Source organism: Enterobacter sp. RHBSTW-00175, assembly GCF_013927005.1.
Classification (GTDB): domain Bacteria; phylum Pseudomonadota; class Gammaproteobacteria; order Enterobacterales; family Enterobacteriaceae; genus Enterobacter.
Window position 1 is genome coordinate 1 of the sequence record NZ_CP055931.1, and the last position, 55,041, is coordinate 55,041.

Here is a 55,041-nt window from a genome sequence, read left to right on the forward strand (position 1 = left end):
GTGAATAACCAGATAAATTCTACCCAACAAAACCCAGACAAGCGTCATCGTGGCGAACATTCTACAGCCTGTAAATGTCCGTTACCGCTCTACGTGCGTCCGGCGCATTATAAACCTCTCAGTAAACAGCATGGTCGAGCCTTACGTAACCTTATGAGCCAGGACAAAACCTCTGGTGCCTGGGTTATTCGTCGTCGTGTTTCTGCCGATCCAATCTTCACTTTTTTGCGACCTGTCGCGGACAGAAAAAGAGCTTTCCGTGAAGTACGCCGGCGTTTGCTCGATGCATTGTTTGTGCTTTTCGTCAACAAAGCCGATCTTGCTACCGGTATTGTCACTATCAACATCACTAAGCTGGCTGAAGAACTCAGTCCACGGAATGAAGATGGCCAGATCATCCCTGAAACTGCCGTGACGGTATCCAGGGTGTCGCGTCTGATAGACGAATTGGCGAGGTTTGGCATAGTCCTTGCGCCTGAAACTGAGTGGGATTATGTGAACGGGTGCCGTTTTCCTAAGCATATAATCATTACAGAAGAAGGCTGGCGTCTTACCGGTGTGGATATGGACAAGCTACGAGCCGAGCAAGAAGAACGCCTACGCGCTATTGAGGACGGCATTCTACAACCCGGTGAGGCTATGACAGTAAAAGAAGCCCGTAAGCGCTGGTATGAACGTTGCCGCCATCAGACGATACTCAGCCGCCGTACACGCGCTATTGAGGGCAAACAACGGCGTAAGCTGGCCGAATTACCGTTCGATGAGCGAAAGCGTCAGGTGGCCGAGCGTATTTTCCGTGATATGAAGGGTGATATACACCATCTAACCCCTCAGCAGTTTGAAAAAATGGTCTGGACTCAGCTTTACCAGCTTGAACTGGTAAATATGGAGCAGCCAGGCACAGCCCCGCCTCACTAACCCGCCCTCTTTTTACTAATCCGATTCCCTGCGGAGGATGTTCGTTGTCCATCTGCTAAAACAGCTCGTTTTTTAGTCACCATTATCACGATAACCTCACCGATATTTGGTCAAAACCCCAATCAACACCGGCGTTATATCTTTTATGCACACTTACCTGCAAATAGGTAAATGGGACTATCTGCAATCAACCAATAGTTAGCTGCAAAACAATCAGGTCTTCGACCTACTTAACTTCATTAAAGATCTACTTATTCGCTGGATAAGTTCTGTGGATAACGGGGAAAACCGATAATGACCGCCCTTGCAGCGGCCAGATGGCCGCGCCGGTTCGGCATGGTCGCTATGCTCCCCAAAAGACTTTAAGTAGCACCTCCGGCCTTAGCCGGAGGCATGGAGTCAACGAGACGCAATGCAGCGAAAAGGCGCTTTTCGCCCTTACCTACTTCATCGCTAAAAGTAAGCTAAAAAACCAGTCTGGCAGGAAGGGGGCGAAATCCGTTTGGGTGTATTCGTTGACACCAGGAGCAAGTATTCCTATCATTGTGTTGATAGTTAACACAGGGGGCGTTATGGCCAGAACAACAAGCGTTACGATTGGCGAACAACTCGATTCGTTTATTAGTCGATTAATAGACAGTGGCCGTTACGGCTCTGCGAGTGAAGTTATGCGTTCTGCGCTGCGATTGCTGGAGCAACAGGAAACAAACGATGAAGTTATTCGTCAGGCTGTTATTGCTGGGCTGGAAAGCGGTGAAAGCTCGCTATCACTGCGGGATATTGCAGCACAAAGAAAACTGAGACATCGTGTATAAACTCACTGAACGGGCAGCAGACGACTTCGCCGGGATTTATGACTATACGCTCTTGAAATTTGGTGAAGCTCAGGCAGACCATTATACAGACGCACTTGAGGCATTTTTCGAGACACTGGCCGGAATGCCAGATATGGGACGTGACTACCATACCGTTCCTGGTGTGATGCGCATTGAATTTCAGCGACATGCCATTTTTTATACGGTTCGTGATACGGATATTCTGATTGCGCGTATTTTGCACCAACAGATGAACCATAAACGCCATTTACTGTAAGTCTAAACACGCTGCCGCGCTTTGCTTGGCCAACACCGATCTGGCACATAAAAAGTTTATGCACCAGATCAGTGTTCTCGGTAAGGATAGGTGTGTTTTTGAGTTAATGTGTTTTTACTCATTTGAGTCTTTTGGCTGTCATTTTCTTTCAGCCAATTATCGACCAAGTCCTTTATCACATCAGTAATAGATGTGCCTTGTTTTGTACTCGCAGCTTTGAAGCGGATATGTATCCTAGGCCGCCTTTCGAGTATCATAGGGGTCAGTTTGGATATCGAAAATTATTGTACTATAAGGACTTCCCCGGCATGTCAAAGCCGGTATTTATGGTTTCTGTCTGCTCTTCAGTAAAAATAAAGGGGAGAGACTGCGGTACTATAAACGGCCATGATGAATCGTCATCGATTCGGGCCCTGATGAAAGACGCGCGTGAGGTTCTTGTTCGTTAAGCGGATACGTATATCCTGTACAATAGCCAGATAGGCCTCACGGGGTCTAACCCTTTATCATCAACGAATTGCAGGTCAGATGGTTATACAGCTTCGAGCTTTAGTTGACTGAGTACAGCCGGAAATCATCACCGTAATGTAGTGATGCCCAACACAGCCGCGCATTTTTGGCGGCGATGGCCACAACAGCCCGCCAGTACCCTCTGCGCTCAACCAACATACAAACCCAACGGCTGAATGAGTCAGTCCTTTTCCCGGCGCCAATAAGCACTGAACGAGCCCCCTGAACCAGAAGCGTTCGCAGATACGAATCACCGGCTTTTGTGATCCTGCCGAGTTTCGACTTTCCCCCGCTGCTGTATTGTGATGGCGTCAGCCCCAGCCAGGCTGCCAGTTGACGTCCATTTTTAAAATCATGTGCATTACCGATACTGGCGACCAGTGCACAGGCCGTTGTGGGACCAACGCCCTTTAGCTCCATCAGCCGCTGACTGCGATGATCTGTTTTGGCTATGTGGGACAAAATTCGGTCATATTCAGTGATGTTAGCTTCAATGCGATCAACGTGTTCCATCAAATCATCAACACATTGCTGAACCTGAAGCGGTAAAGAGCTCTTCTGCACAGAAACCATGTGGCGCAGGGCATCAGCACTTTGTGGCGCGATGACACCGAATTCAGATATCAATCCTCGCAGACGATTATACGTTGCTGTTTTCTCTTCGATAAAACCCTGACGGGTACGATGTAAACACTGCATGGCCTGCTGGCTTTCGTCTTTCACTGGTACGAACCGCATATGCGGACGACGAACAGCTTCACAGATAGCCTGAGCATCAGCTGCATCATTTTTTCCTGATTTTCCGGCCATACGATAAGGCGATACAAACTTAGCAGCCATCAGACGTGGCTCATGACCATACTGCCGAAACAATCTTGCCCAGTAGTGAGCCCCGGAGCATGCTTCCATCCCGATAACACAGGGAGGCAAACTTGCAATTAACTCAGGAAGTGCAGCACGCGATACTTTAGGCTTAACCAGAACAGTTCTACCATTTTGATCAACACCGTGAACAGCAAACACATTTTTAGCAAGATCGATACCGACAGTCGTGATAGTCATAACGAATTCCTCCGGGACGATGTGTACCCCATGATTGCACAAGAGTTAATCAGGCGCATAATCAGGGGAAGTCCCTTCCATTCGTTAAGCCTGTTTTTTGAACAGATCGCGCTATCGCAATAGGGTGTACTCCCGCGCTATACAGCGTTTTCAGGGGATTTTGTCTTAATCGGATAACCTAAATGCGATACAGCAAGAGCGACAACCTAAAAGCGATAGCCACTGACGATAAATCAATCACTTACGTATCCTAATTGGTTAAATAATGTGCTTAACGTACAAAAATTTCCGATCTCCAAACTGACCCCTTATTTGTCTCCTGCAACACCACGGGGTTGCTATAACCAGCGACGAACCCGTTGGGTATAGCGTTCCCATTCCAACCCGAAACGTTTTCGAAGCTGTACCTCTTCAACATGGATATGTAATCTGGCTACTACAAACATAAACAACGGTACAGCAAGTATCCCCACCAGGCTGCCAAAGCAGAGAGCAACGGATAACTGGAGCCCGCTCATTCCAAGGTAAATAGGGTTTCGACTCCATGCGTAACAACCGACAGTTACCAGCTTGGTGGTTCTATCCGGATGAAGCGGATTAAGCGTCGTGCCGTTCGTGCTCATCTGCCAAGCGGTGTGCAGTATCATGGTAATACAAACACCGGTCAGCAACACGCTTAGCACTATATTCACGATGTCGAAGGTAAAACGCGGGATTGCAGTCAACACATCAGTGACGAAAAACAGCAATAAGATGAGTGGGGGCGGAAACCATACTCTCAATCGAGTCACGAAGTTACGCATTACACAGACCTATCTCTGAACTAAGCAGCCTGATGGCTGCAAAATGAAAATCCAGTCCTTGCCATTCCTATAGTGACCATGAATCTGACATTATATGCCTGATCTGAAAAGTTATTTTTTTCATAACTGTCCTTATAACGGTGCGGGGTCAGTCCACACCTCTGTTCAGGTGAACAAATTCAGCAGACCACTTCACTGTTAAACCTGTGGCGATTCAGGGTGCCATGTGTATGGCACCTCATCTCTTATTTACTTATTGACTCCGTTACCGCCTGCCAGGTTATAAAGCCACCACTCAGATTATATGTCCTGAAGCCGTGGGCCTGAAGAATACGGTATGCCACATGCCCGCGCAGGCCACTCTGGCACCCTATAAAAATCTCTTTATCTTTAGGCACTTTTTCAAGATTCTCCCGCAGGGAATCCAGTGGAATGGATAGCGCGTCAGGATATTCGCCAAATTGTTTCAGTTCGGCAGGAGAGCGAATATCAAGTAAACAATAACTGCCCGGTTCCCGTTGTAACACATCGCTGACATGACATATGACCGTATCTCCTTTCATTACATTTGTCGCCACCATACCAGCCTGGTTAACGACGTCCCTTGCACTGTTAAAAGGTGGAGCATAAGTCAGCTCAAGATGTTCGAGATCGTTGACGGTAAGCCCCGCGCGCTGTGCGACAGACAGGACATCGATGCGTTTATCAACCCCTTTTTTCCCTGATGCCTGAGCCCCGAGAATTTTACCGGTATCGGGGCTGAACAGCAGTTTCAGACTGATCATCGTTGCCCCCGGGTAGTAACCGGCATGATCAGCGGCATGGACGTAAACCTTCTCGTATCGGGTGCCATGAACTTTCAGCTGCTTTTCATTCGCACCGACGCTGCCAATACTCAGCGAAAATACCTTACAAATGGATGTCCCCTGACTGCCATGGTAAAGGCTGTGACGATCTAGCATGTTATCAGCAGCAATGCGTCCCTGGCGGTTGGCGGGCCCTGCCAGAGGAAAATTAGCGGGTTCCTGAAAGACAAAGTCTGGAGTTTCAACGGCATCCCCCACGGCGTAGATGTCAGGGATACTGGTCTGCATACAGGCATTGACGCTTATGCCTCCCCGTTTACCCACTGCGAGCCCGGCTCCTGTGGCAAGGCTGTTCTCAGGTTTTACCCCGATGGCGAGAATAACCATGTCGGTCTGCAGAAACCCACCCTCAGACAGTGCAACGCGGAATCCCGTCTCTGTCCGCAGTACCTCGGTGAGCGCCGTTCTGAGACGCAGATCCACGCCATGACTCCGGATTTCCTGATGCAGGGCAGATGCCATTTCAGGATCAACCGGAGCCATAACCTGTTCCCCCATCTCCAGCAGGGTCACACTGATCCCCCGTTCGCTCAGAGCCTCCATCACTTCAAGTCCGATAAATCCCCCCCCGACAAGCGTGGTGTGAGCTACGTGATGTTGCTCAATCCACCCCAGGATAGCATCCATGTCAGTAAGATTTCGCAGCGTAAAGACACCCTCTTCCTGTAGCCCGGGCAAAGGAGGGACAACCGGAGCGGCGCCGGTACTGAGGAGCAGACGATCCCATTCTTCGCTATAGACCTCCCCTGAGGTCAGATTTTTAACCGTCACCGTTTTATTAACCGGATCCACTGACGTCACTTCATGACAGATACGGACGTCTATGTTAAAGCGGGATTTAAAATCCTCCGGGGTTTTCAGAATCAGTGACTGCCTTAAAGGAATTTTTCCGCCTATATGATAAGGTAATCCACAGTTGGCGAAAGAGACATCGCTTCCCCGTTCAAACACAACAATACTGACATCCTCTGATAACCGACGAGCTCTGGCTGCAGCGGATGCCCCGCCGGCAACACCACCAACAATCACTATTTTCATTACATCCTCTCTGTTCACCCGGGGCAAAAATGCCTGCCAGATATAATCGTTTCCCCGGGCCGGCAGGACGCTGCAGACCTGACGAACACGATGGCAAAATTACGATACCGTTAGTATACTAAATTATATTATATAAAAACACATAGTATGAGAAATCAGCAATGCTCATGAATGAAGACACAAAACGTCAGACAGATATGAAGAATGCGGCCCTGAGGGCAGCAGATGTCTTACGGGGACTGGCCAACAGCGACCGGTTGCTGTTGATGTGTCAGTTAAGCCTGGGGGAAGCGAATGTGGCCGGGCTGGAAGCGGCGGTCGGTATCACTCAGCCGACCCTGTCCCAGCAGCTGGGTGTAATGCGCCGCCTGAAGCTGGTCGAGACCCGACGGGCAGGTAAAATGGTATATTACCGTATTGAGGATAACCGTATCATGACGTTGTTAAATACCTTATATGATCTCTACTGCCCGCAGGCAGGCACCGGTAAAGGAAGCCATAACAACGAATAATATGATCCTGCTTTCCCCGTAAACCGTTTTATCCATGCATCATTAACCCTGTTCAGGCTGTGAAATGCCAGACCGGAACCTGCGATACCTTAACGGGAAAACAACAGTGGTCCGGATATACCAGCCGATGATGCCCGTCACGGACTGTATTTCTCGTTCACGCATTCACTGATTAACCCACTGATTCAATGGTGTTTAATACTGTGACGGTCAGAAAAAACAGCCACAGGAACACGGATGATTCTGCACTGTCAGTAATAGCCTGTGGCTGACAAACCGTTTTTTCTGCTGCCACGGGGTGACATTATTCAAGCAGGCTACGCAACATCCAGGCAGTTTTCTCATGTAACTGGATACGTTGTGTAAGCAGATCTGCTGTGGCTTCATCATTCGCATTATTAACGAGCGGGAACAGGGAGCGTGCAGTTTTAACCACGGTCTCCTGGCCCTGGACAAGATTTTCAATCATGTTTTTTGCTGCCGGAATATCCTTATCTTCATTAACCGCTGTTAAACGTGAAAATTCATGATATGTGCCGGGCGCGAAGCATCCGAGCGAGCGTATACGTTCAGCGATATCATCAACGGCAGTGGCCAGCTCATTGTATTGATTTTCAAACATTAAATGTAAGCTGTTAAACATGGGGCCAGTTACATTCCAGTGATAGTAATGTGTTTTTATATACAGGGTATAGGTGTCAGCAAGAAGCCGGGACAGGCCGTCTGCAATCTCCACCCGGGATGATTCAGCAATACCAATATCAATGATTTGTTTACTCATAACTACCTCTTACACGGTTTCAGTGGAATATACGATATGCGATTATTCTTTCCGGTCTGAGCAAAACACGCCTCAAATTTTTATAATAACCAGGTACACCTGTCGTCTGTCACACTAGCGATGCGCCAGAGCAATATCCTGCGACGGAACAATGAATTTCGCCGTGGCACGTGCCACTGTCTGCTGTCCTTTTGTCAGCCATGCTTCAAGCAGGTAAATCCCCCTGCGTTGCCCAAGCAGTCTGGCACATACCATCAGTTTGTCTCCGGTACAAACGGGTGAAATGAATCTTACCGTCAGTTCAGCCGTCAGGGCTTGCACACCCTGCATGAACAAACAATGAGTCATTGCTGCATCCAGCAGGGTACTCGTCATTCCGCCATGTAAAAGACCCGTATACCCCTGATGCCTGTGATTGGCCGTGTAGTCCGCACATACAGAGCCATCCGGGTGCTCTGAAAACATTAAGTTCACCGTATCAGGGTTGTTGTCGCGGGAACTACAGACCATACAACAGGTATGGGCCTTTCTGGCATCAAGATAACAATTCATCTGTTTCTGCTCAGCGTCCGGTTGTACTGACGGGAGGCATCCGGAATTCAGTCAGCTGAGGGGCTCCCCCGGCATCATTACTGCCTCCTCCACACATTCCGGCTCCTGGTTTATACACAATACGGGTCTGATAAAAATCACCGCCCGTGATGAAATAAACTCATGAATGGCAACAGCGCCCGTTTCCGTGATGATGCTGACGCCCACCCTGGCACGCATTTTCTGCTGTGTTCCCGTCAGAGTGACAGCATTTTTTCCCTTTCGCCTCATGATGAAAGGACTGGCGTCCCTGCTCCGGCTTATTCAGTTCAGTCAGAACACGGGTATCCGGATCACACAGTTCAGTGAACAAACGACGACCACAGTCAGTCTGGTACACCGCGATCTGATGCCCCAGTAATTTACCCAGCATCCGTTCCCCGATGTTACGGACCACAACGCGGCTGACTTGCTGTTGAACCAGCAGGTCAACCAGCTTCCGTTTACCTGAACAATCTGCGCCCAGCGCGGGATTTTCTGTCCGGCTGAGCTCCACACCGCGCTCATCCACCAGGACAAGGTGACTCGCTTTGGTAAAATGATTTGCTACCCGGTCGTCATTCACTGGAATGGCTGTGATCATCTTGTGTAACTCCTTCCCTTTCAGAGTGCATTATTAAGGCCTTGCCCTGAGTGAGACAGTCCACAACCTTAAAACGGGCTGCTTTCAGGACATTGGCCAGTGTCTGCCTTGAAACCCCCATTGCAACAGCCGCTTCCTGCTGTTGCATGCCCAGTAAATCGACCAGCCGTAACGCTTCAAACTCATCTTCTTTTAAATGAACATGTTCAAGCTGGCTCATCGGTCGCGCATTGGGCTTAAAACAGGTATCCGCAGGGCGGCCACAGATGTTACGGGGAATTCTGGGTCTTGGCATGAAGGCTCCTTATTGGCATATGCTATATATACACTCATAAACTGGCATATGCAATATACTCTGCTCACCGGTGGAGAATTTTTTGCTTTACCCTGGAGTCTGTAAGTGGGCAGCAGGTCATGAGAGATGAAGAGAAAGAAAACAGATACTGTATGAGACTCAATTTAAAGTGCTGCCATAAGGGGGTCGTCTCAGAAAACGGAATCTATGGTCACTCCCGTTTTTGCAACACCGATTTTGACGACAAGTTGGCTTGCTTGAATCTATCCGGCGTCTGAATGGGATTTTATTCCCGCGCCTCGATGAGTTCCGCGCCTGATGAACCTCCAGAAAATATACGGCTTCAATGAGCCTTTCCGTTTTACAGGTTCCTCAACAGGCCGGTGGGCCGTTAGTATCATCAATATCAGTATTCGCAAAACCAGATGAATGATTGTTTAAACTGGTGTATTTCTGCCTTTATGCTTCGTAAGTTTGCTGTCGCGCCGTCAGTGCCCAGGCTATTCTGGCCAGCTTGTTTGCCAGAGCACAGGTGACGACAAAGTTGCTTTTCCGACACAACAACTCCCTGACCCAGTCGGCCAACTTGCCAGACTGGTGTTCCAGTTTTTGTATGAATACCCTGGCACACTGAACCAACAAAGTTCGGATCTTTTTGTTGCCCCGCTTGCTAATCCCTAACAATGTCGTCCGACCTCCCGTGCTGTACTGTCGGGGTACCAGCCCTGTTGCCGCCGCAAAGTCACGGCTGCTGGCGTACTGCTTCCCGTCGCCAATCTCAGTTGAAATAGTACTGGCAGTCAGCGTTCCAACGCAGGGAATACTCAGCAAGCGCTGTCCAACCTCATCTTCGTCCAACTTTCGTTTCAACTGAGATTCCAGATCTTTAATCTGCTCAACAAGATAGTGATAATGCTGTTGTAATTTCAGCAGTAACTGGCTGAGATAAAGAGGCAAACTACTGTCCTCAAGAAGGGTACTCAGTCGACTAATAACGGCAGCACCTCGCGGAACGCTGATACCAAATTCCAGCAGAAAAGCATGCATCTGATTAGTTGTTTTCACCTTATCCTGAACCAGGGATTCACGGACACGATGCAGAGCTCGCATTGCCTGCTGAGATTCGGTTCTGGGCTGCATGAAACGCATAGATGGACGTGATGCTGCTTCACAGATAGCTTCAGCATCAACGAAGTCATTTTTGTTGCTTTTAACGAATGGGCGGACAAATTGCGGTGATATCAGCTTTGGAAAATGCCCTAACTCTGCCAGCTTGCGTGCCATAAAGTGAGAACCGCCACAGGCTTCCATCGCGATGGTTGTTGCCGGGCATGTCGCCAGAAATTCGATTAGCTTTGGTCGGGTGAATTTTTTACGGTAAACGGCCTTCCCACGATGATCCTGACAATGAATATGGAAAGAGTTCTTACCCAGATCGATACCAATAAGCGCAATGTTTTCCATGATGGTTCTCCGAATGAAAGCCTGTCCTCAGCATAGTACTGGGAAGGAGGGAGTGACCATCTCATTAAATAAAGCACGCTAAGCCGGTGGCAGCGGTCGCAATGGCCTGAACTTCCCCGCACCGACCTTGGCACTGCTGCGCCATAGGTAATCGCCGGTCAGGTTGATATGCTCCCACCCCAGCGGGGACAGATATTGCAGCAACGTGTCGTCCAGCGCCTCGCCCTTATTCAGCCCCGCATGGACGCGGCGGCGCAGCTCCACGCTTTGCAGCCAATCCAGAATGAACAGCGTGCGCTCGATGCGCCCATACATCCGCACCTTGTCGTTGATCGCCTTGCCGGAAGCCTGGAACTGCTGTTGATGCTTGTTCTTGGCCGCATTGAACAGCTTGCCGATGATACGGTCGTGAAGGTCGATGATTTCATCAGTGACGGTGGCCATGCCCTCGATGGCCAGTGCTACCAAGGTGGCGTAACGCCGCTGCGACTCGAACTTGGCCAGGTCGGCGGGCGTCATCTGGCCGCCTTCGCGGGCGATCTTGAGCAAGCGGTTTTGGTGTACCTGCCGTTCGATGCCAGCAGGTAGGTCAAGCGCCTGCCAGGCTTTGAGGCGTTCGATGTGTTCAAGCATGTGGCGCGAGTTTGGCTTGGCGGGCGATTGGCGCAGCCACGCTAGCCACGTCATTTTGCTACCATCCTTGCGCTTGAGCAGTTCGTCCAGGCACTGGCGATGGACAGGTATCAAGGAATCGGCCAATGCCGCATGGATGCTTCGGTTGGCACGGGTAATGGCCTCGGCGCTTGCGCGCTCGATGGCATTCATGGCGGGTAGGATGATGCTCTGCCGCCGCAGGTTTTCAACAAGGGTGCTGGCCAGCACAATGCCTTTGTCTGTTTGCAAGGCCAGTTCGGTCAATGTATGCACGGCTTGCCGGTAATGACTCATGGTGAAGGGCTTGAATCCAAACACCGTTTGCAGCTCGACCAAGTGCTCCCGCCGTGTCTGCTCGCGCTGGCCGTAATGGTTCCAGCTTCCCACCGGCACCTTGAGTTGTGCGGCCACCATGCGCAGCAGGGGCAGAAATGGAGGATCATCGACGCCCAAGAAGATGCCAGGGAATCGCAAGTAGCAAAGCTGCACGGCGAAGCCCAATCGATTCGCGGCGCCGCGACGCTGACGGATCACCGACAGGTCGGTTTCGTTGAACGTGTAGTGCCGTATCAGTTCGTCTTTGGCATCTGGCAGTGTCAGCAGACTTTCGCGCTCGGTGGCGGACAGGATTGAGCGGCGTGGCATGGTCAGTCTTCCCGCAGGTACTGGTACAAGGTTTCGCGGCTGATGCCGAAGTCACGGGCCACCAAGGTTTTCTGCTCGCCTGCCGCAACTCGCCGTTTCAACTCGGCAATTTGTTCGCTGTTCAGCGATTTCTTTCGTCCCCGGTAGGCCCCGCGCTGCTTAGCCAGCACGATTCCCTCGCGCTGACGTTCGCGGATCAGAGCGCGCTCGAACTCAGCAAAGGCTCCCATGACCGACAGCATCAGATTGGCCATCGGTGAGTCCTCGCCGGTGAACGTTAGCCCTTCTTTGACGAACTCCATGCGCACGCCCCGTTGTGTCAGCCCTTGGACGATGCGGCGCAGGTCATCAAGGTTGCGTGCCAACCTGTCCATGCTATGCACCACCACGGTGTCGCCCTCGCGGACGAAGGCCAGCAGCCTTTCAAGTTCGGGACGTTGTGTGTCCTTGCCTGAAGCCTTATCGGTGAATACCTTGCCGACTTCTATTTGTTCCAGTTGTCGATCAGGATTCTGGTCGAAGCTGCTGACGCGAACGTAGCCGATACGTTGACCTTGCAAGATGCCTCCAAAGGTAAAAATGTCAGGATGAAATCTATTACCCTTGGCTGAATGTGTCAATAAATATAAATTAATACCCTACTCTGACGTTGTTTGTGCTCAACATCTGACATCAGGTTAGGGTATAGTCTTAACTGACACCACCTCCCAGGGCCTGATATAAAGCAACACTATCGACTAGGCGTTGTGCCTGGATCGCAACCATATTGATCCGGATTGACTGTGCCTGTTGCTGCGCGATGAGCAGTTGCAGGTAGCTGGCCGCGCCCAGCCGGTATTGCCGCTCGACCGACTGCAAGGAGGCCTGTGCAGCCATATCAGCGGCAGCGAGGGCAGTCAAAGTTTGTGCATCGCTTTCCACCGCGCGCAGGGTGTCGGCGACGTTACGCAAAGACTCCAATACGACGCTCTGGTAATTGGCTACGGCGGCATCAAAAGCGGCGAGCGCCGCTCTTTTTTCAGCGGGTAGCCCTGGATTAAAAAGAGGCTGGGTGAGCTGCGCAACCAGGCCCCACACTGCCGAGCCACCACCGAACAGGGCACCGGTGGTCAGCGCCTGAGAACCAAGGTTGGCGCTCAGGTTGATCTGTGGGTAGAGCTTGGCGACAGCCACACCATAGTCTGCATTGGCCGCATGCAACAGCGCCTCTGACGCCTGGATATCCGGTCGGCGGCGCACCAGTTCTGAGGGCACGACGAGCGGCATCTCGACGGGTAGAGTGAAATCGGCCAGAGTGAAGGCCGGGATGCCACCCGTGCCTGGGGCACGACCGGCTAGCACCGCCAGTAGATGTTCGGTTTGTTGCAGTTGTTTACGCAGCGCAGGCAGTTCTGCCCGCGTTTGCTCCGCCTGAGCTTGTAGGCTCAACGCTTCATCAGGTGAGGCCTGACCGATACGCACGCGTTCATGGGCTAGGCGCAGTTGCTCATCCTGCACGCGCAAAATGGCAGTAGTGGCTTCTAGTTGCGCGGCGAGGCGTGCTCGGGTAATGGCAGCGGTTGCCATGTTGCCGGCAAGGGCCAGGCGCGCAGCATTCAGTTCGAAGCGACGGTAGTCGGCGCGAGCAGCCAAGGCTTCGAGTGCGCGCCGGTTGCCGCCAGCCAGATCGAGGTTGTAATGCACGCCAACGCTGGCGTTGTAGAGGCTGAATTGACGTGCGTCTCCGCTCAACCCTTGGCTACTGGGACTCATTTGCTGGCGCTGAGATCCCAGTGCGACATCTACCTGTGGATATTGCGTCGAGCCCGCCTGTGCGGCAAGAAGCTCCTGCGCCTGTCGCAAATTGGCGCTGATGCTCGCCAGCGTCGGGCTGACATGGAAAGCTTCGTTTATCAGTCCGTCGAGTGCGGATGAACCCAAGCTTTGCCACCATTGCGTTTCGATCGGAAGCCCTTCGACTAGACGTTGTGTTTCGCCAAACTGCGTGGGAGCGGACACGGTTCTATCAGCTACCGGTGTTGCAGTGTAGCGAGCCACATCGGGTGCGGTGGGACGCTGAAAATCAGGGCCGGCGGCGCAGCCGGCCAGACCGGCGGTGACCAGACCAGCTACCAGGTAAGTTGCCGCAAGCCGTCTTTCGAGGCTGATGGGGCGCTGGCATGTTTTAGCGTGCTCCATAAAAATGCTCCACGAAAGGTTTACGGAAAGCTTGGTGGCAGCCCAAGCAGCTTTCCTGCACGTGGGCGAATGATTGGATCACCGCCTTGCCGTCGCTGCTCGCAGCAGCCAGCTTCATGGCCAGCGCCGCCTCGTGAGTCTGCGCGTCAAAGTTTCTGAACTTGGTCGCATCAGCGCCGAGGTAAGCAAGGATGCGCATTTTTTCAGTAAGCGGTGGCTCGGGGTGTGCAGCAACTTTTGGGGCGAGCTGAACGACCTGAACCCATTCCTCCTGCGAAATCGCACCGGTAATAGCCTGCATGTTGCGCCCGAGTTCCTGCATGATCTTGCGTAGCGCCAGTGGCTCAACCTGGGTAGCGTCACCAGCCCAAGCTGGCAACTGAAAACCCCATAAAAGCAGGCAGGCCGTAACGGTCAGGGTGATAGTTCCAAATGCGTGGCTGTGTTTGCGGTGGGTCATGAAATTCTCCTGTAATTCAATCGTTCTCTCATTCGAACTCCCGCCCTTCGCCAGCTTCCTCATGGGTCACGCCGTCGCGGATGTGGTAGATGCGCTTGAATGTGGGGATGATCTTTTCGTCATGGGTGACGACGATGATGGCGGTCTCGAACTTCCGGGCCATGTCGTTGAGGATGCGGATTACAGCCATGGCGCGCTCGGAATCCAGCGGCGCAGTGGGTTCATCGGCCAGGATCACCGGCGGACGATTGACCAGTCCGCGCGCGATGGCGACCCGTTGCTGCTCGCCACCGGAGAGTTGCGAGGGCATTGCGCGAGCTCGGTGTTGCACATCAAGCGCTGTGAGCAATTCCAGTGCCTTCGCGCGTGACTCTCCATTCGCGACGCCTGCAAGCATCGGCAGCAGCGCCACGTTGTCGGTGACATCGAGAAACGGAATCAGGTACGGCGCCTGGAAAACGAAACCGATCTTGTCACGCCGTAAGGCGCGCAGGTCGCGGACTTTCCAGCCATCGGCGTAGATCACTTCATCGCCCAGCGTCATGCGACCGGCGGTCGGTTCGATCACCGCACCCAGACACTTGAGCAGCGTGCTCTTGCCGGACCCGGAAGGGCCGATCAGTCCCACCACTTCACCAGGCGCAACATGCATATTCACGTCTCTCAAGGCAAAGACAGCGGTGTCACCATCGCCATACCGCTTGCTTAAACTTTCGATGTGTATCCCTTTGCCACTCATCTCAACCTCCAATGGCTTCGGCCGGATCGACCTTGAGTGCCATGCGAATGGCGACGAGGCTAGCTAGAACGCAGATCACGAGCACGGCAAAAAAACCGGCGACAGAATCCATTGGCGTGAGCAGGACATATTTTGGAAAAGCCGGTGCTGAAAAGGTGGCTGTGATCTTGCCGACCACGAAGCCAATCACGCCCAGGGCGAGCGCCTGCTGCATGATCATCGCGGCGATGGTTCGGTTGCGTGTGCCGATGAGCTTCAACACCGCGATCTCACGGATTTTGTCCATCGTCAGCGAATAGATGATGAAGGCAACGATGGCCGCGCTAACGATGGCCAGAATCACAAGGAACATGCCGATCTGCTTGGCCGAGGTGGCGATCAGCTTGCCGACGAGGATGTCTTCCATCTGTGCCCGGGTGTAGACCGTCAAACGCTTCCAGCGCTGGATGGATTCGGCAACCTCTTCCGGCGCATGACCAGGTTTCAGAGTGACCAGCACGGCATTGACGAACGCGTTGCTGCTCTGTGAAGCAATCACGGCATCCAGCAAACCTGGATCACCGGGTCGATTGAAGACCGGGTTGGCTTCGGTGCGACGCCGGCTTTGCCAGATGGCATCGTTGTCCTTGAGGAACTGGGCCTCCTGGGCATCTTTGAGCGGAATGAATACCATCGGGTCGCCGCTGGACGACACCATGCGCCGTGTCAGCCCCACGACGGTGTAATGATTGCGGCGAATGGCAAGACGATCTCCCAGTTTGAAGCCGGTGGCGATGTCGGCCACAGCCTCGTAGTGACCGCGCGTGATCTGGCGTCCAGCGACGAGATAAGGAGGCCATCCGGGTGTAGCCCCCAACGCACCGGGCGCGATGCCGACCACCATGGTGCGTACATCACTCTCGCCCTTGCGTACCTGCATGGTCAGGTAGGTCGCGTTCGCTGCCTGTGAGACTCCCGGCATGGCGAGAATGGCGCGATACACGTCATCGTTGAGGCTGGACGACTCCGCATAAGGACCCAGAGTATCCTTTTGCACCACCCAAAGGTCAGCGCCACTGTTGTCGAGCAACGCCTTGCCGTCGTCCACCATGCCTCGGTACACCCCAGCCATGACTAGGGTGACGCCGATCAGCAGACCCAGACCGATGCCGGTGAAGACGAATTTCCCCCAGGCATGGAGAATGTCGCGGCCGGCCAGGCTGATCATCGTGAAACTCCCGGGATATGCTCGACCACATGGATGCGGCTGCGCGCCGTCAGTGCCTTTTCGCTATAGGTCACAACCTGGTCCCCATTCTTGAGCCCTTCGCGCACCTGCACGTAACCATTGAGGTCGGAAGTGCCGAGCTTGACCGGGGAGAAATGCAGATCACCATCCACGATTTGCCAGACACCAACTTTATCGCCTTCACGCTGGACGGCAGCGTTGGGGATCAGTGGAGCGGCCGGGAGCGCCGGCAAGTCAACCGTGACTTCGGCCAGTTCACCCACTGGTGGCAAAGGTTCTGGTTTGTTATCGAATGTCACCTTGGCAAGCGTTTCCTCGGTTACCGCGTCGGCCTTGGGTTCCACCCGCAGCACGCGACCTTTCAAGGTCTGGCCACCACGCGAACGCAGGACGATATGAGCCGGCAGCCCCCCAGCCAGCCCCGATGCGCTGATCTGGTCGAAGCGCACATTGATCCACAAACTCTTGGGGTCGATCACTTCCACCACGGCCTGGCCCGCGACGATGGTCGTGCCGGGATCGGCATCGCGCACGGCGACTACACCGTCGACCGGCGCGATCAGGCGCAGATTGCTCCGCTGCGCGACGAGTGCTTCGCGGTCGGAGCGTGCCCGGGCAATATCTTCCCGAGCGGCGGATAGGGCGGCATCGGCGATCTGCAGTTCCTGCCGCTTGGTGGTGACGATTTCCTCGCTGGTCGAGCGCACCGCAAACAATTGCTCATAGCGGCGCGCCTGGGTTTGCGCGTAGGCTTGCCGGGCTTCTGCCTCGCGCAAAGCCGCTTCCGCCCGCTTGAATACAGACTCCTGTGAGCGCACCCGATCATCAAGGTCGACCGGCTCCATCTCGCCGAGCACCTGTCCGGCCTTGACCTGGTCGCCTACATGCACCTCCAGGCGTTTGACGCGCCCGGCAAACGTCGGTCCGATCTTGTAGGTGTAGCGCGCCTCCACCGTGCCGATGCCGAACAGCGCCGGTGTGATAGCCTGTGATTCCACGCTTGCCACCGTCACAGCGACCGGGGCGAGCGGCCCTGATCGCAGACCGACATAAATAAAAAGCACCAGCAAAGGAATGATGACGGCAAGCAGTGCCAGGGTGCGGCCTTGCAAGGGTAACTTTTTCATTGCGCACTCCTTATGCCACGCCGATAAATTGCAAAGACGCGCGGCGCATCGCGGTGCATACGTCCCACATCACCCGCCAACAGCGATTGCATGACCAAGCCCTGGATCGTGCCAATGAACAGCGTTGCCGCCGCCTCGTTGTCAAGCGAGGGAGACAACTCGCCGCTGGCCTTGCCTTTCTCGATGAGACGATGCAAACGTTCGCCGTAGCGCTGAATCAAGGTTTGCACCATGCGCTTGGCCGGTGTCGATTCGGCACGCTGAAGCTCACCAAACATCATTCTTGGCACGCCTGGGTGCTCAGCTACGAATTCGATATGACTCATGAACATCGCCTCCATGGCTGCCAAGGGCGACTCGATTCCTTGTGCGGATCGATCGATTCTGGCTAATAGGCGCTCTGCTACCCACTCCATGACCGCCTGCCAAATGGCTTCCTTGTTCGGGAAGTGCCGAAACAGCGCACCCTGGGTCAAGTTCATGTGTTTAGCGATAGCCGCAGTGGTTATCTCGCTTGGGTTTTGTGAACCGGCAAGCGCCACGACGGACTCGACAGTTACGGCACGACGTTCATCGGCCGGCAGATGCTTTGGATGGGTGTCCACGAGCACTCCTGGTAAGATAGTAATTGATTACTATCTTACCACAAGAGGCAACTCAAACAAGAGAAAACCCGACGTACTCGTCAATATCTAGAGTCTGCAATGGGCTTAACGTGCTTTATTTAATGAGATGGTCACTCCCTCCTTCCCGGTACTATGCTGAGGACAGGCTTTCATTCGGAGAACTATCATGGAAAACATTGCGCTCATTGGTATCGATCTGGGTAAAAACTCTTTCCATATTCATTGCCAGGATCGTCGCGGGAAGGCTGTTTACCGTAAAAAATTTACCCGGCCAAAGTTGATCGAATTTTTGGCGACATGCCCCGCTACAACCATCGCAATGGAAGCCTGTGGCGGTTCTCACTTTATGGCACGCAAGTTGGAAGAGTTGGGGCATTCCCCAAAGCTGATATCACCACAATTTGTCCGCCCGTTCGTTAAAAGCAATAAAAACGACTTTGTCGACGCCGAAGCTATTTGTGAAGCTGCATCGCGTCCGTCTATGCGTTTTGTGCAGCCCAGAACGGAATCTCAGCAGGCAATGCGGGCTCTGCATCGTGTCCGTGAATCCCTGGTTCAGGATAAGGTAAAAACAACCAATCAAATGCATGCTTTTCTGCTGGAATTTGGCATTAGCGTTCCCCGAGGAGCTGCCGTTATTAGCCGACTGAGTACCATTCTTGAGGATAATAGTTTGCCTCTTTACCTCAGCCAGTTATTGCTGAAATTACAACAGCATTATCACTATCTTGTTGAGCAGATTAAAGATTTGGAATCCCAGTTGAAACGAAAGTTGGACGAAGATGAGGTTGGACAGCGCTTGCTGAGCATTCCCTGCGTCGGAACACTGACAGCGAGTACTATTTCAACTGAGATTGGCGACGGGAAGCAGTACGCCAGCAGCCGTGACTTTGCGGCGGCAACAGGGCTTGTACCTCGGCAGTACAGCACGGGAGGTAGGACGACATTGCTGGGAATTAGTAAGCGAGGTAATAAAAAGATCCGAACTTTGTTGGTTCAATGTGCCAGGGTATTCATACAAAAACTGGAACACCAGTCTGGCAAATTGGCCGATTGGGTCAGGGATTTACTGTGCCGGAAAAGCAACTTTGTCGTCACTTGTGCTCTGGCAAACAAGCTGGCCAGAATAGCCTGGGCCCTAACGGCACGACAGCAAACTTATGTAGCATAACGGCAGAAATACACCGGTTTAAAGAATTACTGATCTGGTTTTGCGAATACTGATATTGATGATACTAACGGCCCACCGGCCTGTTGAGGAACCTGTAAAACGGAAAGGCTCATTGAAGCCGTATATTTTCTGGAGGTTCATCAGGCGCGGAACTCATCAAGGCGCGGGAATAAAATCCCATTCAGACGCCGGATAGATTCAAGCAAGCCAACTTGTCGTCAAAATCGGTGTTGCAAAAACGGGAGTGACCATAGATTCCGTTTTCTGAGACGACCCCTAGATCAACGCCATGACAGCGATCCGCTTCCAACTGTCGGAGACGCGATATGACAACTGATGTGCTGCTGTACATCACGAACTGATGCCCGTTCTGCCGCCGGGCGAAGATGCTCCTCGAGGAGAAGGGCGTGCAATGGAAGGAACTCGATATCGAGGCGGATCCGGTTCACCGGCAGGCCATGACGGAAGCGTCGGGTCGAAACACCGTGCCGCAGATCTTCATCAACGGCACGCATGTCGGTGGCTCCGACGAGCTTTTCGAGCTCGATGTCAGAGGCGAACTCGACAAACTCCTGGGGCGCACGCCGCCCGCCATCTGAGGGGGTGCGGCCTTGGGGCAGACAGCCCGCAAGCCCCGTGCCGGTTGATGAATACGAAAGGAGAGTCCGTTGGTCTCAGCTATCTGGAATGACGCCACCATCGCCACAAGCAACGAGACGGTCGTCGTCGAGGGAAACCACTACTTCCCACCGTCGGCAGTCGATTTTGGCCTGCTTGAGATGAGCCCGCACACGTCCGTCTGCCCGATCAAGGGCACCGCGCGCTACTTCCATGTGCGTGTGGGAGACGCGCTCAACGTGAACGCAGCCTGGACCTATCCAGATCCGACGCCAGGCGCCGAGGGCATCCGGGATCATATCGCCTTCTGGAAAGGCGTGGAGGTTGCGTAGCAGGCGGACAGGTGGCGGCCTCAGCGCCATGTGCAAGCGCCCGCGGGACGGCTTTTCCGCCCATCCCAGGCCGCGTCGGCTACAGGGCTCCGCCCCGGACCTTCTCCGCGGACTGGCGCCGAGGGCCTCGGACCCTTGGGCTTCTGTCGAATCAAGACGACTGGATTGAGATGGAGCATGCCGAGTTCGATGCCGCCTTCGCGCAGCTTCCCGAGGGATACAGCGAAGGCGCCTACGAAGGCCGGCGTTTCGGCGTGACTGTCCGGCGATCCGGTGACGGACGTCGCAACAGCCTGTTCGCCAGGGAGTTGGCCGGGACCGACATTGTCAGCTTCAACCTCTATCGCGTTACATCAGATAGAACATTGCTGAAGCCGTGCGAGATGTCCGCCGAAAAGGTCGTCGCGTTCGTGCTGGATTTCCGACCGGCCCCCTGACGGGCAGGTGGAGGTCCCGGCCGACCGGTCCGCCTGCGACGCCCGGCCCCCCAAGACTGCGCATGTCGCTCAAAGGTATCAAAACTATAGCCACCGGCCATTGGACTTCGTCTGGCAATGAATTCATCTTCTATACATCGCCATCCGTGGGGGAATCGGTGCTGGATCCCGTGTAGCCAGATTGAGAAAGTCTAAGCGATGACGAACAACAATGCCCCTGCGCTTTCCCGGCGTCATCCTTGGCGCTGATGAGCCACCGTTCCCGCCATTGCTGAGACTGGTCGCCAACCAGCTCAAGGTCGGCATCGAAAGCTGGGACGAGTACGGGCAGCGTGAGCAGACCCGACGCGAGCACCTGGTCGAGCTGCAAACGGTGTTCGGCTTCCAGCCGTTCACGATTGGCCACTACCGGCAGGCTGTCCAGTTGCTGACCGAGCTGGCCATGCAAACCGACAAGGGCATCGTGCTGGCCAGAGCCTTGATCGAGCACCTGCGGCGGCAGTCGGTCATTGTGCCCGCCCTCAACGCCGTCGAGCGGGCGAGCGCCGAAGCGATTACCCGCGCCAACCGGCGTCTCTACGACGCCTTGGCTGAGCCGCTGACGGACGTGCATCGCCGTCGCCTCGACGATCTGCTCAAGCGCCGCGACAACGGCAAGACGACGTGGCTGGCCTGGCTGCGGCAATCCCCGGTCAAACCGAACTCGCGGCACATGCTGGAACACATCGAACGCCTCAAGGCGTGGCAGGCGCTCGACCTGCCCTCCGGCATCGAGCGGCTGGTTCACCAGAACCGGCTGCTCAAGATCGCCCGCGAGGGCGGCCAGATGACGCCCGCCGACCTGGCGAAGTTCGAGCCGCAGCGGCGTTACGCGACCCTGGTGGCGCTCGCCATCGAGGGCATGGCCACCGTCACCGACGAAATCATCGACCTGCATGACCGCATCCTGGGCAAGCTGTTCAATGCCGCCAAGAACAAGCATCAGCAGCAGTTCCAGGCATCCGGCAAGGCGATCAATGCCAAGGTGCGGCTGTTCGGGCGCATCGGCCAGGCGCTGATCGAGGCCAAGCAAGCGGGCCGCGATCCGTTCGCCGCCATCGAGGCCGTCATGTCCTGGGATGCTTTCGCCGAGAGCGTCACCGAAGCGCAGCGGCTCGCGCAACCCGAGGACTTCGATTTCCTGCACCGCATCGGCGAGAGCTACGCCACGCTGCGCCGCTACGCGCCGGAATTTCTCGACGTGCTCAAGTTGCGGGCCGCGCCCGCCGCCAAGGACGTACTCGACGCCATCGAGGTGCTGCGCAGCATGAACAGCGACAACGCCCGCAAGGTGCCCACCGACGCGCCGACCGAGTTCATCAAGCCGCGCTGGCAGAAGCTGGTGATGACCGACACCGGCATCGACCGGCGCTACTACGAACTGTGCGCGCTGTCGGAGCTGAAGAACGCGCTGCGCTCCGGCGACATCTGGGTGCAAGGCTCGCGCCAGTTCAAGGACTTCGAGGACTACCTGGTGCCGCCCGCGAAATTCGCCAGCCTCAAGCAGGCCAGCGAATTGCCGCTGGCCGTGGCCACCGATTGCGACCAGTACCTGCATGACCGGCTGACGCTGCTGGAAACGCAGCTCGCCACCGTCAACCGCATGGCGCTGGCCAACGAGCTGCCGGACGCCATCATCACGGAGTCGGGCCTGAAGATCACGCCGCTCGATGCGGCGGTGCCCGATACCGCACAGGCCCTGATCGACCAGACGGCGATGATCCTACCGCACGTCAAGATCACCGAATTGCTGCTGGAGGTAGACGAATGGACGGGCTTCACCCGGCACTTCGCCCACCTGAAGTCAGGCGACCTGGCCAAGGACAAAAACCTGTTGCTGACCACGATCCTCGCCGACGCGATCAACCTGGGCCTGACCAAGATGGCGGAATCGTGCCCCGGCACGACCTACGCCAAGCTGGCCTGGCTGCAAGCCTGGCACATCCGCGACGAAACCTACGGGGCGGCACTGGCCGAGCTGGTCAACGCGCAGTTCCGACATCCCTTCGCCGGGCATTGGGGCGACGGCACCACGTCATCGTCGGACGGCCAGAACTTCCGCACCGGCAGCAAGGCCGAGAGCACCGGCCACATCAATCCGAAATACGGCAGCAGCCCAGGGCGGACGTTCTACACCCATATCTCCGACCAGTACGCGCCGTTCCACACCAAGGTCGTGAACGTCGGCGTGCGCGACTCGACCTACGTGCTCGACGGCCTGCTGTATCACGAATCCGACCTGCGGATCGAGGAGCACTACACCGACACGGCAGGGTTCACGGACCACGTCTTCGCGTTGATGCACCTGCTGGGCTTCCGCTTCGCCCCGCGCATTCGTGACCTGGGCGACACCAAGCTCTACATCCCGAAGGGCGATGCCACCTACGAGGCGTTGAAACCGATGATCGGCGGCACGCTCAACATCAAGCACGTCCGCGCCCATTGGGATGAAATCCTGCGGATGGCCACCTCGATCAAGCAGGGCACGGCGACGGCCTCGCTGATGCTCAGGAAGCTTGGCAGCTACCCGCGCCAGAACGGCCTGGCCGTCGCCCTGCGTGAGCTGGGACGCATCGAGCGCACACTGTTCATCCTGGACTGGCTGCAAAGCGTCGAGCTGCGCCGCCGCGTGCATGCCGGGCTGAACAAAGGCGAGGCGCGCAACGCGCTGGCCCGCGCCGTGTTCTTCAACCGCCTGGGGGAAATCCGCGACCGCAGCTTCGAGCAGCAGCGCTACCGGGCCAGCGGCCTCAACCTGGTGACGGCGGCCATCGTGCTATGGAACACGGTCTATCTGGAGCGGGCCGCGAACGCCTTGCGTGGCCACGGTCAAGCCGTCGATGACGGCCTGTTGCAGTACCTGTCGCCGCTCGGCTGGGAGCACATCAACCTGACCGGCGATTACCTCTGGCGCAGCAGCGCCAAGATCGGCGCGGGCAAGTTCAGGCCGCTACGGCCGCTGCAACCGGCTTAGCGTGCTTTATTTAATGAGATGGTCACTCCCTCCTTCCCGGTATTATGCTGAGGACAGGCTTTCATTCGGAGAACTATCATGGAAAACATTGCGCTCATTGGTATCGATCTGGGTAAAAACTCTTTCCATATTCATTGCCAGGATCGTCGCGGGAAGGCTGTTTACCGTAAAAAATTTACCCGGCCAAAGTTGATCGAATTTTTGGCGACATGCCCCGCTACAACCATCGCAATGGAAGCCTGTGGCGGTTCTCACTTTATGGCACGCAAGTTGGAAGAGTTGGGGCATTCCCCAAAGCTGATATCACCACAATTTGTCCGCCCGTTCGTTAAAAGCAATAAAAACGACTTTGTCGACGCCGAAGCTATTTGTGAAGCTGCATCGCGTCCGTCTATGCGTTTTGTGCAGCCCAGAACGGAATCTCAGCAGGCAATGCGGGCTCTGCATCGTGTCCGTGAATCCCTGGTTCAGGATAAGGTAAAAACAACCAATCAAATGCATGCTTTTCTGCTGGAATTTGGCATTAGCGTTCCCCGAGGAGCTGCCGTTATTAGCCGACTGAGTACCATTCTTGAGGATAATAGTTTGCCTCTTTACCTCAGCCAGTTATTGCTGAAATTACAACAGCATTATCACTATCTTGTTGAGCAGATTAAAGATTTGGAATCCCAGTTGAAACGAAAGTTGGACGAAGATGAGGTTGGACAGCGCTTGCTGAGCATTCCCTGCGTCGGAACACTGACAGCGAGTACTATTTCAACTGAGATTGGCGACGGGAAGCAGTACGCCAGCAGCCGTGACTTTGCGGCGGCAACAGGGCTTGTACCTCGGCAGTACAGCACGGGAGGTAGGACGACATTGCTGGGAATTAGTAAGCGAGGTAATAAAAAGATCCGAACTTTGTTGGTTCAATGTGCCAGGGTATTCATACAAAAACTGGAACACCAGTCTGGCAAATTGGCCGATTGGGTCAGGGATTTACTGTGCCGGAAAAGCAACTTTGTCGTCACTTGTGCTCTGGCAAACAAGCTGGCCAGAATAGCCTGGGCCCTAACGGCACGACAGCAAACTTATGTAGCATAACGGCAGAAATACACCGGTTTAAAGAATTACTGATCTGGTTTTGCGAATACTGATATTGATGATACTAACGGCCCACCGGCCTGTTGAGGAACCTGTAAAACGGAAAGGCTCATTGAAGCCGTATATTTTCTGGAGGTTCATCAGGCGCGGAACTCATCAAGGCGCGGGAATAAAATCCCATTCAGACGCCGGATAGATTCAAGCAAGCCAACTTGTCGTCAAAATCGGTGTTGCAAAAACGGGAGTGACCATAGATTCCGTTTTCTGAGACGACCCCTGGCTGCGCGCCTACGACTTCACGACTGACCGCGGCGCCATGGCGCTCAATGACTACGCCCGCTCCAACGACCCCTTTACACGGGTCGGCCGGCAGCAGGTCGCTGTCGACGTCTCCAGCGTCATCCGCGCGTCCCCGGACAGCTTCCGCGTCGCCTGGGTCTAGCGCCGATACGAAAATGGCCAGCTCGCCGAGACCACGCGCTGGACCGCGATCCTGACGATCGTCGTGCAGATCCCCCGAAACGCCGACCGGCTCAGGGCGAACCCGCTCGGCATCTACGTCAACGCCATCAACTGGTCACGGGAGCTTGGGCAATGAAGCCGTATTTCCGTAAAGCCGGAAACCCGGCTTCACACACACACGTACTCCCGGCTCTCCGTAGAGCCGCATTCCCGGTCGTTCTGCTAGCGGCGACCGCGCTCGCGGGCTGCGCGACCACCAATCCGCCGCCGGAGATTTCCTACGACAATGCGGCTCCGGCGGTGCAGACCGTCGATCCACCCGCGCCGGTCACCGTGGTCGAGCTGCCCCGGCCGCTGCCGCTGCCTGGCCAATTGCAGCGTGTGGAGGAGACGCGGCGTGCCCCGGAGCCTTCTAATCCGACCGCTCGCGTCAACCAGGCAAACGAGGCGGCACGAGTCCAGCCGGTGCGCGACGGCTTCATTAACTCGATGCAGGTCTACCCGTGGACTCAAGGGGCGCTTTATCAAGTCTATACCGCCGTCGGGCAGATCACCGACATCGCGCTCCAACCCGGGGAGCAGCTTGTCGGCGCAGGCCCGGTGGCCGCCGGCGACACAGTGCGCTGGATCATCGGCGACACCGAGAGCGGATCGGGGGCAACGCGCCAGATCCACATCCTAGTAAAGCCCACCCGCGCCGACCTGATGACAAACCTCGTCATCAACACCAACATGCGCACCTATCACATGGAGCTGCGCTCGACAGAGCGCACCTATATGGCGTCGGTCTCATGGCAGTATCCGCAAGACCAGCTCATTGCGCTGCGCCGTCAGAACGCCGAGGCGCAGGCGGCCCAGCCGGTGGCGAGCGGCGTCGATCTCGCGAACGTCAACTTCCGCTATGCGATCGAGGGCGACCGTGCGCCGTGGCGGCCGCTGCGCGCCTTCGACGACGGACGCCAGGTCTTTATCGAGTTTCCGCGCGGCATCGGTCAGGGCGAGATGCCGCCACTCTTCGTCGTCGGCCCCGAGGGCAACACCTCTGAGCTCGTGAACTATCGCGTTCGCGGCCACCACATGATCGTTGATCGTCTGTTCGCGGCTGCCGAACTTCGCTTCGGCTCCGGCCGCGAGCAGAAGCGCGTCAGGATCGTCCGCACAGACGGGAGGCCGACCTCGTGAGCGAGAACCCGCCCCGGATTGAGGAAGTGCCGGACGACGATGCGCAGCCCCTGACCGGCGAGCCGGTCGGGCCTGCGCCGATGCGGCTGCGGGCCGAACCGCCCCGCGTCACCCGGTTGTCGCGGAAGGTTCTCGCCGGCCTCGGTCTTGTCGCCAGCGTCGGGCTCGGAGGTGCGCTGATCTACGCGCTTCAGACCCGCGACGCCGGTCGGCCGAACGACGAACTCTATTCGACCGAGAACCGCTCGACCGCTGACGGACTGGCCGGCCTGCCGCGAGATTACAGTGGCGTGCCACAGCTCGGTCCCCCTCTTCCCGGTGACCTCGGCCGGCCGATCCTTAGTACCCAGGATCGCGGACAGCCGGTGCCCACACCCGGGACGGCCACGCCCAATCCCGGCATCAGCCCGGAAGAGCAGCGCCGCCTTCAGGAAATCGAGACCGCGCGCACCAGCCGTCTCTTCTCCGGATCGGAAAGCCGGGGCACACCCGCTGCTGCGGGAGCTGCCCCAGCGCTCGCGCCGGTGCCGGATTTGGCGAGCATTGGCCTCGCTCCGCCGCCCGCCACGCCCTCGGCGCAGGACCGGCAGAACGCGTTTCTGAACGCCGCGGCCGATCGCAGGACGGTTGCGCCCGATCGCGTCGCTGCGCCAGTATCGCCGAACGTCCTTCAGGCGGGAGCAGTGATATCCGCGGCGCTGATCACCGGCATCCGATCCGATCTACCCGGCCAGATCACCGCGCAGGTCACCGAAAACATCTACGACAGCCCAACCGGCCGTATCTTGCTTGTGCCGCAAGGCACTCGTGTGGTCGGGCAGTACGACAACAACGTGCAGTTCGGCCAGAGCCGAGTCCTGCTCGTCTGGACTCGGCTCGTCTTCCCGAACGGGCGCTCGATCGTTCTCGAGCGCCAGCCTGGTGCTGACGCTGAAGGGTTCGCCGGGCTGCAGGATGGCGTCGATTACCATTGGTGGGATCTGGCCAAGGCTGCGGGATTGTCGACACTGCTGAGCGTCGGCGCCGAACTCGCGGTCGACAACGACGATCAGCTCGTTCAGGCGATCCGGAACGGTGGGCAGGACACCATCAACGACGCAGGGCAGCAGATTGTGAGGCGTCAGCTCAACGTCGCGCCCACGATCACTATTCGGCCCGGATTTCCCGTGCGCGTTCTCGTGACGCGAGACTTGGTACTGGAGCCATATGGAGGGTGATGATGTCGAAGCTTAAGCTAGGCCCCATCGCGGACGACAAGCCGCTTAAGGTACAGGTCGAGCTACCTGCAGCTCTCCACCAGGACCTTGTTGACTACGCCCACCTATTGGGCCGAGAGCAAGGTCAGTCCGCTGTTGACCCAGCTCGGTTAATCGTCCCGATGTTACAACGGTTCATCGCGACAGACCGTGGCTTCGCCAAAGCCAGGCGAACGTTGACGCCGGGGAGCGCCGATTAATCCGTGGTCCCCGCTCTAGAGGGGGTGTCGAAACACTTCAGCAGCAGCGGCAGAGTCGGGTTGTCGTTGTCACTGGAAGAAATTATAGCGGCCGTCGGCGCCCGCGCCGATGGGAGCGGGATCAACGCGATATCCGGCCGGTAGATCACGCTGGTGATGGTCAAGCCGAAGCCCTGTTCGACCATCGTCAGCAGGGTTTCTCGGCTGACTTGTTGGATCGAGAGTTGAACCGCTCCGTCTCCGGCGCCCACCATGCGCCGGAGTATGCCAGCGAGCTCACGCCCAGCGCCATCCGAGCGAACGAGGAAGACTTCGTCACAAACGTCCTCCCACGACAGCTGTGGCCGTGCTGCCAACTCGTGAAGCGGGGACAATGCCACGAACAGATCTGGTTCGCAGAGACGTCGAACTTGGAACTGAGGGCTCTTGCTCGCACTCAGGCTGATTGCTGCGTCCAGTAATCCGCGCTTCACCCCCAAAGTGTTTTCTTCTGAAGTGCCTTCCTCAAGCTTTACCTCGATCGTCGGATGTCTATTTCTGAATGCCGAGAGAATGTTGATGATCGGGCACGCCGGGAACGCTTCAAGCATTCCAAACCTCACGAGCCCGGTCTTGAGTTTCCGCGCGGAGCGGATCTCCGTTGCGGCGTTACGAAGGTAGCGCGCTCCCACCACCGCTTGTTGAAGGAAGCGCTCACCTTCTGGAGTCAGCCCTGCCCCCGCTCGCGTACGCTTGAAGAGAGAAAAGCCAAGTTGGCGCTCAAACAGCTGCACACGTCGGCTGACGGTGGATTGCGATATCGATAGGCGCTCCGCCGCTCGGCGGAAGCTGCCGGCCTCGGCGACCTGAACGGCGTACTTCAGGTATCGGAGATCAAGAGTCAGGTCGGGCATGAGACCCGTCCGATCATACCGGCGGTCTCATCGGCGAACCGCCTGCGCCCGGTGAGCGGCACCCATGCACGTCCACTTTCATCGAGCCCACCCCCGCTAGCGCCTGGGGAACGAGCACGTCCGTTGATCTCAGATGTGGAATCCGAGCTGAGCCCCTCAATGAGCATGACCATGTCCGAATCTGTCATAGATGCATGCGGCGGTCATACATTTTCACACGCTTGAAGTCTATGCGCGAAGCATATATTCTTGCGGTATGGAGCCTGAGGTCGCCAAGTACCATTTAGGTGCACTCGCGTTGGCCGTTGCAGACAGCATCGCCAGTGTCTCGGCCTCGTTTTCACCAAGCGGCCCGGGGACCGCCGTGATGGTGTTACTCAGCATGGAGCCCGGACTGCCGATCAGCGTTTTGGCTACCTCGATCGGGCTTTCTCATGCCGGGACGGTGCGATTGATCGATAGGCTCGAGCGCGAACAGTTGGTGGAACGACGAAGACAAATCACCGACAGGCGGGCGCGCTTCATTCACCTCACCAATTCGGGGAAGAAGATAACGGACGCCTTGCTCAAGGCACGGGAGCAGGTGATCTCCGAATGTATTTCGCCCCTGTCGCCCAATGACCTCGACATTCTAGGCATGCTGTCGGAGCGGCTCCTTGTGGCAAACGGCTTCGACAAAGATGGCTCGGTCAGCCTTTGCCATCTGTGCGGCTACAGCAGGATCGCGCCTTCCCGTGGTAAAGCTAAGCCGGGGCGCTCGCCACGCTGGAACGTCGCATCAGAAGGCTGACGATATGATCAGGCAGGCTTGAAATAATGGGATCGTTTGCGCTCGAACTTCTTCTATGCGTACTTGCCTTCGGGTTCGGATATGCGGCGAACCAAGGCGGAACCTGTTTAGTGGTGGCCGCTCATGAGTTACACAGAAGACAGCCGCCGAAAATGTTCGTCGGATTTCTCGCAGCGTCGGCAGCGGCAGGCCTGGTTGCGGTCCCGATAGTCTGGACGGGAACACTGGGCGCAACACTCGCACCCTCGACCAGCATCAATTTCCTCCTGCTCATCGGCGCCATCGCCTTCGGCCTCGGCGCACTCATTAATGACACATGCCTGCTCGGATCGCTGGCGCGGCTTGGGGATGGGGAGATGCGACTTCTAGCTCTACCCTTGGGATTAACGATTGGTATCTTGGCTGCCGACCATGGCAGGTTCGGCTACGATTCAACATGGCCAAGCTTAATCTCCAAACCGAGCGCAACAGGCCTCGTTACTCTCCTAGCCTTCCTAGTTGTGCTCGTGCTGGCACTCGTTTTCGTTTCCACGAAGAGCGTTCTGCGAACAAAGCCGGGTTGGTCGTTCGGCGCTTCGATGATTGGACTCGGTATCACTGGCGGACTTCTATATGCACTCTCGCCGGCCTGGACCTTCGCAGACGTGATTCAACGCGCCCTTCCTCTCAGAATGTCCCCGGCCGGCGAGGTCGCGCTCACTGCGGTGATCTCTTCGATCGCAGGCGCCCTAACCGCCTCCTTTCGCCAAGGCAATCTGCGTCTCCAACTGCCGACAGCCAATGGCATTCTGCGATCTGTCGTCGGCGGCACATTGATGGGTATCGGCATCGCGCTCATACCCGGCGGGAATGATGGGTTGATCCTCGCAGCGGTTCCGACTCTTTCACCTGGTGGGATAGTCGCCTACCTTCTGATGACGACGACAATCGTCTTCGGATTTGCAGCGCGTGGTAAGTTATTCCGGCGCTGCCTTTCACGGCCATGATAAGGGCAACAGAGGACTTGCCCTCCTGACATGAGCATTTATCCCGACCGGGAATATCGGCTGACTAGCTCGTATGCCTTTGCAGGCCCTTGGACCATGATGACCACTTCAAAGGCCGCCGGCCCCAGAATCCTGTAGGTTGCATGGTAGGTGTCGTCTCCGCAGGCATAGACGCCACTCGCTTCCAACCCGGTATCCGTCCGCGAGAAACTCAAGCTGAGGAACTGCGTCCCGATATGAGGTCCGTCTGCGAACTCGACGACAACACTGTCCTCGCTCAAGCGATAGCGATACTGCCGGCACGCGGAGAATACTCTGCCATCTGCCAGTGAGAGAATGCCGCTCTCTCGATAAGCGAGCGCGCCTTCGCCGATCGCTGCTACGATTTCGGTGGGCATGGTTATCTCGTCCAGGGCCGCGTCCATCCGTACAGGCTGGACGTTTGCCAACGGGCTATAGGCCCACCCGGAGCGCCAGCCCCATCAAGTCAAAATCCCGCAAAGGTCGCGCGTTTGCTGGGTAAAGGCATCGCCGATGAGGATGGCTTCGTGAGGCAGCGAAGCGCGAGCCAGCCGCTCGACATATCTCGCTTATTAGTATATGGTATATGCGTCGCGCATATACTGCAACGCCTGCCCGAAGCACGTAGACGACGTTCGTGACGTTCCCACGGGACCACTGTTGAGGAATTTTAGATGAGCATTTTCGACCGTTATGAATTTCTTGTCCCCGAGCACGGTCGGAGGGATCTTGGCCTGCTTAGATGGGCTCTCGTGATCGTATTTCTGTGGTTCGGCGCGATGAAGTTCACAGCGTACGAGGCCTATGGTATCGCCCCGTTTATCGAACACAGCCCGATCATGAATTGGCTCGGCATGTTCGGGACGCAGGGGCAAAGCTATTTCATCGGCGTTATCGAGTTATCGACCGGTCTCGTTCTGATCCTTGGTGCATTTCGTCCACTCTTCTCTGCGCTAGGCGCACTAATGTCAGCAGCGACCTATCTGATCACGCTGACCTTTTTCATCACCACTCCAGGTGTCGCGGAGCAGACTGCCGGCGGCTTTCCTGCGATTTCGGCTGCACCAGGGCAGTTTCTACTGAAGGACGCAGTTCTGCTAGCGGCGTCCCTCGTGCTGCTGCGTGCTTCGGTCCGCCACAGAGGGGCGCTTGTGCTCTCGTGACTGTGGTCCTCTCGTGACGGCGGGCGTGCAAATCCTGCAGAACCTCCGCGGGGCATGGATGCTCCGTCGCGATATCGAGCCCGGAGGCGCTCAGCTGCATGGCGACGCGGTCTTCGCCCGTTTCGCCGCAATCCCCGACGTCGTGGAGCACGGACTGTTCCTCAATGGGATTGATACAATCGTGATCGCGCGCGGTGACACGATGGAAGTGCGACGCCGGGGGCAAGCTAGGTCTCGCTGATCTGCACCTGCGCGGCCTGGATGACAGCGCTGACGCGGAGTGATTCTCGGGCGCGACCTACGGCGATTCCGAGCGAAAAGGCTTGCCCTATAGCCGCCAGGTATCAACGGTTCCGCGGCCTTAACGAGCCGGACCCGTTTTTTTCGGCGCGCTCGATCAGTCGAAATCCTCCGAAACCCTTCTAAAACAGGACATTTTCCACAAGCCGCGCGGAGGAAGAGGACCACGGTATGGCTTGCTGTCTATGCTCCGCGCACATATAGATGTGGCAATGGATGGACCTCGAGATCGAAACATTTTCGGGGCGTTCGCACTCATGATCAGCGACGACATCGTTCGCGCTAGTTCATCGCGGGCGCCGGAAGCTGGACCCGCCGCCTCAGCGCTGGCGTTGCTCGCGCACAAGCCCGGGCTCTCGATCCGTATGCTTGCGATCGGGGTGGGCCTTTCACATGCTGGAACTGTTCGCCTGGTGGATAGATTGGTAAGCGAGGGATTGATCGAGCGTAGGGAGCATTCGACAGACGGGCGCGCGCGATCCCTCTATCTTACTCCAACTGGCAAGGTCGCGAGCGACGAGGTCCTGGCCTCGCGCGATCAAGTGATTGCCGAAGGGCTATCGATCCTTAATCCAGACGAACTGAAAACCTTATCGGACATCGCTGAACGCGTTCTCCGAAATCGCTTGGAAAACCTCGAGCAGTCATACCGCATCTGCCGCTTGTGCTGCTACGAGGGCTGCACGAACTGCCCCGTCGATGCCGAATTGCATGAGCGAGGTGTGGACCGCGAGAAGAACGACGACGCGTAGGAGACTCGCAATTGCGGCAGCTCAACGCTGCTCAGATGGCGGGGCTTCATAATGTCAGCGAGCCTACCATCAGCCGCATTCTTTTGGCTACGCGTCAAGCCGGCCGATCGGGCATGGCGGTCTCATTCTAATATGTCGGTGATCGCCCCACTTTTAGCCGCTCAATTGATCGGAACGCGGTTTCGGAAGCGGCCGTTCAAACCACTCGCTGCATTCCCATTTCTCTATGTCCGATAGGTAGTTTCGGGGAAAAGCAGTCGGGAACAGGTTTCGGGAACGCATGCTCCGGCAGGAGCGCAGCGCGCGTCCCAAACGCGTTTTCCCGGTAGAGCTTCCCAATCGGCAAAGTGCGGGCCACCTCAGACTGCGAACGCGAAAAACCGCCTGGCTGGTCACTCAAGGCAGGGTAACGACGATTTTCGCTGCGGATACACCCGCCTTCAGGGCTTCCAAGGCAGCCTGGAGCATTTCAAGGCCCTGGCCCACGATCTTCGCCGGAGGGGCGGGGACGAACGTGCGCGCCGCGAGAGCCTGCGGCAGGAATTCGCGGTAGATCATTGGACCAACCTCGTCATCCTTGAGGCTCGTCCCGGAGATGTGCGTCGCCTCGACTCCAAATGAACGCTCGTCGGGCGGGGCCAGCGTCGCTGCCACCCGGCGCGAGCCCTCGCATCTCGCAACTACGGCAAAACAGTCTTTCATGTGACCGGTCGCGTGAAGCGTTCCAGCGAGACTGCGCCCGCGCATTGCCTCAATCACGTCTTCCACGATGGCTGGACTCGAGTGGTCAAGAACCTCGCTTGCACCCAGCTCCTTCAACAGGCCGACGTTGCGCGCCGAAGCGGTGGCGACGCACCTGTAGCCCGACGCCACCGCGAGCTGGATGGCGTTGCAGCCAACGCTCGACGATCCACCCCAGACCAGAACGACCTCTGGACGCGCGGTCGGCGAGTGTAACGGTGGCGCGAGAGCCAACTGTGTCCGTCCGTAGAGCCCGCTTGCGGCGGTGCCAAGGCCAAGCGGGAGGACTGCCGCATCAGCGAAGGCAATGTTGTTGGGGATCGGCGCCGCCATGTGGTCCAGCACGATCGTGTGGTGCTGGAACGCACCCTGCGCAGGTTGATTTACGGTTGTCCCGACCGCCTGTCCGATGACTCGATCGCCGACCTTGAACCGCTCGACCGCGCCACCGACCGCCGCGACCTCACCGGAGACGTCGCTGCCGAGAATCGCGGGATAGTCGAGCCATGGCAAAAGCGCGACGTCCTGCAGAATCCAGTCGAGTGGGTTGATCGCGATGGCCGCGTTGCGGATCAATATCTCGTTCGCCGCCAGATGCGGCAGAGCGGTGACACCGATCCTCAGTGGCTGCCCCGGCGCTTTCTGCCAGGCGGCCTGATTAGTCACGGTTTCGGTCATCATCAACTCTTTCTGTCAAGTATTACAGCTGGGCGTTCGTCTGAGCGGTCCAACCGCCAGGTCGGGCGCACGAAGTGGCAGCTATAGCCCCCAGGATAGCGCACCAGGTATTCTTGGTGCTCTGGCTCCGCCTCCCAAAAGGGTTCTTCTGGGTTGATCTCCGACACGACCGGGCCTGGCCAGCTTCCTGATGCCTCGATTTCCGCGATGGTTGTGAGGGCGACTTCCTTCTGCACTTCGGTGGTGTAGAAAATCGCCGATCGATAGCTCGGACCGACATCGCTGCCTTGTTGCTCGTAGGTCGTGGGGTCATGTATCTGGAAGAAGAGTTCCAAGAGCGAGCGATAGGCGAGAACGGAAGGGTCGAAGGTCACTTCCACTGCTTCCGCATGGCCGTAATGTCTCGCGTAGGTCGGATCAGGCATTTCTCCGCCTGTGTAACCGACACGCGTCGAAATGACTCCCCTGGCTCGGCGCAGCAAATCCTCCATGCCCCAGAAGCAGCCGCCTGCGAGAATTGCTCGCTCTGTCGCGGCCGCCCTATTGCCGGTAGGCGATTGGCTCACAGTCCGTTCGCCCTCCTCCGTGTGCGCCACGGTCAAGCCAGCCTCGCGGGATCCGCAGCCTGACTGGCGCTCAAGAGCTCGGTCTGCACGTCCGAACCCCGGATGAGACTCAGATCGACGGGACACCGATCAGCGATCGCGAGGATCCGAGCGCGCTGATCATCACTCAGCGGCCCATCGAGGACAATGGTGCGGGTGAACCGGTCGGGTGGCATCATGTCCGGCACCTTCTCGTGCTGCACGGTCGTGCTCGCCCGTTCGAGCGGAAAGCCCTTGCGGTTCGCATAGAGACGCATCGTCATCACCGTGCAGGCTGCGAGGCCGGCAGATACGAGTTCGTAGGGAGATAGTCCGGTCCCGAGGCCACCGACCGATGCTGGCTCGTCGGCGAACAGAGTGTGCTCGCCGCTGCGGACCTTGAGCTGGAACGTCCCTGCAAGAGTTTCGGTGGAGACGACGCCCTCCGCAACCTCGACCTGCGGAAGATCCGCGCTGAGTGGTGGGAGAAAGCGGCTCGCCCAAACCGCCACCATGGCCGCGGCGTAGTTCGCGTCCGCGACGTCGGTGAGAAGGTGATCCGCGTTGTCGAGCGAGATGAAGCTTTTAGGGTGCCTGGACGCGACGAAGATGCGCGACGCGTGGTCGATGCCGACCACCTGATCCAGCGGAGAGTGCATGACCAGCACCGGCCGTCGCAGGGAGGCAATGGCCTTCTCGACGTCGATCCCCTCAACCGCCTCAAGGAACCCTCGGCGAATGAGGAAGGGCCTACCGGCAATCTCCACCGAGGCCTCGCCCTCGCTCGCGATGGTGTCCAGATCATTCGGTCCGAAGAGGCGCAAGATATGCTGAAGGTCGGCCGGCGCACCAATCGTCGCTACCGCCGCAATATCAGGCATGTCGGCGGCGGCTACGATCGCAGCGGTGCCACCCAGGCTGTGCCCGACGAGGAGGGACGGTGACATGCCCGCCGCCGCCATCGCATTTGCGGCGGCCCGAAGGTCCTCGACGTCCGACGCGAAGTTCACAGGTTCTCCCGTCCCACCGCCGATCCCGGTCCCGGCGAAATCGAACCTCAAGACCCCGATGCCCGCACGCGACAGCGCGCGCGAGATGTGAACAGCGGCGCGACTGTCTTTCCCGCACGTGAAGCAGTGGGCGAAGATCGCCCAGCCCCGCGGCGTCCCTTCCGGCGGTTCGAGGTGCCCGGACAGCGGAGAGCCAGCCCCACTGACAAACGTAAATGATCTTCCTGCCATGTCCATCAAACCTCCAGCACGCGGCTTGGCGGTTGCGCTCTCAGAACCTTCGACGGAGCTGAGCGGAGCGCACCGCCAACCGGTAATCGTCATCTCAGGCTATCATTTATATGTCTGGCGCATATAGACAAGCCCCTATACCATGATTATATGCGCCAAGCATACTTCTGCGACCTGCTTTCCAAAGGCGGTCTCACGGAAGAGGTATCAGTCAGGCGCGTGGGCCAAAGGACTATGGAACTCAATCAAGTCAGCTATTTCATCAACTTGGCCGAGACGCTGAATTTCACAGCGGCCGCTCGCTTGAGCGGTGTGTCACAGCCAAGTCTGACCCGCGCGATCCGCCGCTTGGAAGATGAGCTTGGCGGGCCGCTGATCTATCGCGACGGGAAGAACAGCCGCCTGACTGGCCTTGGCCATGACGTCGAGGCAGAATTCCGGCGCATGGTGGTCGCGATGAAGAGCGTTCGCAATCACTCGGAGCACTGGGCGATGGGGGGGCACCGCGTGCTGGATGTCGCCGTCGCGCCCACCGTCGGACCAAAGGAATTTACGGCATTCTTCGAGAGCGCATTGGCGGAGATGCCATCCATCGAAATCAAGCTGCACTCGCTCCAGTCGAACGAGGACACATCGGAGGTGCTTTCAGGAAAATACCACGCGTGCATCATGCCGCGTGAAACAAGACCGGAACGCAAGCTGGATGTGCATCCTCTATTTCGGGAGCGCTTCGTGCTCGGCTGTTCTGCAAACCATCCCTTGGCTGCCAACGAGATCGTGCGCGGCGAAGACCTGCTCGAGTTTCCTTTCGTCGATCGCCTGAAATGCGAGTTTCGCGATCGGATCCTCGATCACTTCGCGCGACGGGACTTGCTCATGCGACCTCGCTTTCGATCAGATCGCGAGGACTGGGTGCAACGGGTCGTCGCTGACGGCCACGCCATATGCATTCTTCCGGAACGATCGCCGACCGTGCAAGGCCTCGTCACTCGGCCGATCGACGGATTTGTCTTGGAGCGCGAAGTCGTGATCGCGACAGTATCCGGCTCCACGGCAACGGTCGAGATACGGAACATCGCGCAGCTGGCAGCCCGGTATGAGTGGAACTGAATCACGACGTGAAGAGCTTCGGCGCTATGGAAACTATACGCGCAGCGTATTGGATAAATCTGGGGCGCACTGCGATAGTCGGCGCAATGACTGCAAAGATAAATGACAGTGTGTCGAGCTCTCTAAATAGCTGCGCCTAATACCGCTACACTTTTGCCTGACCATGTTTTCCTCCGGGGAATGGGCTGGCGGTTTCCATAAAATGGCGGACCTTTTTCAGTAACTGCCACATTGAGCGGCACTGATGATTACGGGTTATCGTGTCATGAAGTGCCTGCCATAGCCGTTCCACATGATTCACCCACGGCGAGTAAACCGGCTGGTAAATTACCCTGAACTTGGGATTTGCTTTCAACCAGCGCTGTGTTTCGCGGCTTTTATGGATAATGTAGTTATCAACGATCAGCGTGATTGTTTTCGCCCGCCGGTAAGTGGCTTTCAGGTGCTTCAGCAGAGCGATAAACAGCGCTGAACTTTTGCTGTTGCCGCCCACGTAGCTGACTTTACCCGTGCCACTGTGCAGTGCGCCGGCCAGATAGTATTTTTCGTTCTGCCCCGGCGTCACTACCCGTTTCTGCTGTCCGCGCAACTGCCAGTCCGCACCGATTTTAGGATTAAGGTGGATATCCACTTCATCTTCATAAAATACCGGATGCTCTGCGCTGCATTCATCCAGCGCTTTGTGGATTACCGCCATCTTTTCATCTTTATGTGGGTCACGGATACGCAGAGTTGGCGCGGCCCTGCGCCATACAAGCCCCGCAGATGGCAACCAGCGGCGAACGGTTCCTGCATGTAACTGGCAACCGGTTATCTCATTGATTTTTAATGCCAGTAATTCGGTGCTCCAGCGTGAACGTTGATAACCAAAATCGCCGGGAGAATGCTTTATCAGCTCACGTAACAGGGTGCAGATATGTTCAAAAGGCCAGCGTCGGGAGCGCCCTGCGGGTAAGGATTTCAGGCCTTCAATACCTGAGTGCGTAAACCAGTTAATCCAGCGACCAACGGATGAACGAGCACAACAGAGAGTTCTGGCAACATCGCTGACCCGTTCACCCCGATGAAGCATCAGCATGGCCGTGAGTCTGCGGGCATGATTTTTATCGCGCGTTTTATGAATAGCTTTCTGCATCAGGCGTCGTTCGCCACGGGGTATTGGTGCTATGATCGGCATCGCTCAGTCCGGTTGGTGGTTTTGGTTGGTTTGGCGATTGATCAGATCGCACAATCCGGGCTGAGTTCCCTTTCAGTGATCTACTATTCCGCGCATCTATTTAGATTAATTATTGGAGACTATCATGAAGTTTGAGAAGTCACAGGCAGCAGTTGACCGCCTGACCCCCGAGCAACGCCGGATTACCCAGGATTCGGGGACCGAAAGGCCCTTCACGGGTGAGCACAACGACAACAAGGAGCCTGGCATCTACGTCGACATAGTGTCGGGAGAGCCGCTGTTCGCTTCAACGGACAAGTTCGATTCGGGTACTGGCTGGCCCAGCTTCACCAAGCCGATCGTTCCGGCAAACGTGAACGAGGTGCGGGACAGTGCACACGGCATGGTCCGGACGGAGGTCAGGTCGGTACACGCCGACAGCCATCTGGGCCACGTTTTCCCGGACGGTCCTTCCGACCGCGGCGGTCTGCGCTACTGCATCAACTCTGCGTCCCTTCGCTTCATCCCGCGCGACGAGATGGAGTCCGAGGGATACGGTGAATATCTCGATCAAGTAGAGGAGGCTTAACATGCATCAGCGCGCTGTTCTCGCAGGAGGATGTTTCTGGGGCATGCAGGATCTGATCCGCAAGCGGCCCGGCATCATCTCGACCCGTGTGGGTTACACGGGCGGCGATATTCCGAACGCCACGTATCGTAATCACGGCACGCATGCCGAGGGGATCGAGATTGTCTTCGACCCGACAGTGACGAGCTACCGGCACATCCTGGAATTCTTCTTCCAGATCCACGATCCGACGACGCTGAACCGCCAGGGCAATGATCGTGGGCTCTCCTACCGGTCGGGCATCTATTATGTCGACGAGGAGCAGAAGCGCGTCGCCGAGGATACGATCGCCGATGTGGATGCCTCGGGGCTGTGGGATGGCAAAGTGGTGACCGAGGTCCAGCCGGTCGGCGAGTTCTGGGAGGCCGAGCCCGATCACCAGGATTATCTGGAGAAGCGGCCGGGCGGCTACACCTGCCACTTCGTCCGTCCCGACTGGGTTCTTCCAAAGCGGCATGAGGCCGGCGATGTGAGCCCTGCGGCCGGGGCTGCAGCGGAATAGGCTTCGCTGCCGTTAGTGCCGCGCCGATCCGGTTCGCAACCTCCGACGACCGCGTCAATCGACGCGGTCGTCGAACCCGGCCTTGAAGCAGATCATTCCATTCAGCCGCCGTCGCAGTGCCAGGATCCAGATATGACAGACCTCTCCTCCTTTCCCATCACGCAGCGCTGGCCAGCATCTTATCCGGATCGCTTGCAACTATACGCGGCCCCCACGCCCAACGGCGTCAAGGTCTCGATGATGCTGGAGGAGACTGGCCTGCCGTATGAGCCCCACTTCGTCGACATCTCGAACAACGAGTCGAAGGATCCAGCGTTCGTGTCGTTGAATCCCAACGGCCGCATACCCGCGATCATCGATCCGGCTGGCCCTGACGGCCAGCCCATTGGCATATGGGAAACCGGTGCGATCCTCATCTATCTGGCCGACAAGACGGGGCAGCTCATCTCAACAACACCCGCCCAGCGGTACGAGACTCTGGCCTGGGTGTTCTTTCAGGTGTCGGGCGTTGGGCCGACCTTCGGACAGCTAGGCTTTTTCCTGCGATTTGCCGGCAAGGACTATGAGGACAAGCGACCTCGGCAGCGCTTTGTTGATGAATCCAGGCGTCTTCTCGGGGTCCTGGATCACCGGCTGGAGGGCCGCGAATGGATTGTCGATGATTACTCGATCGCGGACATTGCGACGTTTGGCTGGGTGAATGCGCTGGTCGAATTCTACGCAGCGGGCGACATCCTCGGCCTAAGCAGCTATTCGAACGTGCAGGCATGGCTCGAACGCGGGCTGGCGCGACCGGCTGTACAGCGTGGCCTGCGAATTCCTGCGAGGCCTGCATGGGGTCGTCTCAGAAAACGGAATCTATGGTCACTCCCGTTTTTGCAACACCGATTTTGACGACAAGTTGGCTTGCTTGAATCTATCCGGCGTCTGAATGGGATTTTATTCCCGCGCCTTGATGAGTTCCGCGCCTGATGAACCTCCAGAAAATATACGGCTTCAATGAGCCTTTCCGTTTTACAGGTTCCTCAACAGGCCGGTGGGCCGTTAGTATCATCAATATCAGTATTCGCAAAACCAGATCAGTAATTCTTTAAACCGGTGTATTTCTGCCGTTATGCTACATAAGTTTGCTGTCGTGCCGTTAGGGCCCAGGCTATTCTGGCCAGCTTGTTTGCCAGAGCACAAGTGACGACAAAGTTGCTTTTCCGGCACAGTAAATCCCTGACCCAATCGGCCAATTTGCCAGACTGGTGTTCCAGTTTTTGTATGAATACCCTGGCACATTGAACCAACAAAGTTCGGATCTTTTTATTACCTCGCTTACTAATTCCCAGCAATGTCGTCCTACCTCCCGTGCTGTACTGCCGAGGTACAAGCCCTGTTGCCGCCGCAAAGTCACGGCTGCTGGCGTACTGCTTCCCGTCGCCAATCTCAGTTGAAATAGTACTCGCTGTCAGTGTTCCGACGCAGGGAATGCTCAGCAAGCGCTGTCCAACCTCATCTTCGTCCAACTTTCGTTTCAACTGGGATTCCAAATCTTTAATCTGCTCAACAAGATAGTGATAATGCTGTTGTAATTTCAGCAATAACTGGCTGAGGTAAAGAGGCAAACTATTATCCTCAAGAATGGTACTCAGTCGGCTAATAACGGCAGCTCCTCGGGGAACGCTAATGCCAAATTCCAGCAGAAAAGCATGCATTTGATTGGTTGTTTTTACCTTATCCTGAACCAGGGATTCACGGACACGATGCAGAGCCCGCATTGCCTGCTGAGATTCCGTTCTGGGCTGCACAAAACGCATAGACGGACGCGATGCAGCTTCACAAATAGCTTCGGCGTCGACAAAGTCGTTTTTATTGCTTTTAACGAACGGGCGGACAAATTGTGGTGATATCAGCTTTGGGGAATGCCCCAACTCTTCCAACTTGCGTGCCATAAAGTGAGAACCGCCACAGGCTTCCATTGCGATGGTTGTAGCGGGGCATGTCGCCAAAAATTCGATCAACTTTGGCCGGGTAAATTTTTTACGGTAAACAGCCTTCCCGCGACGATCCTGGCAATGAATATGGAAAGAGTTTTTACCCAGATCGATACCAATGAGCGCAATGTTTTCCATGATAGTTCTCCGAATGAAAGCCTGTCCTCAGCATAATACCGGGAAGGAGGGAGTGACCATCTCATTAAATAAAGCACGCTAAGCCGGTTGCAGCGGCCGTAGCGGCCTGAACTTGCCCGCGCCGATCTTGGCGCTGCTGCGCCAGAGGTAATCGCCGGTCAGGTTGATGTGCTCCCAGCCGAGCGGCGACAGGTACTGCAACAGGCCGTCATCGACGGCTTGACCGTGGCCACGCAAGGCGTTCGCGGCCCGCTCCAGATAGACCGTGTTCCATAGCACGATGGCCGCCGTCACCAGGTTGAGGCCGCTGGCCCGGTAGCGCTGCTGCTCGAAGCTGCGGTCGCGGATTTCCCCCAGGCGGTTGAAGAACACGGCGCGGGCCAGCGCGTTGCGCGCCTCGCCTTTGTTCAGCCCGGCATGCACGCGGCGGCGCAGCTCGACGCTTTGCAGCCAGTCCAGGATGAACAGTGTGCGCTCGATGCGTCCCAGCTCACGCAGGGCGACGGCCAGGCCGTTCTGGCGCGGGTAGCTGCCAAGCTTCCTGAGCATCAGCGAGGCCGTCGCCGTGCCCTGCTTGATCGAGGTGGCCATCCGCAGGATTTCATCCCAATGGGCGCGGACGTGCTTGATGTTGAGCGTGCCGCCGATCATCGGTTTCAACGCCTCGTAGGTGGCATCGCCCTTCGGGATGTAGAGCTTGGTGTCGCCCAGGTCACGAATGCGCGGGGCGAAGCGGAAGCCCAGCAGGTGCATCAACGCGAAGACGTGGTCCGTGAACCCTGCCGTGTCGGTGTAGTGCTCCTCGATCCGCAGGTCGGATTCGTGATACAGCAGGCCGTCGAGCACGTAGGTCGAGTCGCGCACGCCGACGTTCACGACCTTGGTGTGGAACGGCGCGTACTGGTCGGAGATATGGGTGTAGAACGTCCGCCCTGGGCTGCTGCCGTATTTCGGATTGATGTGGCCGGTGCTCTCGGCCTTGCTGCCGGTGCGGAAGTTCTGGCCGTCCGACGATGACGTGGTGCCGTCGCCCCAATGCCCGGCGAAGGGATGTCGGAACTGCGCGTTGACCAGCTCGGCCAGTGCCGCCCCGTAGGTTTCGTCGCGGATGTGCCAGGCTTGCAGCCAGGCCAGCTTGGCGTAGGTCGTGCCGGGGCACGATTCCGCCATCTTGGTCAGGCCCAGGTTGATCGCGTCGGCGAGGATCGTGGTCAGCAACAGGTTTTTGTCCTTGGCCAGGTCGCCTGACTTCAGGTGGGCGAAGTGCCGGGTGAAGCCCGTCCATTCGTCTACCTCCAGCAGCAATTCGGTGATCTTGACGTGCGGTAGGATCATCGCCGTCTGGTCGATCAGGGCCTGTGCGGTATCGGGCACCGCCGCATCGAGCGGCGTGATCTTCAGGCCCGACTCCGTGATGATGGCGTCCGGCAGCTCGTTGGCCAGCGCCATGCGGTTGACGGTGGCGAGCTGCGTTTCCAGCAGCGTCAGCCGGTCATGCAGGTACTGGTCGCAATCGGTGGCCACGGCCAGCGGCAATTCGCTGGCCTGCTTGAGGCTGGCGAATTTCGCGGGCGGCACCAGGTAGTCCTCGAAGTCCTTGAACTGGCGCGAGCCTTGCACCCAGATGTCGCCGGAGCGCAGCGCGTTCTTCAGCTCCGACAGCGCGCACAGTTCGTAGTAGCGCCGGTCGATGCCGGTGTCGGTCATCACCAGCTTCTGCCAGCGCGGCTTGATGAACTCGGTCGGCGCGTCGGTGGGCACCTTGCGGGCGTTGTCGCTGTTCATGCTGCGCAGCACCTCGATGGCGTCGAGTACGTCCTTGGCGGCGGGCGCGGCCCGCAACTTGAGCACGTCGAGAAATTCCGGCGCGTAGCGGCGCAGCGTGGCGTAGCTCTCGCCGATGCGGTGCAGGAAATCGAAGTCCTCGGGTTGCGCGAGCCGCTGCGCTTCGGTGACGCTCTCGGCGAAAGCATCCCAGGACATGACGGCCTCGATGGCGGCGAACGGATCGCGGCCCGCTTGCTTGGCCTCGATCAGCGCCTGGCCGATGCGCCCGAACAGCCGCACCTTGGCATTGATCGCCTTGCCGGATGCCTGGAACTGCTGCTGATGCTTGTTCTTGGCGGCATTGAACAGCTTGCCCAGGATGCGGTCATGCAGGTCGATGATTTCGTCGGTGACGGTGGCCATGCCCTCGATGGCGAGCGCCACCAGGGTCGCGTAACGCCGCTGCGGCTCGAACTTCGCCAGGTCGGCGGGCGTCATCTGGCCGCCCTCGCGGGCGATCTTGAGCAGCCGGTTCTGGTGAACCAGCCGCTCGATGCCGGAGGGCAGGTCGAGCGCCTGCCACGCCTTGAGGCGTTCGATGTGTTCCAGCATGTGCCGCGAGTTCGGTTTGACCGGGGATTGCCGCAGCCAGGCCAGCCACGTCGTCTTGCCGTTGTCGCGGCGCTTGAGCAGATCGTCGAGGCGACGGCGATGCACGTCCGTCAGCGGCTCAGCCAAGGCGTCGTAGAGACGCCGGTTGGCGCGGGTAATCGCTTCGGCGCTCGCCCGCTCGACGGCGTTGAGGGCGGGCACAATGACCGACTGCCGCCGCAGGTGCTCGATCAAGGCTCTGGCCAGCACGATGCCCTTGTCGGTTTGCATGGCCAGCTCGGTCAGCAACTGGACAGCCTGCCGGTAGTGGCCAATCGTGAACGGCTGGAAGCCGAACACCGTTTGCAGCTCGACCAGGTGCTCGCGTCGGGTCTGCTCACGCTGCCCGTACTCGTCCCAGCTTTCGATGCCGACCTTGAGCTGGTTGGCGACCAGTCTCAGCAATGGCGGGAACGGTGGCTCATCAGCGCCAAGGATGACGCCGGGAAAGCGCAGGTAGCAGAGCTGCACCGCGAAGCCCAGCCGATTGGCCGGGCCGCGCCGCTGCCGGATGATGGAGAGGTCGCTTTCGCTGAACGTGTAGTGACGGATCAACTCATCCTTGGTGTCCGGCAACGCCAGCAGGCTTTCGCGCTCGGCGGCGGAGAGGATCGAACGGCGGGGCATGCGGTTTCCTTCTTCTTGAAAACGTAGGTTTGTGACAAACCCGCCAAGGCAACCGGCGCGGCACGGGAATCAAGGCATTGCGATTCTCGAAAATAGTTCTTGAAATTCTATTCTTGATTGCATATCATCTCAACGAGTTTCGATAAGAAAGGATGCGCATGCGACCGTCTGTTGTGCTTGACATGAAGCGAAGCGCAGTGCGTGAAGCGGTAGGCCGCTTTCGCGCCGCGAACCCGCGCGTCTTCGGCTCGGTGCTGCATGGCACCGACCGGGATGGCAGCGACCTCGACCTGTTGGTCGATGCGCTGCCCGGTGCCACGTTGTTGGACTTGGGCGATTTGGAAGAAGAACTGAAATCGCTGCTCGGCGTTGACGTCGATCTGCTGACTCCCGGCGACCTGCCGCCGAAGTTCCGGGCCAAGGTGCTCGCGGAGGCGCAACCGATATGAGCGAGAACCGCCTGCCCGATTACCTCGACCACATTCAGCAGGCCGCAACCGATGCGCGCAGCTTCGTGGAAGGGATGGCCAAGGACGACTTCTTGGCCGACAAGCGCACCCAGCAGGCCGTCATCATGAGCCTGATCGTCATCGGCGAGGCGGCCACAAAGGTGATGGATGGCTACGTCGAGTTCACCCAGGCGCATGCCGACGTGCCGTGGCGCAGCATGCGCAATATGCGTAATCGCATGGCTCACGGCTATTTCGACATCAACCTCGATGTGGTGTGGGAGACGGTACAGGAATGGCTGCCGGCGTTGCTCCAGCAATTGCCCGCCGTGCGTCAGGATGCCGACGATGAAGACCGTAACGACAACTGTGAAAGAGGGATCTCCGATGACTGTTGAATCGAGAATATTTTCTGTAGCCGAGTATGTTCAGCCGTCCGAAGGCGAGCCTATTCGTTCCGTTGTGCTTGAAACCCGAGACTCAATTATCGTGGTTTGGCATGTCCATCCCGGGCAGGAAATTGCGGCTCACATTCATCCTCACGGCCAAGACACGTGGACTGTTTTGTCGGGAATGGCTGATTACTTTCAGGGCAATGGGATTGTTCGTGCCCTCAGGGAAGGTGAGATAGCCGTGGCAAGACCGGGCCAAGTGCACGGGGCGCGAAATACAGGTACCGAGCCATTTGTGTTAGTCTCGGTTGTGGCATCAGCCAATGCCGGTTTCGTATTGGCTGAGCGATAGAGCCCAATCTCTGGAGTTGGTCCAATGAGCGGTCGGGGAGATAGGTAACAGACATGCAGCGGACACGGCTGCTAAACCAGGTCGCAAACCTCCTTGCGTCGCAGCGTGCCGCAAGCGACGCGATCAATCGAATGGGGTCGGCATGAGACTGAACACCATCCAGTTCCCGACCGCGTAGCCGCCTGTCCTGCCGATCAGGTCTTGACCATCGACGCCTGGGATCAGTCCTGAATGTTCTTGGAGACCACTACGTTATGAGCCGCAGCCGCCGCAAAACACCCATCGTCGGGCACACGACCTGCGGCAGCGAGCGCGAGGACAAGAAGCTCTGGCATCAGCGCTGGCGCACCCGTGAGCGCACGGCGCTGACCAGCGCGTCGCCCGAAGCCCTGAGCGCCCATCTGCCCCTGCTGGAAAACCAGGCCAGCAGCGTCTGGTCGATGGGCAAGGATGGCCGCTCCTACTGGCCCGTCAAGCGCCAGGCCGCCACGGCGGATCGCATCGCCAATCACAAGGGACGCAACCCGCAAGAACGCGCCTCCCTGAAAAAGCGCCTGCTGCGCAAGTGGATGAGCAAATGAAGCTCTCCTTCCATCAGCACATTGCGCTGTTCTGGATGATCGGTGCTCCGGGCGTCTTCGCGCCCGTGATCGAGAACGCCAAGCGGCCCGATGCCGGCGCCGTCATGGCGTGGGGTGTCGCGATCGTGGCGGTGATGATCCTCTTCACCCCTTTGCTGCTGCGCTGTCCACCATTCCGGCGCTGGTATGGCCGGACGGATGCGCTGTCGGAGCGGCAGCGCCAGGCGCTTGCCGAGCGCGGCCTGCGCCGCTACTACCAGACCGCTTTCGATGACGGCTACGTGCCCCGCGTGATGCCCTACGTGTGGCGCATCATCTGGACGGTCGGCGGGTTGATGGCTGTGACCGCCGTACTGCCTACCAACACCGGACGGCCAGCCTTCGATGCCTTGGTGGTCTTCTCGACCTGGTATCCGATAGGCGTGATGCTGCTGGTTTTCGCGTCGAGGCCCCTTGGCCGGTTGATTCGCCAAAGAGCACAGGAGCGGCGGAAATGAGCACGTCAACCATCGAGGCGCTGGCCAGCGCCTGGGCAAGGATTGCCGAGGAAGCGGAATTCCCCGCTGACTACGAGGGGACTGCCACACCACAAGCGCATCGGGCTAGCGAAGCTATTCAGGAGCAGATTCGGGAGCGCATCGTCGCCACCAACGACATGCGGCTGTTCAGCCTGCTGCACCTGCTGGGTCAGGCGTCGCTGCGCATGGAGCAAGCGCTGTGGCCGGAGGATTACGAGCGGATGACGCGCGAGGTTGAGGAAGCCCTGCGGCAAGCCACCGACGCCAACGCCAGATCGTACACCCACGAAGAAGTGATGCAGGCGATGCAGGAACGCATCGACCGGGCGCGAGACAAGCCATGTTGATTGGCTATGCGCGCGTCTCGACGCAGGATCAGAACCTGGAGCTGCAACGCGAAGCCTTGAGCAAGGCCGGATGTAAAAAGGTCTTCGAGGACAAGGTGAGTGGCACGCGGGCAGACCGGCCTGGCTTGGCCAAGACGCTCGAAATGCTGCGCGAAGGCGATACTTTGGTCGTCTGGAAGCTCGACCGGCTGGGCCGGTCGGTCAAGCAACTGGTCGATCTGGTCGGCGATCTGCACAAGCACGGTGTCCAGTTCAGGAGCCTCACCGACTCCATCGACACCGGCACACCATCCGGGCGGTTCTTCTTCCACGTCATGGCGAGCCTTGCCGAAATGGAGCGCGAGCTGACCGTCGAGCGCACCCGCGCCGGGCTGGAAGTCGCCAAGCAGCTCGGCCGCAAAGGCGGCCGCAAGCCGAAGATGACCGACAGCAAGATCGAGTCGGCCAAGAAGCTGCTGGCCAGCGGGGTGCCGCCCAAGGACGTGGCCAAGAACCTCGGCGTGTCCATTCCGACGCTGTACCGCTGGGTGCCAGCCTCCACGCACGCTTAGCGTGCTTTATTTTCCGTTTTCTGAGACGACCCCTGCATGACCATTATCGCCGCATATTATTACAACGAAGGTAAGCGAGTCCGTGAAATCAGGCTCGATGAGCACGTCGAACTAAACGAGAATCGCTCGGGCTTCTGCTGGATCGCGCTTAGCGAGCCCACCGCAGACGAACTCAGCGCGATCCAGACGACGTATAACCTCCATCCTTTGGCGATCGACAACGCCATGCACCCGCTGTGCCCGCCCAAGCTCGAGGTCTACAACGATGAGTTGTACGTCGTCGCCCAGACCGCCGAGCTGGTCGGCGACCGGATCAGCTACGGCAAGATGGCGATCTTCACCGGTCACAATCACCTTATCACCGTGCGGCACGGCAATGCCGGAGCGCTGGGCAAACTTCGGGAGCAACTCGAGGCATCGCCGACGCAGTTCGGCAAGGGTGTCGACTATGTGCTGCACGCGATCTTGCACCGAGTGGTCGACCAGTATCTGCCCATCTTCGAAATGATCGAGGACGACGTCCTGGCGATGGAGCGACGGTCGCTGCACGATTTCCTCGAGCCAGAAGAGGTGGCGCGAATCTTCGAACTAAGGTCCGAACTCACGCGGTTCCAGCGCACGCTCGGGGCTATGGCCGAGCTGGTGCGAAAGCTCGTTCGCGGCCACTTTCCCTGCATCAGCGCCGAAATGACACCATATTTCCACGACGTCGCGGACCATGTCCACCGCGTGCAGTCCATGGTCGACGGCCTCCTGCTTGTCCTGTCCACGGTCTTCGAGGCCAGCAGCCTTCTGGAAGCGCAAAGGATCGGTGTGGTCACTCGCCAGCTCGCGGCCTGGGCGGCGATCTTGGCGGTCCCGACGGCGATCGCCGGAATATATGGCATGAACTTCAAGCACATGCCGGAACTGGACACGCCATATGGCTACTTCGTCGTGCTCGGAGTGATAGCGGTGTTCTGCCTTCTCCTATTCATGCGCTTCAAGAAGGCCAAGTGGCTATGAGTAACGCACTTCGCGAGCTTCTCCGTCCGCCGAGTCACAGCGCGCTTTGTGCGCGAGCGTGTCCAATCCAGTTCAAGATGAAGGTGCTTCCATGACCTCCCAGGTGACCGACGTTCTAGAAGCAGTCCAGTCATTCATCGCCAAAGGCTATGACCGCGAATACCGCGTCAAGGACGGCAATCTCGTCGATCTCGAACTAGGGTCAACCCTCGATGCATGCAGCATTCGCGTCGATGCGGCGTTGCGCCTCGAGAGCGGGGACGACGGCGAAGATGCCTCCAACATCTACGCGATCACCGATCCGGCGACAGAGCATAAAGGCCTGTTGATCGACGCCTTCGACGTGTTCCACGAAATCTGCCCCCGCGACTTGTCCGAGCGCCTTGTGGCGCATCGGGAAACAGCACCGGCAGGTGACCAGGACGCGCCGAGCAAGCACGGACTACGGAAAGTCTACAAGAGCGAGTTTCACAGCGATCCCGAGCGTTACGTTCTGCGCGAGGGCTTTCCAGACTTCCCGCCATGCCCTTTCGGCCAATCCTTCAGCATCCTCGGCTTCGATACCGCCGAGCAGGAATATGTCTGGCTCGTCACGAGCATCATTCGAGATCCTCGGCTGATCAGGGTTCCATACCAGGGCGAAGACGTCATCAGCGACGAATAGCGGTGTCGCTTAGCCGGAAAGGCTGGCCTTCCTGGCCCACACATCTGCAGGCTGAACTTTAAGAACATCGAAAATTAGGAGGTGATTATGGACTGGAACAAGGACCACATACGAGAAACTATGCTCTTGCTGGAGACAGCAGCGTTGCACAGCGCTCGCGAAAACTACCTGGACTATGTCTCTACCGCTCGGCTCGATCGGAGCGAACCGATCGAAAACGACGAACTAGCTCAGGCCGAGGTCGCGAGCGACTTCGCTGAAGCGCTCGATGACACGCTCCATGACTACGCCAATAAACTCGAAAAGCTCAGGACGATCGATTTCGGCCCCAAGTTGGCCGTCAACGAAGGCGCTGTCGTCAAGCTGTCCGGCCGCCACTTTGTGATCGCGGTGTCAACGAGCAAGTTTACCTGTCAGGGGCGTGAGCTCATGGGCATTTCCACGATGGCGCCGATCTTCGAAGCGATCGAGGGTGCCCGAGCCGGGGAGACCGTGCAGTTCAACGGCCGGGACCTCACCGTAGAAGACGTGGAATAAAGCCCTCCACCGCAGCCGGCGCGCTAGTGCCGAACGCCCTGCATCTCTTTCTGCATGCATACGGTCACTTGCAGCCGCGTTGACCTGGCTCATCAAAGGCAAACTCATGACAACACCTTCATTCTTCATCACCCCCGGATACGGGACGCGCCTGCATGACGCGCTTCATTATTCTCAGGCAATGCGCATTGGTGACCGCGTGGAGATCTCCGGACAGGGCGGATGGAACGACGATCTCGTCATTCCGGAGTCGATTGAGGAAGAGATCGAGCAGGCGTTCAAGAACGTGGAACGGACGCTCGCGACCGCCGGAGCACGCTGGCCGCATGTGGTCCACGTCAATTCCTATCACGTCGGTGGATTCCCTCCCGTGATCAACGAAACAATGGCCAAGCTGTATCGCCACTACATGCCCGACCGCGCTCCAATCTGGACGCAGTTGGGAATCGAAGCGCTGGGGCTTCCAACCATGCGTATCGAAATTCGCGTAACAGCTATCATCGCCTGACCCCGCGGTTCGTGCAGGCGCCGTGCCGCGCTAATCCCGCACGCCCTGCGCCCGCTTCTCCATGCATATCATCGTATCGAGAGATCCGGTTATCATCGGCGTGCTCGGAGAACGGGGGGCCGCCTTGGCCTGGTTGGCGCGCCTCGGCTGCCTGCGGGCGATGGCCAGCACTGCCAGGAGCGTGAGCAACGCCGCCGCATAAAGGAACAGGCCGCCAGGGCCGACGATATTCATTGCAGCTGCTCCTATTAGGGGGCCAGCGGCTGTCCCGATCCCGTTGAGCAACAGAAGCCCGCGCGCGGTGCCGAGTAGCCGACCGGCCGGAAGATCGTCGTTTGCGACGGCGAGACACAACGAATAAATCGGGATGCCAAAGCCGCCGAACAGCGCACCTGCCGCAAGGAGCAGCGGCAGAGGCGCTTCCACCGCCAACGCTACGCCGATGGCAGACGCTGCGGACGCCAGCGCCGCACCGGCGATGACAAGATTCCGGGGCACTCGATCCGAAAGCCAACCGAGTGGCCAATGGAAGGCGAGCGTTCCACCAAGAACCGCAGCCATGAAGGCGGAGATACCGCCCACATCGAGGCCGATGCTCTGGGCGAAGTTCGCGCCCATGCCCCAGAAACCACCGATAGCCAGGCCGGCCAGGAAAGCGCCAGCCGCAGCGAGAGGTGATACGAGGACGAGGTCCCTGAACGCGACCCATTCCTGTTCCACCTGGGCCGGCGGATGACTGGGCAGCAAGGTGATCGGAACCACCGCCGCTGATATCAGCAGCGACACGATGAGGAACAATGTCACGTCGGCGGGCGGTGCGATGTTGAGTAACGCCTGCCCGATTGCCCATGAGCCCATAGAGACAACTCCGAATATCGACAGGAGCTGCCCGCGTGTGGATGGCAATGCGTGGGCGTTGAGCCAACTCTCCGTTGCGAGGATCATGCCCGCGTAGGCGAAGCCGGTAATCAGGCGAAGCGGCATCCAGGCGATCGGCTCCACGAACGCCACATGGAGAAGGGCGGTCATCGAGGCAATGGCCGCGAAGCCGGCGAAGGTTCTGACATGTCCCACGGAGACGATGATCGGTGGCAACACGAGCGCGCCGATCGTGAAACCCGCGAAATAGAAGGACATCATCGCGCTGATCGCGCCGGTCGAGAACCCCTTATGGCCGGCTCTCACGATCAGGAGCGTGCTCAGCAGGCCATTGCCCAGCAGCAGAGCGGCGACGCTCAGCAGCAGCGCCGCCACCGGCGCGAGAACGAGGCCGCGCTTGCCCGCCGACCTCATGGTATCCATCGCCGGGCTCGTTCTCGGGCCTGACTTGAGGGTTGATACTCTGCCGCACTGATGAACTGGTCGAATGCTTCGCACCAGATGACGACCGTGTTGTAGTCACGGACATCGATGCCGGCAGGCACCTCGACGATGAAGCCGTTGAACGTCTTCACATCGCCCACGCGGACTGATCTGTCCTTGATTAGGAGAAAGGCCTCCTTCGTGTCGACGAAACGTGGTGCGAGGTAGAGCTTGTAGTCGGGACCAGGGGCGAGGCGCCCGATATGGGCGATACGGTCGCGCGAGACCCGGATCTCGCCTTCCCCCCAGTGAAGCAGGTCGCTGCCTTTGAGATCGCGGGCCAGACGCCCTGCGTAGAGCGTCTCGGCTGAGATGGTCCGCAAGGCCGCCGCGTCCGGGGCCTGGGGGGCGGTCAGGATCGGCAGCGTGTAGACACCGCCCGCGAAGCCCATGGCGAGCATCGCGAGATGGGTGGCAATCAGGATGACCCAGCGCCGCATCGGTTACACCAGCTCCAGTCCCTTCACGAGCTGATCGGCGTCGAGATGGAAGTCCGAGAATACGATGCGGCCGCCAGCGTCCATCACGGAGAACCAGGGCGTTCCCCGCGTGCGGTAGTCCTCCATGAAGGTGGGAAGCGTCGCGCCGGCAGGTGGCTCGTCCTGACCGAACGCGACAGGAAGCGCATACTTGAGCTGGTTCACGCGCAGCTTCTCGAAGGTGTTCTCATCCGCTCCTTCGAAGACGGTCTGGATCACCGCGAAGCCCACGCCCTTGGCGCTCAATGCACCATGCAACCTTTGTAGCGTCGGAAATCCATGCAAATGGCAGCCACGGCACCAGTGCTGGAAGGCGAAGAGGACTTTCGGGCCGGTGCCGAGATCCGACAGCTTGAGCGGCGCGATGCTTTCTCCATCCGCGCCAATCCATCTCTGCACCCGCAGCTCGGGGGCTTGTCGTTCGTCGACGCTCATCTGATCCTCCAATTCCGATGCAGAAGTCCGATGAGTGGTCGCGTGTGGCGATGGCACGCGAACCTCACCGCCTTGATCCCCTACAGGTTGTAGGATGCGAGTTCGCCGACCGATACCTCGTGGCCAGCCCCGCCGTTCTTCCGTCGGTGTGTCACCGCCGCCCCTCAATGACAAAGGCGCGATAGCGGGAACCGGCAAAACGGTGCGCAGCGATGGTTTGGTAGGCGGGGCTATGATACCAATCACGGGCGGCCTGCATCGTCGGGAACCGCAAAATTACGGCCCCTTCGACGGGCGGCCCCTCCAAATGCTCCATCGCGCCATAAGCGGCGAGAAAGGTTACGTCGTGGCCATCGAACGATGGGCCGACGCCTGCAGAATAGGTTGCGAGTTCTTCCGGATCGGTGGTTTCTTCGCGGGTGAAGACGACGAACGCTTCCATCTTAAAGTCTTTCATAAGGTCGCATCTGCAGGCCACCGCCGCTGGCGATGGCCTTAAAGTCGTCAGGCTGGCAGCTCGAACCCGATTTTCGTGAGTGCCTCGACGCACGCATCCTGATCCTGCTGATAGTTGCCTCCGGAGATGCCGATCCCGCCGATCAACTTCCCGTCTTCCAGGATCGGATAGCCTCCGCCGACAGCGACCATCCGGGGGCGATAGGCCAGCGGCGCCACTTTTGGATCGTTCGAAACATAGTCGTTCCAGACATGGGTGGGGTACCCAAACGAGGCGGAACTCCAAGCCTTGTCGATGGCAACATCGACGGTGAGAAACGGCGCGTCATCAGTGCGCTCGAACGCGCGCAGGTTACCGGTGGCGTCGACGACGGCGACCGCAGCCGGGATGCCGATTGTACGTGCCGCGGCGATCGCCGCGTCGATGAGGGCGACGGCGGTTTCGCGGTTGATCGAGGCGGTGGCAATGGATTTCGTCATGAAATTTCCTTCGCCGTGGCGTAATCCGTCCGGCGTTCTTGAGGTTAGAAAAGACGTTCGGCGGTGGCAGTCATCAGAAGCCTTCGAGGACAATCTTGCCTCTTGCCGCGCCACTTTCGATCAGTGCGTGCACCGTCTTCAGATTGGCGGCATTAATTGGCGACAATTTTTCGGTTAGCGTCGTGCGAATTTTGCCGTCGTCCACCAGCACCGCCAGCGAATTGAGGATCTTGCCCTGCTCATCCATGTCGGGCGTGCCGTAGAGCGACCGTGTGAACATCAGCTCGTGGTGGATCGACACTGCCTTGCGCTTGAACAGCATGACGTCGAGCGCCTTGGGATCGTCGATGAATCCGAACCGTCCTTGCGGGGCGATCAGTTCGGCGATGTCGGATGCATGCTGCTCGGTATGCGTGGTCGAGAACACGAAAGCGGGAGCGCCGATGTTGAGCTCGGCAATCTGTGGCGCGAGCGGCCGAGAGTGGTCGATGACATGATGAGCCCCAAGCCCTTTAACCCACTCCTGGGTTTCCGGCCGAGAGGCGGTGGAGATGACGATGAGATCCGTGCGCTGTCGAGCGATCTGGATGGCGATCGACCCGACCCCACCCGCACCACCGATGATGAGGATCGCCGCCGCCCCGGGAACGGGCTTCGTCACGTCCAGGCGATCGAACATGGCTTCCCAGGCCGTCAACGTCGTGAGTGGCAGCGCCGCCGCTTCCGCCCAGTCGAGCGACGCGGGTTTACGACCGACGATCCGGGCGTCGACGAGATGGAACTCCGCATTGGTGCCAGGCCTTATGAGCGATCCGGCATAATAGACCTCGTCGCCTACCGCGAACTGCGTCACGTCGGGGCCGACCTCTTGCACGATCCCGGCCGCATCCCATCCCAGCACTTTCCAATCGCCATCAGCGGGCGGCGTGCTGCTGCGGATTTTGTAGTCGACCGGGTTGACCGAGACAGCCTTCACCTCAACCAGGATATCGCCTCCTTCAGCGACAGGCCGAGGCAGATCAATGTCGACCAGAGAGGCGTCCTCGGCGATGGGTCCCGGAACCTTGTAACCAACGGCTTTCATCGGTGTCTCCAGCTTGCTGTATCCTGAAGTCTTATCGATCAGATCGAAATTTCTTCCGAAATATACTCAGGATTTAAAGATTTCGCGTGTCAGACTATGAAGGTATGCGCGCAACATATCCAATAGCGGTACGACATAGTTTCCATACCTCGGAGCCGGATTCAGAAGTTTATCGAAAATAGCGGTTTATTGCTGTTCGGCGGGTGAG

61 protein-coding genes and 4 pseudogenes are annotated in these 55,041 nt (G+C 57.7%); 33 read left to right on the forward strand and 32 right to left on the reverse strand.

The annotated features are described in order from the left end of the window. From repA to HV107_RS26035, 3 genes are all read left to right on the forward strand, one after another. A complete protein-coding gene (repA, locus tag HV107_RS26025; RefSeq protein ID WP_064645521.1) occupies positions 1-918 on the forward strand; it encodes a plasmid replication initiator RepA in 918 nt (305 codons plus the stop codon). A gap of 572 nt (positions 919-1,490) precedes the next feature. Continuing rightward, complete coding sequence (locus tag HV107_RS26030; RefSeq protein ID WP_000124732.1) at positions 1,491-1,733, forward strand: type II toxin-antitoxin system ParD family antitoxin; 243 nt, start codon at positions 1,491-1,493, stop codon at positions 1,731-1,733. Continuing rightward, entirely contained in the window at positions 1,726-2,010 is a 285-nt protein-coding gene (locus HV107_RS26035) for a type II toxin-antitoxin system RelE/ParE family toxin (RefSeq protein WP_000277490.1), read from the forward strand. The genes HV107_RS26030 and HV107_RS26035 overlap by 8 nt, the downstream gene beginning before the upstream one ends. A 68-nt stretch (positions 2,011-2,078) precedes the next feature. Here HV107_RS26035 and HV107_RS27580 read toward each other — a convergent pair whose 3' ends face one another. The 4 genes from HV107_RS27580 to HV107_RS26055 all read right to left on the reverse strand — a co-directional run bounded on the left by HV107_RS27580 (position 2,079) and on the right by HV107_RS26055 (position 6,289). Then, positions 2,079-2,267, reverse strand: coding sequence for a plasmid partition protein ParG (locus HV107_RS27580; RefSeq protein WP_064759408.1), 189 nt, complete (start codon positions 2,265-2,267; stop codon positions 2,079-2,081). A 292-nt stretch (positions 2,268-2,559) separates the two neighbouring features. Beyond that, a complete protein-coding gene (locus tag HV107_RS26045) occupies positions 2,560-3,582 on the reverse strand; it encodes an IS110 family transposase (RefSeq protein ID WP_000156887.1) in 1,023 nt (340 codons plus the stop codon). A gap of 338 nt (positions 3,583-3,920) precedes the next feature. Further along, the gene (locus HV107_RS26050) at positions 3,921-4,385 is read right to left on the reverse strand and encodes an isoprenylcysteine carboxylmethyltransferase family protein (protein ID WP_001243598.1); all 465 of its coding nucleotides are present in this window, start codon (positions 4,383-4,385) and stop codon (positions 3,921-3,923) included. A gap of 245 nt (positions 4,386-4,630) precedes the next feature. Continuing rightward, positions 4,631-6,289, reverse strand: a complete 1,659-nt coding sequence (locus HV107_RS26055; RefSeq protein ID WP_000706606.1) for an FAD-dependent oxidoreductase — start codon at positions 6,287-6,289, stop codon at positions 4,631-4,633. 161 nt (positions 6,290-6,450) lie between these two features. On the opposite strand from HV107_RS26055, the gene HV107_RS26060 reads away from it, so the two are divergent. Then, positions 6,451-6,801, forward strand: a complete 351-nt coding sequence (locus HV107_RS26060) for a helix-turn-helix transcriptional regulator (RefSeq protein ID WP_000928911.1) — start codon at positions 6,451-6,453, stop codon at positions 6,799-6,801. Positions 6,802-7,105: 304 nt separating this feature from the next. Here HV107_RS26060 and HV107_RS26065 read toward each other — a convergent pair whose 3' ends face one another. The 14 genes and pseudogenes from HV107_RS26065 to HV107_RS26125 form a co-directional block, all read right to left on the reverse strand. Continuing rightward, on the reverse strand, positions 7,106-7,582 hold the full coding sequence (locus tag HV107_RS26065; RefSeq protein ID WP_000043177.1) for a Dps family protein: 477 nt from the start codon (positions 7,580-7,582) through the stop codon (positions 7,106-7,108). Positions 7,583-7,696: 114 nt separating this feature from the next. Beyond that, positions 7,697-7,957, reverse strand: coding sequence for a PaaI family thioesterase (locus tag HV107_RS27450; protein WP_017901299.1), 261 nt, complete (start codon positions 7,955-7,957; stop codon positions 7,697-7,699). A 337-nt stretch (positions 7,958-8,294) separates the two neighbouring features. Beyond that, positions 8,295-8,756: a NifB/NifX family molybdenum-iron cluster-binding protein gene (locus tag HV107_RS26075; protein ID WP_000626969.1), complete on the reverse strand. Its 462-nt coding sequence runs from the start codon at positions 8,754-8,756 to the stop codon at positions 8,295-8,297. Further along, positions 8,731-9,051, reverse strand: coding sequence for a DUF134 domain-containing protein (locus HV107_RS26080; RefSeq protein ID WP_001137910.1), 321 nt, complete (start codon positions 9,049-9,051; stop codon positions 8,731-8,733). Before HV107_RS26080 ends, HV107_RS26075 begins: the two co-directional genes overlap by 26 nt. A 459-nt stretch (positions 9,052-9,510) precedes the next feature. Then, complete coding sequence (locus tag HV107_RS26085; protein ID WP_105318624.1) at positions 9,511-10,515, reverse strand: IS110-like element IS5075 family transposase; 1,005 nt, start codon at positions 10,513-10,515, stop codon at positions 9,511-9,513. Between the two features lie 78 nt (positions 10,516-10,593). Continuing rightward, positions 10,594-10,830, reverse strand: a complete 237-nt coding sequence (locus tag HV107_RS27585; RefSeq protein ID WP_176392666.1) for a Tn3 family transposase — start codon at positions 10,828-10,830, stop codon at positions 10,594-10,596. Further along, positions 10,804-11,814: pseudogene (locus HV107_RS26090) on the reverse strand (DUF4158 domain-containing protein); the annotation flags it as partial. The pseudogene HV107_RS26090 and the gene HV107_RS27585, both read right to left, overlap by 27 nt. Before the next feature lie 2 nt (positions 11,815-11,816). Beyond that, positions 11,817-12,374 carry a recombinase family protein gene (locus tag HV107_RS26095; RefSeq protein WP_016236504.1) on the reverse strand — a complete coding sequence of 186 codons (558 nt, stop codon included), beginning with the start codon at positions 12,372-12,374 and terminating at the stop codon, positions 11,817-11,819. A gap of 130 nt (positions 12,375-12,504) precedes the next feature. Further along, positions 12,505-13,992, reverse strand: coding sequence for an efflux transporter outer membrane subunit (locus HV107_RS26100; RefSeq protein WP_137397142.1), 1,488 nt, complete (start codon positions 13,990-13,992; stop codon positions 12,505-12,507). After that, entirely contained in the window at positions 13,979-14,452 is a 474-nt protein-coding gene (locus tag HV107_RS26105; protein ID WP_003056106.1) for a cytochrome c, read from the reverse strand. The genes HV107_RS26100 and HV107_RS26105 overlap by 14 nt, the downstream gene beginning before the upstream one ends. A gap of 28 nt (positions 14,453-14,480) precedes the next feature. Then, on the reverse strand, positions 14,481-15,191 hold the full coding sequence (locus HV107_RS26110) for an ABC transporter ATP-binding protein (RefSeq protein ID WP_004393997.1): 711 nt from the start codon (positions 15,189-15,191) through the stop codon (positions 14,481-14,483). A 1-nt stretch (position 15,192) separates the two neighbouring features. Further along, positions 15,193-16,398 carry an ABC transporter permease gene (locus HV107_RS26115; protein WP_182063612.1) on the reverse strand — a complete coding sequence of 402 codons (1,206 nt, stop codon included), beginning with the start codon at positions 16,396-16,398 and terminating at the stop codon, positions 15,193-15,195. Further along, a complete protein-coding gene (locus HV107_RS26120) occupies positions 16,395-17,546 on the reverse strand; it encodes an efflux RND transporter periplasmic adaptor subunit (protein ID WP_022652304.1) in 1,152 nt (383 codons plus the stop codon). Before HV107_RS26120 ends, HV107_RS26115 begins: the two co-directional genes overlap by 4 nt. After that, positions 17,543-18,151: a TetR/AcrR family transcriptional regulator gene (locus tag HV107_RS26125; RefSeq protein WP_004393990.1), complete on the reverse strand. Its 609-nt coding sequence runs from the start codon at positions 18,149-18,151 to the stop codon at positions 17,543-17,545. The genes HV107_RS26120 and HV107_RS26125 overlap by 4 nt, the downstream gene beginning before the upstream one ends. Positions 18,152-18,338: 187 nt before the next feature. On the opposite strand from HV107_RS26125, the gene HV107_RS26130 reads away from it, so the two are divergent. The 10 genes and pseudogenes from HV107_RS26130 (at position 18,339) to HV107_RS26175 (ending at position 27,926) form a co-directional block, all read left to right on the forward strand. Continuing rightward, positions 18,339-19,343: an IS110-like element IS4321 family transposase gene (locus HV107_RS26130; RefSeq protein ID WP_000427623.1), complete on the forward strand. Its 1,005-nt coding sequence runs from the start codon at positions 18,339-18,341 to the stop codon at positions 19,341-19,343. Positions 19,344-19,750: 407 nt separating this feature from the next. Beyond that, positions 19,751-19,942 (forward strand): glutaredoxin domain-containing protein, encoded by a 192-nt coding sequence (locus tag HV107_RS26135; RefSeq protein WP_409050291.1) that lies wholly within the window; start codon positions 19,751-19,753, stop codon positions 19,940-19,942. Positions 19,943-20,011: 69 nt separating this feature from the next. Further along, entirely contained in the window at positions 20,012-20,293 is a 282-nt protein-coding gene (locus HV107_RS26140; RefSeq protein WP_046092728.1) for a DUF427 domain-containing protein, read from the forward strand. A gap of 170 nt (positions 20,294-20,463) precedes the next feature. Next, positions 20,464-20,730: a hypothetical protein gene (locus tag HV107_RS26145; RefSeq protein WP_018429638.1), complete on the forward strand. Its 267-nt coding sequence runs from the start codon at positions 20,464-20,466 to the stop codon at positions 20,728-20,730. Between the two features lie 217 nt (positions 20,731-20,947). Continuing rightward, a pseudogene (locus tag HV107_RS26150) lies at positions 20,948-23,743 on the forward strand (Tn3-like element ISPa38 family transposase); the annotation flags it as partial. 78 nt (positions 23,744-23,821) lie between these two features. Continuing rightward, positions 23,822-24,826, forward strand: a complete 1,005-nt coding sequence (locus tag HV107_RS26155) for an IS110-like element IS4321 family transposase (RefSeq protein WP_000427623.1) — start codon at positions 23,822-23,824, stop codon at positions 24,824-24,826. Positions 24,827-25,103: 277 nt separating this feature from the next. Continuing rightward, positions 25,104-25,424: pseudogene (gene trbF / locus HV107_RS26160) on the forward strand (conjugal transfer protein TrbF); the annotation flags it as partial. Next, a complete protein-coding gene (trbG, locus tag HV107_RS26165; protein ID WP_011191356.1) occupies positions 25,421-26,470 on the forward strand; it encodes a P-type conjugative transfer protein TrbG in 1,050 nt (349 codons plus the stop codon). The pseudogene trbF and the gene trbG, both read left to right, overlap by 4 nt. After that, positions 26,467-27,687, forward strand: coding sequence for a TrbI/VirB10 family protein (locus tag HV107_RS26170; RefSeq protein WP_011191355.1), 1,221 nt, complete (start codon positions 26,467-26,469; stop codon positions 27,685-27,687). The genes trbG and HV107_RS26170 overlap by 4 nt, the downstream gene beginning before the upstream one ends. Before the next feature lie 2 nt (positions 27,688-27,689). Next, positions 27,690-27,926 (forward strand): DUF2274 domain-containing protein, encoded by a 237-nt coding sequence (locus HV107_RS26175; protein WP_026227538.1) that lies wholly within the window; start codon positions 27,690-27,692, stop codon positions 27,924-27,926. On the opposite strand, the gene HV107_RS26180 is transcribed toward HV107_RS26175, so the two are convergent. Beyond that, entirely contained in the window at positions 27,923-28,819 is an 897-nt protein-coding gene (locus HV107_RS26180) for a LysR family transcriptional regulator (RefSeq protein ID WP_011191354.1), read from the reverse strand. The two genes, HV107_RS26175 and HV107_RS26180, sit on opposite strands and share 4 nt — an antisense overlap. A gap of 367 nt (positions 28,820-29,186) precedes the next feature. Between HV107_RS26180 and HV107_RS26185 the strand changes: the two genes are divergently transcribed. Continuing rightward, entirely contained in the window at positions 29,187-29,609 is a 423-nt protein-coding gene (locus tag HV107_RS26185) for a MarR family winged helix-turn-helix transcriptional regulator (protein WP_223296479.1), read from the forward strand. Between the two features lie 26 nt (positions 29,610-29,635). Next, the gene (locus tag HV107_RS26190) at positions 29,636-30,595 is read left to right on the forward strand and encodes a YeeE/YedE thiosulfate transporter family protein (RefSeq protein ID WP_004099025.1); all 960 of its coding nucleotides are present in this window, start codon (positions 29,636-29,638) and stop codon (positions 30,593-30,595) included. Positions 30,596-30,633: 38 nt separating this feature from the next. Here HV107_RS26190 and HV107_RS26195 read toward each other — a convergent pair whose 3' ends face one another. After that, a complete protein-coding gene (locus tag HV107_RS26195) occupies positions 30,634-30,993 on the reverse strand; it encodes a DUF6314 family protein (RefSeq protein WP_166479491.1) in 360 nt (119 codons plus the stop codon). Between the two features lie 297 nt (positions 30,994-31,290). On the opposite strand from HV107_RS26195, the gene HV107_RS26200 reads away from it, so the two are divergent. Then, positions 31,291-31,779: a YkgB family protein gene (locus HV107_RS26200; protein ID WP_004099027.1), complete on the forward strand. Its 489-nt coding sequence runs from the start codon at positions 31,291-31,293 to the stop codon at positions 31,777-31,779. A 557-nt stretch (positions 31,780-32,336) separates the two neighbouring features. Then, on the forward strand, positions 32,337-32,831 hold the full coding sequence (locus tag HV107_RS26210) for a MarR family winged helix-turn-helix transcriptional regulator (protein WP_004099028.1): 495 nt from the start codon (positions 32,337-32,339) through the stop codon (positions 32,829-32,831). A gap of 396 nt (positions 32,832-33,227) precedes the next feature. On the opposite strand, the gene HV107_RS26215 is transcribed toward HV107_RS26210, so the two are convergent. The 3 genes from HV107_RS26215 to HV107_RS26225 all read right to left on the reverse strand — a co-directional run bounded on the left by HV107_RS26215 (position 33,228) and on the right by HV107_RS26225 (position 36,081). Next, positions 33,228-34,253, reverse strand: a complete 1,026-nt coding sequence (locus HV107_RS26215) for a zinc-binding alcohol dehydrogenase family protein (protein WP_004357654.1) — start codon at positions 34,251-34,253, stop codon at positions 33,228-33,230. Next, positions 34,253-34,741, reverse strand: a complete 489-nt coding sequence (gene msrA / locus HV107_RS26220) for a peptide-methionine (S)-S-oxide reductase MsrA (protein ID WP_045269765.1) — start codon at positions 34,739-34,741, stop codon at positions 34,253-34,255. The genes HV107_RS26215 and msrA (HV107_RS26220) overlap by 1 nt, the downstream gene beginning before the upstream one ends. 107 nt (positions 34,742-34,848) lie before the next feature. Continuing rightward, positions 34,849-36,081, reverse strand: coding sequence for a bifunctional alpha/beta hydrolase/OsmC family protein (locus tag HV107_RS26225; RefSeq protein ID WP_004357650.1), 1,233 nt, complete (start codon positions 36,079-36,081; stop codon positions 34,849-34,851). 228 nt (positions 36,082-36,309) lie between these two features. Between HV107_RS26225 and HV107_RS26230 the strand changes: the two genes are divergently transcribed. Then, the gene (locus HV107_RS26230; protein ID WP_011191349.1) at positions 36,310-37,185 is read left to right on the forward strand and encodes a LysR family transcriptional regulator; all 876 of its coding nucleotides are present in this window, start codon (positions 36,310-36,312) and stop codon (positions 37,183-37,185) included. 145 nt (positions 37,186-37,330) lie between these two features. Here the strand turns inward: HV107_RS26230 and HV107_RS26235 are convergent, their stop codons facing one another. After that, positions 37,331-38,362, reverse strand: coding sequence for an IS630-like element ISEc33 family transposase (locus HV107_RS26235; protein ID WP_032425611.1), 1,032 nt, complete (start codon positions 38,360-38,362; stop codon positions 37,331-37,333). A gap of 124 nt (positions 38,363-38,486) precedes the next feature. On the opposite strand from HV107_RS26235, the gene msrB reads away from it, so the two are divergent. The 3 genes and pseudogenes from msrB to HV107_RS26250 form a co-directional block, all read left to right on the forward strand. Next, positions 38,487-38,930 carry a peptide-methionine (R)-S-oxide reductase MsrB gene (gene msrB / locus HV107_RS26240; protein WP_004099035.1) on the forward strand — a complete coding sequence of 148 codons (444 nt, stop codon included), beginning with the start codon at positions 38,487-38,489 and terminating at the stop codon, positions 38,928-38,930. A 1-nt stretch (position 38,931) separates the two neighbouring features. After that, entirely contained in the window at positions 38,932-39,471 is a 540-nt protein-coding gene (gene msrA, locus HV107_RS26245) for a peptide-methionine (S)-S-oxide reductase MsrA (protein ID WP_004099036.1), read from the forward strand. A gap of 132 nt (positions 39,472-39,603) precedes the next feature. Then, a pseudogene (locus HV107_RS26250) lies at positions 39,604-40,305 on the forward strand (glutathione S-transferase N-terminal domain-containing protein); the annotation flags it as partial. Between the two features lie 278 nt (positions 40,306-40,583). Here HV107_RS26250 and HV107_RS26255 read toward each other — a convergent pair. Further along, positions 40,584-41,588, reverse strand: a complete 1,005-nt coding sequence (locus HV107_RS26255; RefSeq protein WP_000427623.1) for an IS110-like element IS4321 family transposase — start codon at positions 41,586-41,588, stop codon at positions 40,584-40,586. A gap of 78 nt (positions 41,589-41,666) precedes the next feature. Then, on the reverse strand, positions 41,667-44,633 hold the full coding sequence (locus HV107_RS26260) for a Tn3-like element ISPa38 family transposase (RefSeq protein WP_015065644.1): 2,967 nt from the start codon (positions 44,631-44,633) through the stop codon (positions 41,667-41,669). Positions 44,634-44,791: 158 nt separating this feature from the next. Between HV107_RS26260 and HV107_RS26265 the strand changes: the two genes are divergently transcribed. From HV107_RS26265 to HV107_RS26315, 11 genes are all read left to right on the forward strand, one after another. Next, on the forward strand, positions 44,792-45,082 hold the full coding sequence (locus tag HV107_RS26265; protein WP_001247892.1) for a nucleotidyltransferase family protein: 291 nt from the start codon (positions 44,792-44,794) through the stop codon (positions 45,080-45,082). Further along, positions 45,079-45,480, forward strand: a complete 402-nt coding sequence (locus HV107_RS26270) for a DUF86 domain-containing protein (RefSeq protein ID WP_001293886.1) — start codon at positions 45,079-45,081, stop codon at positions 45,478-45,480. Before HV107_RS26265 ends, HV107_RS26270 begins: the two co-directional genes overlap by 4 nt. Further along, on the forward strand, positions 45,470-45,826 hold the full coding sequence (locus HV107_RS26275; RefSeq protein ID WP_000215515.1) for a cupin domain-containing protein: 357 nt from the start codon (positions 45,470-45,472) through the stop codon (positions 45,824-45,826). Before HV107_RS26270 ends, HV107_RS26275 begins: the two co-directional genes overlap by 11 nt. A gap of 254 nt (positions 45,827-46,080) precedes the next feature. After that, positions 46,081-46,407 (forward strand): hypothetical protein, encoded by a 327-nt coding sequence (locus tag HV107_RS26280; protein ID WP_003100858.1) that lies wholly within the window; start codon positions 46,081-46,083, stop codon positions 46,405-46,407. Beyond that, positions 46,404-46,904, forward strand: a complete 501-nt coding sequence (locus HV107_RS26285; RefSeq protein ID WP_003100856.1) for a hypothetical protein — start codon at positions 46,404-46,406, stop codon at positions 46,902-46,904. The genes HV107_RS26280 and HV107_RS26285 overlap by 4 nt, the downstream gene beginning before the upstream one ends. Next, positions 46,901-47,272, forward strand: coding sequence for a hypothetical protein (locus tag HV107_RS26290; RefSeq protein ID WP_003100853.1), 372 nt, complete (start codon positions 46,901-46,903; stop codon positions 47,270-47,272). The genes HV107_RS26285 and HV107_RS26290 overlap by 4 nt, the downstream gene beginning before the upstream one ends. Beyond that, positions 47,266-47,823, forward strand: coding sequence for a recombinase family protein (locus tag HV107_RS26295; RefSeq protein WP_003100847.1), 558 nt, complete (start codon positions 47,266-47,268; stop codon positions 47,821-47,823). Before HV107_RS26290 ends, HV107_RS26295 begins: the two co-directional genes overlap by 7 nt. Positions 47,824-47,859: 36 nt before the next feature. After that, complete coding sequence (locus HV107_RS26300) at positions 47,860-48,828, forward strand: magnesium and cobalt transport protein CorA (protein WP_032640602.1); 969 nt, start codon at positions 47,860-47,862, stop codon at positions 48,826-48,828. A gap of 91 nt (positions 48,829-48,919) precedes the next feature. Continuing rightward, positions 48,920-49,492 carry a hypothetical protein gene (locus HV107_RS26305; RefSeq protein ID WP_004099040.1) on the forward strand — a complete coding sequence of 191 codons (573 nt, stop codon included), beginning with the start codon at positions 48,920-48,922 and terminating at the stop codon, positions 49,490-49,492. A gap of 87 nt (positions 49,493-49,579) precedes the next feature. After that, the gene (locus HV107_RS26310; RefSeq protein ID WP_004099042.1) at positions 49,580-50,029 is read left to right on the forward strand and encodes a hypothetical protein; all 450 of its coding nucleotides are present in this window, start codon (positions 49,580-49,582) and stop codon (positions 50,027-50,029) included. A gap of 106 nt (positions 50,030-50,135) precedes the next feature. Next, positions 50,136-50,537, forward strand: coding sequence for a RidA family protein (locus tag HV107_RS26315; protein WP_004099044.1), 402 nt, complete (start codon positions 50,136-50,138; stop codon positions 50,535-50,537). A 30-nt stretch (positions 50,538-50,567) separates the two neighbouring features. On the opposite strand, the gene HV107_RS26320 is transcribed toward HV107_RS26315, so the two are convergent. The 6 genes from HV107_RS26320 to HV107_RS26345 all read right to left on the reverse strand — a co-directional run bounded on the left by HV107_RS26320 (position 50,568) and on the right by HV107_RS26345 (position 54,833). After that, positions 50,568-51,839 (reverse strand): MFS transporter, encoded by a 1,272-nt coding sequence (locus tag HV107_RS26320; protein ID WP_004357638.1) that lies wholly within the window; start codon positions 51,837-51,839, stop codon positions 50,568-50,570. Beyond that, the gene (locus HV107_RS26325; RefSeq protein ID WP_004357637.1) at positions 51,827-52,339 is read right to left on the reverse strand and encodes a DM13 domain-containing protein; all 513 of its coding nucleotides are present in this window, start codon (positions 52,337-52,339) and stop codon (positions 51,827-51,829) included. The genes HV107_RS26320 and HV107_RS26325 overlap by 13 nt, the downstream gene beginning before the upstream one ends. 3 nt (positions 52,340-52,342) lie before the next feature. Continuing rightward, positions 52,343-52,813, reverse strand: coding sequence for a hypothetical protein (locus HV107_RS26330; RefSeq protein WP_011191345.1), 471 nt, complete (start codon positions 52,811-52,813; stop codon positions 52,343-52,345). A gap of 151 nt (positions 52,814-52,964) precedes the next feature. After that, entirely contained in the window at positions 52,965-53,255 is a 291-nt protein-coding gene (locus tag HV107_RS26335; protein WP_011191344.1) for a DUF1330 domain-containing protein, read from the reverse strand. 62 nt (positions 53,256-53,317) lie between these two features. Beyond that, the gene (locus tag HV107_RS26340; protein ID WP_004357630.1) at positions 53,318-53,749 is read right to left on the reverse strand and encodes a heme-binding protein; all 432 of its coding nucleotides are present in this window, start codon (positions 53,747-53,749) and stop codon (positions 53,318-53,320) included. 73 nt (positions 53,750-53,822) lie between these two features. After that, positions 53,823-54,833: a zinc-binding alcohol dehydrogenase family protein gene (locus tag HV107_RS26345; RefSeq protein WP_011191343.1), complete on the reverse strand. Its 1,011-nt coding sequence runs from the start codon at positions 54,831-54,833 to the stop codon at positions 53,823-53,825. Between the last annotated feature and the right edge of the window lie 208 nt (positions 54,834-55,041).

Excerpts from the sequence above, each read along its gene's own strand:
- HV107_RS26030 (WP_000124732.1), top strand. The coding sequence starts at position 1,491 with ATGGCCAGAACAACAAGCGTTACGATTGGCGAACAACTCGATTCGTTT.
- HV107_RS27580 (WP_064759408.1), bottom strand. The coding sequence starts at position 2,267 with ATGATACTCGAAAGGCGGCCTAGGATACATATCCGCTTCAAAGCTGCG.
- HV107_RS26045 (WP_000156887.1), bottom strand. The coding sequence starts at position 3,582 with ATGACTATCACGACTGTCGGTATCGATCTTGCTAAAAATGTGTTTGCT.
- HV107_RS26050 (WP_001243598.1), bottom strand. The coding sequence starts at position 4,385 with ATGCGTAACTTCGTGACTCGATTGAGAGTATGGTTTCCGCCCCCACTC.
- HV107_RS26055 (WP_000706606.1), bottom strand. The coding sequence starts at position 6,289 with ATGAAAATAGTGATTGTTGGTGGTGTTGCCGGCGGGGCATCCGCTGCA.
- HV107_RS26060 (WP_000928911.1), top strand. The coding sequence starts at position 6,451 with ATGCTCATGAATGAAGACACAAAACGTCAGACAGATATGAAGAATGCG.
- HV107_RS26065 (WP_000043177.1), bottom strand. The coding sequence starts at position 7,582 with ATGAGTAAACAAATCATTGATATTGGTATTGCTGAATCATCCCGGGTG.
- HV107_RS27450 (WP_017901299.1), bottom strand. The coding sequence starts at position 7,957 with ATGACGAGTACCCTGCTGGATGCAGCAATGACTCATTGTTTGTTCATG.
- HV107_RS26075 (WP_000626969.1), bottom strand. The coding sequence starts at position 8,756 with ATGATCACAGCCATTCCAGTGAATGACGACCGGGTAGCAAATCATTTT.
- HV107_RS26080 (WP_001137910.1), bottom strand. The coding sequence starts at position 9,051 with ATGCCAAGACCCAGAATTCCCCGTAACATCTGTGGCCGCCCTGCGGAT.
- HV107_RS26085 (WP_105318624.1), bottom strand. The coding sequence starts at position 10,515 with ATGGAAAACATTGCGCTTATTGGTATCGATCTGGGTAAGAACTCTTTC.
- HV107_RS27585 (WP_176392666.1), bottom strand. The coding sequence starts at position 10,830 with ATGTATGGGCGCATCGAGCGCACGCTGTTCATTCTGGATTGGCTGCAA.
- HV107_RS26100 (WP_137397142.1), bottom strand. The coding sequence starts at position 13,992 with ATGGAGCACGCTAAAACATGCCAGCGCCCCATCAGCCTCGAAAGACGG.
- HV107_RS26105 (WP_003056106.1), bottom strand. The coding sequence starts at position 14,452 with ATGACCCACCGCAAACACAGCCACGCATTTGGAACTATCACCCTGACC.
- HV107_RS26110 (WP_004393997.1), bottom strand. The coding sequence starts at position 15,191 with ATGAGTGGCAAAGGGATACACATCGAAAGTTTAAGCAAGCGGTATGGC.
- HV107_RS26115 (WP_182063612.1), bottom strand. The coding sequence starts at position 16,398 with ATGATCAGCCTGGCCGGCCGCGACATTCTCCATGCCTGGGGGAAATTC.
- HV107_RS26120 (WP_022652304.1), bottom strand. The coding sequence starts at position 17,546 with ATGAAAAAGTTACCCTTGCAAGGCCGCACCCTGGCACTGCTTGCCGTC.
- HV107_RS26130 (WP_000427623.1), top strand. The coding sequence starts at position 18,339 with ATGGAAAACATTGCGCTCATTGGTATCGATCTGGGTAAAAACTCTTTC.
- HV107_RS26145 (WP_018429638.1), top strand. The coding sequence starts at position 20,464 with ATGGAGCATGCCGAGTTCGATGCCGCCTTCGCGCAGCTTCCCGAGGGA.
- HV107_RS26155 (WP_000427623.1), top strand. The coding sequence starts at position 23,822 with ATGGAAAACATTGCGCTCATTGGTATCGATCTGGGTAAAAACTCTTTC.
- trbG (WP_011191356.1), top strand. The coding sequence starts at position 25,421 with ATGAAGCCGTATTTCCGTAAAGCCGGAAACCCGGCTTCACACACACAC.
- HV107_RS26175 (WP_026227538.1), top strand. The coding sequence starts at position 27,690 with ATGTCGAAGCTTAAGCTAGGCCCCATCGCGGACGACAAGCCGCTTAAG.
- HV107_RS26180 (WP_011191354.1), bottom strand. The coding sequence starts at position 28,819 with ATGCCCGACCTGACTCTTGATCTCCGATACCTGAAGTACGCCGTTCAG.
- HV107_RS26185 (WP_223296479.1), top strand. The coding sequence starts at position 29,187 with ATGGTGTTACTCAGCATGGAGCCCGGACTGCCGATCAGCGTTTTGGCT.
- HV107_RS26190 (WP_004099025.1), top strand. The coding sequence starts at position 29,636 with ATGGGATCGTTTGCGCTCGAACTTCTTCTATGCGTACTTGCCTTCGGG.
- HV107_RS26195 (WP_166479491.1), bottom strand. The coding sequence starts at position 30,993 with ATGCCCACCGAAATCGTAGCAGCGATCGGCGAAGGCGCGCTCGCTTAT.
- HV107_RS26200 (WP_004099027.1), top strand. The coding sequence starts at position 31,291 with ATGAGCATTTTCGACCGTTATGAATTTCTTGTCCCCGAGCACGGTCGG.
- HV107_RS26210 (WP_004099028.1), top strand. The coding sequence starts at position 32,337 with ATGATCAGCGACGACATCGTTCGCGCTAGTTCATCGCGGGCGCCGGAA.
- HV107_RS26215 (WP_004357654.1), bottom strand. The coding sequence starts at position 34,253 with ATGATGACCGAAACCGTGACTAATCAGGCCGCCTGGCAGAAAGCGCCG.
- msrA (WP_045269765.1), bottom strand. The coding sequence starts at position 34,741 with ATGGAGGATTTGCTGCGCCGAGCCAGGGGAGTCATTTCGACGCGTGTC.
- HV107_RS26225 (WP_004357650.1), bottom strand. The coding sequence starts at position 36,081 with ATGGACATGGCAGGAAGATCATTTACGTTTGTCAGTGGGGCTGGCTCT.
- HV107_RS26230 (WP_011191349.1), top strand. The coding sequence starts at position 36,310 with ATGGAACTCAATCAAGTCAGCTATTTCATCAACTTGGCCGAGACGCTG.
- HV107_RS26235 (WP_032425611.1), bottom strand. The coding sequence starts at position 38,362 with ATGCCGATCATAGCACCAATACCCCGTGGCGAACGACGCCTGATGCAG.
- msrB (WP_004099035.1), top strand. The coding sequence starts at position 38,487 with ATGAAGTTTGAGAAGTCACAGGCAGCAGTTGACCGCCTGACCCCCGAG.
- msrA (WP_004099036.1), top strand. The coding sequence starts at position 38,932 with ATGCATCAGCGCGCTGTTCTCGCAGGAGGATGTTTCTGGGGCATGCAG.
- HV107_RS26255 (WP_000427623.1), bottom strand. The coding sequence starts at position 41,588 with ATGGAAAACATTGCGCTCATTGGTATCGATCTGGGTAAAAACTCTTTC.
- HV107_RS26260 (WP_015065644.1), bottom strand. The coding sequence starts at position 44,633 with ATGCCCCGCCGTTCGATCCTCTCCGCCGCCGAGCGCGAAAGCCTGCTG.
- HV107_RS26265 (WP_001247892.1), top strand. The coding sequence starts at position 44,792 with ATGCGACCGTCTGTTGTGCTTGACATGAAGCGAAGCGCAGTGCGTGAA.
- HV107_RS26270 (WP_001293886.1), top strand. The coding sequence starts at position 45,079 with ATGAGCGAGAACCGCCTGCCCGATTACCTCGACCACATTCAGCAGGCC.
- HV107_RS26275 (WP_000215515.1), top strand. The coding sequence starts at position 45,470 with ATGACTGTTGAATCGAGAATATTTTCTGTAGCCGAGTATGTTCAGCCG.
- HV107_RS26280 (WP_003100858.1), top strand. The coding sequence starts at position 46,081 with ATGAGCCGCAGCCGCCGCAAAACACCCATCGTCGGGCACACGACCTGC.
- HV107_RS26285 (WP_003100856.1), top strand. The coding sequence starts at position 46,404 with ATGAAGCTCTCCTTCCATCAGCACATTGCGCTGTTCTGGATGATCGGT.
- HV107_RS26290 (WP_003100853.1), top strand. The coding sequence starts at position 46,901 with ATGAGCACGTCAACCATCGAGGCGCTGGCCAGCGCCTGGGCAAGGATT.
- HV107_RS26295 (WP_003100847.1), top strand. The coding sequence starts at position 47,266 with ATGTTGATTGGCTATGCGCGCGTCTCGACGCAGGATCAGAACCTGGAG.
- HV107_RS26300 (WP_032640602.1), top strand. The coding sequence starts at position 47,860 with ATGACCATTATCGCCGCATATTATTACAACGAAGGTAAGCGAGTCCGT.
- HV107_RS26305 (WP_004099040.1), top strand. The coding sequence starts at position 48,920 with ATGACCTCCCAGGTGACCGACGTTCTAGAAGCAGTCCAGTCATTCATC.
- HV107_RS26310 (WP_004099042.1), top strand. The coding sequence starts at position 49,580 with ATGGACTGGAACAAGGACCACATACGAGAAACTATGCTCTTGCTGGAG.
- HV107_RS26315 (WP_004099044.1), top strand. The coding sequence starts at position 50,136 with ATGACAACACCTTCATTCTTCATCACCCCCGGATACGGGACGCGCCTG.
- HV107_RS26320 (WP_004357638.1), bottom strand. The coding sequence starts at position 51,839 with ATGGATACCATGAGGTCGGCGGGCAAGCGCGGCCTCGTTCTCGCGCCG.
- HV107_RS26325 (WP_004357637.1), bottom strand. The coding sequence starts at position 52,339 with ATGCGGCGCTGGGTCATCCTGATTGCCACCCATCTCGCGATGCTCGCC.
- HV107_RS26330 (WP_011191345.1), bottom strand. The coding sequence starts at position 52,813 with ATGAGCGTCGACGAACGACAAGCCCCCGAGCTGCGGGTGCAGAGATGG.
- HV107_RS26335 (WP_011191344.1), bottom strand. The coding sequence starts at position 53,255 with ATGGAAGCGTTCGTCGTCTTCACCCGCGAAGAAACCACCGATCCGGAA.
- HV107_RS26340 (WP_004357630.1), bottom strand. The coding sequence starts at position 53,749 with ATGACGAAATCCATTGCCACCGCCTCGATCAACCGCGAAACCGCCGTC.
- HV107_RS26345 (WP_011191343.1), bottom strand. The coding sequence starts at position 54,833 with ATGAAAGCCGTTGGTTACAAGGTTCCGGGACCCATCGCCGAGGACGCC.